The 53678-nt window shown below is 67.3% G+C and carries 60 protein-coding genes (1 of these 60 running past the window's edge); 24 read left to right on the forward strand and 36 right to left on the reverse strand.

What is annotated here, in order from left to right:
- The 5 genes from QFZ57_RS09200 to QFZ57_RS09220 all read right to left on the reverse strand — a co-directional run.
- Positions 1 to 720, reverse strand: partial view of a VIT1/CCC1 transporter family protein gene (locus tag QFZ57_RS09200; RefSeq protein ID WP_306899676.1) — the 5' portion only. 3 nt of this gene lie to the left of the window's left edge; only the first 720 of its 723 coding nucleotides appear in the window; its start codon is at positions 718 to 720; its stop codon lies off the left edge, out of view.
- A 100-nt stretch (positions 721 to 820) separates the two neighbouring features.
- The gene (locus QFZ57_RS09205; RefSeq protein WP_306630128.1) at positions 821 to 1096 is read right to left on the reverse strand and encodes a hypothetical protein; all 276 of its coding nucleotides are present in this window, start codon (positions 1094 to 1096) and stop codon (positions 821 to 823) included.
- A 9-nt stretch (positions 1097 to 1105) separates the two neighbouring features.
- Positions 1106 to 1822, reverse strand: coding sequence for a GAF and ANTAR domain-containing protein (locus QFZ57_RS09210; RefSeq protein ID WP_306630129.1), 717 nt, complete (start codon positions 1820 to 1822; stop codon positions 1106 to 1108).
- Positions 1819 to 2040, reverse strand: coding sequence for a hypothetical protein (locus tag QFZ57_RS09215; protein ID WP_306630130.1), 222 nt, complete (start codon positions 2038 to 2040; stop codon positions 1819 to 1821). Before QFZ57_RS09215 ends, QFZ57_RS09210 begins: the two co-directional genes overlap by 4 nt.
- Positions 2037 to 2294, reverse strand: a complete 258-nt coding sequence (locus tag QFZ57_RS09220) for a hypothetical protein (RefSeq protein ID WP_306630131.1) — start codon at positions 2292 to 2294, stop codon at positions 2037 to 2039. The genes QFZ57_RS09215 and QFZ57_RS09220 overlap by 4 nt, the downstream gene beginning before the upstream one ends.
- 311 nt (positions 2295 to 2605) lie before the next feature.
- Between QFZ57_RS09220 and QFZ57_RS09225 the strand changes: the two genes are divergently transcribed.
- The 3 genes from QFZ57_RS09225 to QFZ57_RS09235 are packed head-to-tail and all read left to right on the forward strand — an operon-like array spanning position 2606 to position 5594.
- Entirely contained in the window at positions 2606 to 2971 is a 366-nt protein-coding gene (locus QFZ57_RS09225; protein ID WP_306630132.1) for a hypothetical protein, read from the forward strand.
- Between the two features lie 18 nt (positions 2972 to 2989).
- A complete protein-coding gene (locus QFZ57_RS09230; RefSeq protein WP_306899681.1) occupies positions 2990 to 4468 on the forward strand; it encodes a M20/M25/M40 family metallo-hydrolase in 1479 nt (492 codons plus the stop codon).
- Positions 4449 to 5594, forward strand: a complete 1146-nt coding sequence (locus QFZ57_RS09235) for a carboxylate-amine ligase (protein WP_306899683.1) — start codon at positions 4449 to 4451, stop codon at positions 5592 to 5594. Before QFZ57_RS09230 ends, QFZ57_RS09235 begins: the two co-directional genes overlap by 20 nt.
- A gap of 14 nt (positions 5595 to 5608) precedes the next feature.
- Here the strand turns inward: QFZ57_RS09235 and QFZ57_RS09240 are convergent, their stop codons facing one another.
- The gene (locus QFZ57_RS09240) at positions 5609 to 7243 is read right to left on the reverse strand and encodes an alkaline phosphatase family protein (RefSeq protein WP_306899686.1); all 1635 of its coding nucleotides are present in this window, start codon (positions 7241 to 7243) and stop codon (positions 5609 to 5611) included.
- 1 nt (position 7244) lies between these two features.
- On the reverse strand, positions 7245 to 8438 hold the full coding sequence (locus QFZ57_RS09245; RefSeq protein WP_306899688.1) for an alkaline phosphatase family protein: 1194 nt from the start codon (positions 8436 to 8438) through the stop codon (positions 7245 to 7247).
- Positions 8439 to 8691: 253 nt separating this feature from the next.
- Between QFZ57_RS09245 and QFZ57_RS09250 the strand changes: the two genes are divergently transcribed.
- The 7 genes from QFZ57_RS09250 to QFZ57_RS09280 all read left to right on the forward strand — a co-directional run bounded on the left by QFZ57_RS09250 (position 8692) and on the right by QFZ57_RS09280 (position 16152).
- Positions 8692 to 9048 (forward strand): SPW repeat domain-containing protein, encoded by a 357-nt coding sequence (locus tag QFZ57_RS09250; RefSeq protein WP_306630138.1) that lies wholly within the window; start codon positions 8692 to 8694, stop codon positions 9046 to 9048.
- Positions 9049 to 9136: 88 nt separating this feature from the next.
- The gene (locus tag QFZ57_RS09255; protein ID WP_306899690.1) at positions 9137 to 10477 is read left to right on the forward strand and encodes a phosphoribosyltransferase; all 1341 of its coding nucleotides are present in this window, start codon (positions 9137 to 9139) and stop codon (positions 10475 to 10477) included.
- 100 nt (positions 10478 to 10577) lie between these two features.
- Positions 10578 to 12419 carry an acetate--CoA ligase gene (acsA, locus tag QFZ57_RS09260; RefSeq protein WP_306899692.1) on the forward strand — a complete coding sequence of 614 codons (1842 nt, stop codon included), beginning with the start codon at positions 10578 to 10580 and terminating at the stop codon, positions 12417 to 12419.
- Complete coding sequence (gene pdhA / locus QFZ57_RS09265; RefSeq protein WP_306899694.1) at positions 12416 to 13480, forward strand: pyruvate dehydrogenase (acetyl-transferring) E1 component subunit alpha; 1065 nt, start codon at positions 12416 to 12418, stop codon at positions 13478 to 13480. The genes acsA and pdhA overlap by 4 nt, the downstream gene beginning before the upstream one ends.
- Positions 13477 to 14481, forward strand: coding sequence for an alpha-ketoacid dehydrogenase subunit beta (locus tag QFZ57_RS09270; protein ID WP_306630142.1), 1005 nt, complete (start codon positions 13477 to 13479; stop codon positions 14479 to 14481). The genes pdhA and QFZ57_RS09270 overlap by 4 nt, the downstream gene beginning before the upstream one ends.
- On the forward strand, positions 14474 to 15913 hold the full coding sequence (locus QFZ57_RS09275) for a 2-oxo acid dehydrogenase subunit E2 (RefSeq protein WP_306899696.1): 1440 nt from the start codon (positions 14474 to 14476) through the stop codon (positions 15911 to 15913). Before QFZ57_RS09270 ends, QFZ57_RS09275 begins: the two co-directional genes overlap by 8 nt.
- Complete coding sequence (locus QFZ57_RS09280; protein ID WP_306899698.1) at positions 15910 to 16152, forward strand: acyl carrier protein; 243 nt, start codon at positions 15910 to 15912, stop codon at positions 16150 to 16152. The genes QFZ57_RS09275 and QFZ57_RS09280 overlap by 4 nt, the downstream gene beginning before the upstream one ends.
- A 24-nt stretch (positions 16153 to 16176) precedes the next feature.
- On the opposite strand, the gene QFZ57_RS09285 is transcribed toward QFZ57_RS09280, so the two are convergent.
- From QFZ57_RS09285 to QFZ57_RS09350, 14 genes are all read right to left on the reverse strand, one after another.
- Positions 16177 to 17466, reverse strand: a complete 1290-nt coding sequence (locus QFZ57_RS09285; RefSeq protein WP_306899702.1) for an ArsB/NhaD family transporter — start codon at positions 17464 to 17466, stop codon at positions 16177 to 16179.
- Entirely contained in the window at positions 17463 to 17951 is a 489-nt protein-coding gene (locus QFZ57_RS09290) for a hypothetical protein (RefSeq protein WP_306630148.1), read from the reverse strand. Before QFZ57_RS09290 ends, QFZ57_RS09285 begins: the two co-directional genes overlap by 4 nt.
- A gap of 276 nt (positions 17952 to 18227) precedes the next feature.
- Entirely contained in the window at positions 18228 to 19646 is a 1419-nt protein-coding gene (locus QFZ57_RS09295) for an amino acid permease (protein ID WP_306899704.1), read from the reverse strand.
- The gene (locus tag QFZ57_RS09300) at positions 19639 to 20835 is read right to left on the reverse strand and encodes a cation:proton antiporter domain-containing protein (RefSeq protein WP_306899708.1); all 1197 of its coding nucleotides are present in this window, start codon (positions 20833 to 20835) and stop codon (positions 19639 to 19641) included. Before QFZ57_RS09300 ends, QFZ57_RS09295 begins: the two co-directional genes overlap by 8 nt.
- Positions 20836 to 20844: 9 nt before the next feature.
- Positions 20845 to 21957 carry an FAD-dependent monooxygenase gene (locus QFZ57_RS09305; RefSeq protein WP_306899710.1) on the reverse strand — a complete coding sequence of 371 codons (1113 nt, stop codon included), beginning with the start codon at positions 21955 to 21957 and terminating at the stop codon, positions 20845 to 20847.
- 29 nt (positions 21958 to 21986) lie between these two features.
- Positions 21987 to 22679 (reverse strand): potassium channel family protein, encoded by a 693-nt coding sequence (locus tag QFZ57_RS09310; RefSeq protein WP_306630153.1) that lies wholly within the window; start codon positions 22677 to 22679, stop codon positions 21987 to 21989.
- Positions 22672 to 24018, reverse strand: a complete 1347-nt coding sequence (locus QFZ57_RS09315; RefSeq protein WP_306632472.1) for a TrkH family potassium uptake protein — start codon at positions 24016 to 24018, stop codon at positions 22672 to 22674. Before QFZ57_RS09315 ends, QFZ57_RS09310 begins: the two co-directional genes overlap by 8 nt.
- A gap of 215 nt (positions 24019 to 24233) precedes the next feature.
- Positions 24234 to 25634 (reverse strand): MBL fold metallo-hydrolase, encoded by a 1401-nt coding sequence (locus QFZ57_RS09320; protein WP_306899715.1) that lies wholly within the window; start codon positions 25632 to 25634, stop codon positions 24234 to 24236.
- Positions 25635 to 25744: 110 nt separating this feature from the next.
- Positions 25745 to 26107 carry a thioredoxin gene (gene trxA, locus QFZ57_RS09325; protein WP_306899717.1) on the reverse strand — a complete coding sequence of 121 codons (363 nt, stop codon included), beginning with the start codon at positions 26105 to 26107 and terminating at the stop codon, positions 25745 to 25747.
- Between the two features lie 65 nt (positions 26108 to 26172).
- Positions 26173 to 26469 carry a rhodanese-like domain-containing protein gene (locus QFZ57_RS09330; protein ID WP_306899720.1) on the reverse strand — a complete coding sequence of 99 codons (297 nt, stop codon included), beginning with the start codon at positions 26467 to 26469 and terminating at the stop codon, positions 26173 to 26175.
- A 50-nt stretch (positions 26470 to 26519) separates the two neighbouring features.
- A complete protein-coding gene (locus tag QFZ57_RS09335; RefSeq protein WP_306899722.1) occupies positions 26520 to 26861 on the reverse strand; it encodes a rhodanese-like domain-containing protein in 342 nt (113 codons plus the stop codon).
- A 29-nt stretch (positions 26862 to 26890) separates the two neighbouring features.
- Positions 26891 to 27313, reverse strand: a complete 423-nt coding sequence (locus tag QFZ57_RS09340; RefSeq protein WP_306899724.1) for a sulfite exporter TauE/SafE family protein — start codon at positions 27311 to 27313, stop codon at positions 26891 to 26893.
- Positions 27294 to 27650: a sulfite exporter TauE/SafE family protein gene (locus tag QFZ57_RS09345; RefSeq protein ID WP_306899726.1), complete on the reverse strand. Its 357-nt coding sequence runs from the start codon at positions 27648 to 27650 to the stop codon at positions 27294 to 27296. The genes QFZ57_RS09340 and QFZ57_RS09345 overlap by 20 nt, the downstream gene beginning before the upstream one ends.
- On the reverse strand, positions 27647 to 28267 hold the full coding sequence (locus QFZ57_RS09350) for a rhodanese-like domain-containing protein (protein ID WP_306899728.1): 621 nt from the start codon (positions 28265 to 28267) through the stop codon (positions 27647 to 27649). The genes QFZ57_RS09345 and QFZ57_RS09350 overlap by 4 nt, the downstream gene beginning before the upstream one ends.
- Before the next feature lie 122 nt (positions 28268 to 28389).
- Here QFZ57_RS09350 and QFZ57_RS09355 point away from each other — a divergent pair, with 122 nt between their 5' ends.
- Both QFZ57_RS09355 and QFZ57_RS09360 read left to right on the forward strand, forming a co-directional pair.
- Positions 28390 to 28647 (forward strand): metal-sensitive transcriptional regulator, encoded by a 258-nt coding sequence (locus QFZ57_RS09355; protein WP_306630159.1) that lies wholly within the window; start codon positions 28390 to 28392, stop codon positions 28645 to 28647.
- 45 nt (positions 28648 to 28692) lie between these two features.
- Entirely contained in the window at positions 28693 to 29109 is a 417-nt protein-coding gene (locus QFZ57_RS09360; RefSeq protein WP_306899731.1) for a DUF302 domain-containing protein, read from the forward strand.
- Between the two features lie 159 nt (positions 29110 to 29268).
- Here QFZ57_RS09360 and QFZ57_RS09365 read toward each other — a convergent pair whose 3' ends face one another.
- Together QFZ57_RS09365 and QFZ57_RS09370 are read right to left on the reverse strand one after the other, a co-directional pair.
- Positions 29269 to 30018 carry a CDP-alcohol phosphatidyltransferase family protein gene (locus tag QFZ57_RS09365; RefSeq protein ID WP_306899733.1) on the reverse strand — a complete coding sequence of 250 codons (750 nt, stop codon included), beginning with the start codon at positions 30016 to 30018 and terminating at the stop codon, positions 29269 to 29271.
- A 42-nt stretch (positions 30019 to 30060) separates the two neighbouring features.
- A complete protein-coding gene (locus QFZ57_RS09370; RefSeq protein ID WP_306899735.1) occupies positions 30061 to 30489 on the reverse strand; it encodes a hypothetical protein in 429 nt (142 codons plus the stop codon).
- A 145-nt stretch (positions 30490 to 30634) separates the two neighbouring features.
- On the opposite strand from QFZ57_RS09370, the gene QFZ57_RS09375 reads away from it, so the two are divergent.
- The gene (locus QFZ57_RS09375; RefSeq protein WP_306899737.1) at positions 30635 to 31180 is read left to right on the forward strand and encodes a YceI family protein; all 546 of its coding nucleotides are present in this window, start codon (positions 30635 to 30637) and stop codon (positions 31178 to 31180) included.
- 31 nt (positions 31181 to 31211) lie between these two features.
- Positions 31212 to 32573 carry a phenylacetate--CoA ligase family protein gene (locus tag QFZ57_RS09380; RefSeq protein WP_306899739.1) on the forward strand — a complete coding sequence of 454 codons (1362 nt, stop codon included), beginning with the start codon at positions 31212 to 31214 and terminating at the stop codon, positions 32571 to 32573.
- A gap of 69 nt (positions 32574 to 32642) precedes the next feature.
- Here QFZ57_RS09380 and QFZ57_RS09385 read toward each other — a convergent pair whose 3' ends face one another.
- The 4 genes from QFZ57_RS09385 to QFZ57_RS09400 all read right to left on the reverse strand — a co-directional run bounded on the left by QFZ57_RS09385 (position 32643) and on the right by QFZ57_RS09400 (position 36384).
- Complete coding sequence (locus tag QFZ57_RS09385; protein WP_306899741.1) at positions 32643 to 33875, reverse strand: sensor histidine kinase; 1233 nt, start codon at positions 33873 to 33875, stop codon at positions 32643 to 32645.
- A 105-nt stretch (positions 33876 to 33980) separates the two neighbouring features.
- On the reverse strand, positions 33981 to 35276 hold the full coding sequence (locus QFZ57_RS09390) for an alpha/beta hydrolase (protein WP_306899744.1): 1296 nt from the start codon (positions 35274 to 35276) through the stop codon (positions 33981 to 33983).
- A gap of 116 nt (positions 35277 to 35392) precedes the next feature.
- Positions 35393 to 36139 (reverse strand): ABC transporter permease, encoded by a 747-nt coding sequence (locus QFZ57_RS09395; protein ID WP_306899746.1) that lies wholly within the window; start codon positions 36137 to 36139, stop codon positions 35393 to 35395.
- A gap of 44 nt (positions 36140 to 36183) precedes the next feature.
- Positions 36184 to 36384, reverse strand: a complete 201-nt coding sequence (locus QFZ57_RS09400) for a DUF2795 domain-containing protein (RefSeq protein WP_306630170.1) — start codon at positions 36382 to 36384, stop codon at positions 36184 to 36186.
- Between the two features lie 159 nt (positions 36385 to 36543).
- Here QFZ57_RS09400 and QFZ57_RS09405 point away from each other — a divergent pair, with 159 nt between their 5' ends.
- From QFZ57_RS09405 to QFZ57_RS09415, 3 genes are all read left to right on the forward strand, one after another.
- A complete protein-coding gene (locus QFZ57_RS09405) occupies positions 36544 to 39117 on the forward strand; it encodes a DUF4118 domain-containing protein (RefSeq protein ID WP_306899748.1) in 2574 nt (857 codons plus the stop codon).
- Positions 39114 to 39797, forward strand: coding sequence for a response regulator (locus QFZ57_RS09410; protein ID WP_306630172.1), 684 nt, complete (start codon positions 39114 to 39116; stop codon positions 39795 to 39797). Before QFZ57_RS09405 ends, QFZ57_RS09410 begins: the two co-directional genes overlap by 4 nt.
- A 142-nt stretch (positions 39798 to 39939) precedes the next feature.
- Complete coding sequence (locus QFZ57_RS09415; protein ID WP_306899751.1) at positions 39940 to 41916, forward strand: amino acid transporter; 1977 nt, start codon at positions 39940 to 39942, stop codon at positions 41914 to 41916.
- On the opposite strand, the gene QFZ57_RS09420 is transcribed toward QFZ57_RS09415, so the two are convergent.
- Positions 41885 to 42325, reverse strand: a complete 441-nt coding sequence (locus QFZ57_RS09420; RefSeq protein WP_306899752.1) for a hypothetical protein — start codon at positions 42323 to 42325, stop codon at positions 41885 to 41887. The genes QFZ57_RS09415 and QFZ57_RS09420 overlap by 32 nt on opposite strands.
- A 152-nt stretch (positions 42326 to 42477) precedes the next feature.
- On the opposite strand from QFZ57_RS09420, the gene QFZ57_RS09425 reads away from it, so the two are divergent.
- Complete coding sequence (locus QFZ57_RS09425) at positions 42478 to 42996, forward strand: GNAT family N-acetyltransferase (protein ID WP_306899754.1); 519 nt, start codon at positions 42478 to 42480, stop codon at positions 42994 to 42996.
- Positions 42997 to 42999: 3 nt separating this feature from the next.
- Here the strand turns inward: QFZ57_RS09425 and map are convergent, their stop codons facing one another.
- Entirely contained in the window at positions 43000 to 43773 is a 774-nt protein-coding gene (gene map, locus QFZ57_RS09430) for a type I methionyl aminopeptidase (RefSeq protein WP_306899756.1), read from the reverse strand.
- A 148-nt stretch (positions 43774 to 43921) separates the two neighbouring features.
- On the opposite strand from map, the gene QFZ57_RS09435 reads away from it, so the two are divergent.
- The 5 genes from QFZ57_RS09435 to QFZ57_RS09455 are packed head-to-tail and all read left to right on the forward strand — an operon-like array spanning position 43922 to position 47332.
- Positions 43922 to 44272, forward strand: a complete 351-nt coding sequence (locus tag QFZ57_RS09435; RefSeq protein ID WP_306632474.1) for an ArsR/SmtB family transcription factor — start codon at positions 43922 to 43924, stop codon at positions 44270 to 44272.
- Between the two features lie 53 nt (positions 44273 to 44325).
- Positions 44326 to 44970: an aquaporin gene (locus QFZ57_RS09440; protein WP_373461302.1), complete on the forward strand. Its 645-nt coding sequence runs from the start codon at positions 44326 to 44328 to the stop codon at positions 44968 to 44970.
- Positions 44967 to 45377 carry an arsenate reductase ArsC gene (locus QFZ57_RS09445; protein WP_306630177.1) on the forward strand — a complete coding sequence of 137 codons (411 nt, stop codon included), beginning with the start codon at positions 44967 to 44969 and terminating at the stop codon, positions 45375 to 45377. Before QFZ57_RS09440 ends, QFZ57_RS09445 begins: the two co-directional genes overlap by 4 nt.
- 12 nt (positions 45378 to 45389) lie before the next feature.
- Positions 45390 to 46757 (forward strand): NAD(P)-binding domain-containing protein, encoded by a 1368-nt coding sequence (locus QFZ57_RS09450; protein WP_306899761.1) that lies wholly within the window; start codon positions 45390 to 45392, stop codon positions 46755 to 46757.
- A 38-nt stretch (positions 46758 to 46795) separates the two neighbouring features.
- Positions 46796 to 47332, forward strand: a complete 537-nt coding sequence (locus QFZ57_RS09455) for a DinB family protein (protein WP_306899763.1) — start codon at positions 46796 to 46798, stop codon at positions 47330 to 47332.
- Between the two features lie 10 nt (positions 47333 to 47342).
- On the opposite strand, the gene QFZ57_RS09460 is transcribed toward QFZ57_RS09455, so the two are convergent.
- The 5 genes from QFZ57_RS09460 to QFZ57_RS09480 all read right to left on the reverse strand — a co-directional run bounded on the left by QFZ57_RS09460 (position 47343) and on the right by QFZ57_RS09480 (position 50958).
- Positions 47343 to 47777: a hypothetical protein gene (locus tag QFZ57_RS09460; protein WP_306899765.1), complete on the reverse strand. Its 435-nt coding sequence runs from the start codon at positions 47775 to 47777 to the stop codon at positions 47343 to 47345.
- A 173-nt stretch (positions 47778 to 47950) separates the two neighbouring features.
- Positions 47951 to 48103 (reverse strand): multicopper oxidase domain-containing protein, encoded by a 153-nt coding sequence (locus QFZ57_RS09465; protein WP_373461227.1) that lies wholly within the window; start codon positions 48101 to 48103, stop codon positions 47951 to 47953.
- A gap of 40 nt (positions 48104 to 48143) precedes the next feature.
- Entirely contained in the window at positions 48144 to 48974 is an 831-nt protein-coding gene (locus QFZ57_RS09470; RefSeq protein WP_306899768.1) for an oxidoreductase, read from the reverse strand.
- Positions 48975 to 49018: 44 nt separating this feature from the next.
- On the reverse strand, positions 49019 to 50047 hold the full coding sequence (locus tag QFZ57_RS09475) for an aldo/keto reductase (RefSeq protein ID WP_306899770.1): 1029 nt from the start codon (positions 50045 to 50047) through the stop codon (positions 49019 to 49021).
- 29 nt (positions 50048 to 50076) lie between these two features.
- Positions 50077 to 50958, reverse strand: coding sequence for an aldo/keto reductase (locus QFZ57_RS09480; protein ID WP_306899772.1), 882 nt, complete (start codon positions 50956 to 50958; stop codon positions 50077 to 50079).
- 93 nt (positions 50959 to 51051) lie between these two features.
- Here QFZ57_RS09480 and QFZ57_RS09485 point away from each other — a divergent pair, with 93 nt between their 5' ends.
- Entirely contained in the window at positions 51052 to 51933 is an 882-nt protein-coding gene (locus tag QFZ57_RS09485; protein ID WP_306899774.1) for a helix-turn-helix transcriptional regulator, read from the forward strand.
- A 104-nt stretch (positions 51934 to 52037) separates the two neighbouring features.
- On the opposite strand, the gene QFZ57_RS09490 is transcribed toward QFZ57_RS09485, so the two are convergent.
- The gene (locus QFZ57_RS09490; protein ID WP_306899776.1) at positions 52038 to 52481 is read right to left on the reverse strand and encodes a hypothetical protein; all 444 of its coding nucleotides are present in this window, start codon (positions 52479 to 52481) and stop codon (positions 52038 to 52040) included.
- A gap of 366 nt (positions 52482 to 52847) precedes the next feature.
- The gene (locus QFZ57_RS09495; RefSeq protein WP_306630187.1) at positions 52848 to 53429 is read right to left on the reverse strand and encodes a hypothetical protein; all 582 of its coding nucleotides are present in this window, start codon (positions 53427 to 53429) and stop codon (positions 52848 to 52850) included.
- Positions 53430 to 53678 lie beyond the last annotated feature (249 nt).

The raw sequence follows: 53678 nt of genomic DNA on the forward strand, positions 1-53678 counted from the left end.
GGCGATGCCGGTGGTGCCCAGCAGGCTTCCCACCGCAAACGTGAACGCCATGGCCAGCGCTCCGCCCACCACCAGCCGGAGGGTCGCCCTGCGCTTGGAGCTTCCGCCGATTTTGGCGCTGACTGTCCCGGTCAGGGCGAGCGCCAGGATCACGGCAACGAATGTGACCGGAATACGCGCTTCTTCAGGCGGGAAAATGATGGCCAGCATGGGAAGTACGGCGCCGACCGTGAATGCGATGGCGGAGGCGAAGGCTGCGTGCCAGGGGCTCACCACCTCCTCTTCGTCGATGTTCAGTTCGGCGGACAGGTGCGCCTTGAGTGCGTCCTTGGCCGTCAATTCTTCGGCAACTGTGCGTGCGGTGGCTTCGCTGAGCCCCTTGGCCTGGTAGATGTGGGCAAGTTCCGCCAGCTCGCCGTCGGGATCGTCCCTGAGCTCCTGGCGTTCCTTTTCAATCAGTGCCCGCTGGCTGTCACTCTGGCTGCTCACGGAAACATATTCGCCCAGTGCCATGGACACGGCTCCGCCCACTACCGCTGCAGTGCCGGCCACCAGGATCGGCGCCAGGTCGTTGGTCACGCCTGCCACGCCCACCACGGTTGCCGCCACGGAAACGATGCCGTCGTTCGCACCGAGCACACCGGCCCGCAGCCAGTTAAGGCGGCTTGCCACGCTGCTGTCATGCGGTTCGTCGTGGCTCAGCTTCAGGGTTTCAGACATGCTGGCAGTAAAGCACTGCACGGGCCCCCGCGCCACGAAGGTTTGCATCCCCTAACAGGGGCAGTAAGGGGAACGACCCCAAGGAACTGTCCGTGGAAGACTAACCGCTGGTGCGTGGGCCGTTCATCTGGTCCGCATAGGGTGCGTGCAGCGGCGGCTTCTCCGCGATAATTTCGTTGCAGGCCAGGGCCAGCAGGTCGCGCTGGATGACGGGCAGCGAGATGAGGCCCTGCACATATGCCTGCACCTCGTACTCGCCGGCGGAACCGGTCATGCTGAAGTACCGCAGCCACAGTTCTCCCACGGTGATGTCAGCCGCGGCCAAGGCATCCTTAAGCTGGCCCCGCTGCTCCGGTTCATGCGGATCAAAACCCAACGCTGCCCCCTACGATCCCGCAGGCGGCACCCTGGTGGCCACTTGCTCGCTGGCCTCAACCAGGGTGACACCTGACACCCGCGCGTTTTGAATCAATTGCTGCAGAGCCCTGTCCTGGCCGATGCCCTGCCGCTCCATCAGCATCCCGCAGGCACGGCTGATGGTGTCCCGGCTGGCCAGGCTGACCCTGAGGCTTTCGGACATACGGAGCGGGGTTTCGGTACTTTGGATGTGGGCGAGCAGGGTGGCTGCCGTTTCAGCAAACAGCGACAGGGCCTTCCCCGTTGACTCGTCGTACTGCCCGGGCAGCGCCGAATAGATCTTGAAGGCACCCAGCGTTTCCTTCCCCGCAATCAGCGGAGCGCTCACCACTGACCGGACCGGGAGTGACGCCACGGCGGACTGCCAGCGCGGCCAGCGGGTGTCGGTCAGGAGGTCGTCGATGATGACCACTTTTCCAGCCGCCCAGGCAGTAATGCAGGGGCCTTCGCCGAGCTCGTACTGGCCGGCATCGAGCTGCTCCACCAGGGCATCAGTGGCAGCGTTGCTTGTGCGCTTGCCTTCGGCGTCCATTAAGGACACCCCGGCTCCGGGCGTGCCCGGAAGCGACTCCTTGATGGCCTGGGCCAGGAGTGAGACCGCGCGGTCCACCTTTTCCTCAGTCAGCAGGAGCCCGCGGATGCGGGCCACGGCCGCGGTCAGATCGTCCAGTGGCAGCTGATTCATTCCGTCACCAAATCATCCTGGTCCGGGACCTCCATCTGGAACCCGCAGGCGCAGCGCAGCACGCTGGTTGCCAGGTACACGGTCAAGGCCTCCGGCAGCCGGTTGGTGAGGCAACTGCCATGGAAGCTGCGCATGTCGGCGCCCGCAACGCCCATCGGTTGGCCGCAGTGCATATAGTGCCCGTTGACGTACAGGACGTCGAACCGCGTGGACATCATGCCACTGCCGGGTAGCTGCAGAGGATGTAGTCCGTGGCGGCAGGCCCGGTCATCCGCAAGTGGCTGTTCCGGATGTCCACGCCGCAACGCAGCATGCCGGCCCGGAAGGCCTGGTCCGATTTGGGGGTCAAGCCATGCAGGGCCGACCAGCTCACGTACAGGCCGTACAGGCAGTCGGGACGCAAGGGAAATTCGCCGAAGGGATCGGGGGTGGTGGCTTCGTTGAGGAACTGTTGGAACTGCGATAACGCCATGTCAAGGCTCTTTCGCTGCTGCGTCCTGCGCTGCCGTTGCACTACAGCAGCTACTCCTGACGGGCCGGTGCAGGGGGTCCGAGGAGGACGGGAGCGTGGTTCCCGTCACAAGTTCGAATTTACCCGACCTGTCGGGGGATGTACAGCCGGATGTACAGCCGGGCGCTGGGCAGCATGGCCCGGCATGGAATGGGCGTTTTAGGCCCTGTACCAACGCCAATCCTCCGGGTACGGTAAAACAAGTAAGCGTACTTACTAACTAGGTAGCGGGAATGACCGAGGAACAAGGAATCACCCAAGGAGGCAGAACCATGAATGACGCACCCCAGCATGAAGTTCCCCAGCAGGATGTCCCCAAGCACAGCGACCTGCCCCTGCCGGATTACGACCATCTGCCGGCTGGAACGCTGCCGACGCGGATCACCGGCCTGACTGAAGCGGATGTATCGCAACTGGTTGCGTACGAGAAGGCGCACGGCAACCGGCTGCCCATCCTCCAGATCCTGGAGCAACGGCTGCAGGCCCTGCAGAACGGCGCCGAGCCCAGCGGCACGCGCACCCCGCCCACGCCGGAGGTTCCCGCCAGCCCTGCCACGCCGCAGCCGTCCCGGGTCCCGGGGCCGCCGGTCAACCCGCCATCGCAGGGCGATCCCACCAACCCGGCACAGCCGCGCTGACGGACCGAGGGGACGGAGATGGACGTGCAGGACCACCAGCGTGCCGGCAGCCCACAGGAGCACGACGGCGCCCGGCACCTGCGCGCCCTTGTCCGCTCACGGGAAGCGGAGCTGCAGCGGCGGCTGGCCGAGTGGGTCCGTATCCCCGGCATCCTGGGCACTCCGGAACATGCCCAGGACCTGCTCCGCTCGGCCAACTGGCTTGCCGCCGAGTTCCGTGAAGCGGGCTTCCCTGTGGTGGAGGTACTGCCCACAGGGGAGTCCCACACTGTATACGCAGAGTGGTGCGGAGCCCCGGGGGCGCCCACCGTCCTGGTGTACAGCCACCACGATGTCCGTGCTGCCAAACCGGAGAACTGGGCACTGACGGCACCATTCGAACCGGTGCTCCGCGAAGGCCGGCTGTACGGCAGGGGTAGCTCGGACGCCAAGGGCCAGGTCCTGGCGCACCTTGAAGCTGTCCGCGCCCACCTGGGGGTTTCGCCGGACCCAACCACCGGTAGCGCCCCCAGGATCAACCTGAAGTTCCTCATCGAAGGGGAGGAGGAAGGCGGCTCCCCGCACCTGGCCAAGCTGTTGGAAGGCAACCGGGAACGGTTCGCCGCAGACCTGGTCCTCTTCTCCGACACCCTCCTCTGGCACGCCGAACACCCGGCCGTTTGCGTGAGCCTGCGCGGCATGCTGAGTGCGCACCTGGAGGTGTACGGGCCCGGGCGGGACGTGCACAGCGGCGCGGTGTCGGGGAACGCACCCAACCCCGCCTTCGAGCTGGGCCGGCTGCTGGGGATCATGCATGACCAGGACGGCCGCGTGGCCATTCCCGGGTTTTACGACGACGTCGAGCCCCTCCCGGCCGACCTCCGGAACGCCCTGGCGGACCTGCCCTTCAGTGAGGAGGACTGGCTGGCCCGCTCCGAAACCGGAGCCATCACCGGGGAGAAGGGATATACGGTGCTGGAGCGGCTGTGGCTGCGCCCCGCCGTCGAGGTCACATCCATCATTGCCGGCGACCCGCTGGGCGTGTCCCGTGCCGCCGTACCCGCGGTTGCCTCCGCGGACCTCAGCTTCCGCACCGTTCCCGGCCAGCGGCTGGAGAAGATTGCCACCCAGCTGCAGGAGTGGGTGGCCGCCACCATCGGTAATGCCTTCGGCCACAGCCTGGTCCCTGACCTGGAAACGGCCCAGGAGCCGTACCGCACGCCGGACCACCCCGCCGTCGCCGCTTTGGAAAAGGCCATGGCGCTGGGTTTCAACGCGGACCGGACCGGGCGGATGGGCAACGCGGGCGGTGGCCCTGCCGAACTGCTCAGCCGCACCCTCGCTGCACCCGTGCTGTTCTTCGGCACCGGACTGGTGGAAGACCACTGGCATGACAGCGACGAGAGCGCCAGCCTTGATGTCCTGGTGAACGGGGCGGTTACGCTGGCCTGCTTCTGGGAGGAACTTGCAGCGAAGCAGGGGAGAGGGGACGACGACGATGGACACCTACGGCAATGACGGCACCGGCGGGGCCGGTGCGGGGAAGCGGACGTTCGGCATCGAGGAGGAACTGCTCCTGGTGGACACCTCCAAGGGGGAGGCAGTGCCCATGGCCGGGGAACTTCTGAACCTGTACGTCCGCCCGCTGAAGGCGGGGGCCGGGCCCGTCCTCACGGCTGAGTTCCAGCAGGAAATGATCGAGGTGGTCACACCGCCGCACGCCACGCTGGACGCCCTTCAACAGGACATCGTCGCCGGGCGGGCCATAGCCCACCAGGCTGCGGAGGACGTGGGGGTCAGGGTGGCCGCGCTGGGCACCTCGCCGCTGCCCGCTGATCCCCACCCCGTGCAGCTGCGCAGGTTCAAGGCGATGACGGAGGAATACGGCCTGACCGCCAGGGAACAGCTCACCTGCGGCTGCCACATCCACGTCTCGGTGGAGTCGCCGGAGGAAGCCGTGGCCGTGCTGGACCGCATCCGTATCTGGCTGCCGGTACTCATCGCGCTCAGCGCCAACTCCCCGTTCTGGCACGGAAAGGACAGCGGCTACGCCAGCTACCGCTCCCAGGTGTGGAACCGCTGGCCCTCCGCCGGGCCGCTGGAGATCCTGGGCACCCCGGACTCCTACCACCAGCTGGTCCACGACATGGTGAGCACCGGCGTCGCCATGGATGAAGGCATGATCTACTTCGACGCCCGCCTCTCGCGGCACTATCCCACCGTGGAGATCCGGGTGGCCGACGTGTGCCTGCGGCCGGAGAACACCGTCCTCCTGGCGGGGATCGCCAGGGGCCTGGTGGAAACCGCCGCCCGCGAATGGCGGGAGGGCACCGAACCCGTGGCCGTGCCATCGGCACTGCTCCGGCTGGCCGGGTGGAAAGCCAGCCGTTGGGGTCTCCGGGGTGAGCTGCTGGATCCGCAAACGCACCGCCCGGCGCCCGCGCTCGCCGTCGTAAATTCACTGCTGAACCACATCCGCGGCGCGCTGGAGGACATGGGGGACCTGCACCGGGTGGAGGAACTGGTGGACAGCGTGCTCGCCGACGGCCCGGGCGCGGTCCGCCAAATGGAGGTGCTGCACCGCACCGGGGACCTGGAGCGGGTGGTGGAGGACGCGGCGAACTGCACGCTGGAGGCGTCCTAAACCCCAAGCAGGCGTCAGTAGGTGGTGGCGTTGGGAAGGATGAACGGTGGCCTTGGCGCCTGGGTGAAGTCGAAGGCGGCGGCCAGGTCTCCCAGCTGCGGGTTGTTCTCGCGGACCCCGGGGCGGTTGTCCGGCCGGCCGTCGGTGGCGGGGTCGATGCGCTCGCCGCCCAGGAAGTCATCCTCGATGAACTTGAAATAGGCATCGTGGCTGAGGACCTGGTGGTCGATGTACCCCTTCTTCGCGTAGGGGCTGATCACCAGGGCGGGGACGCGCAGCCCGTAGCCGTTGCCGTCGGCCACGGGCGGGACAACGTGGTCGTAAAACCCGCCCCAGTCATCCCACGTGAGGAAGATGGCCGTGCTTTCCCAGTCCGGACCGCTCATGATGGCGTTGACCAGCCCGGCCACATATTGCTGCCCTGTGTTGATCTTGGCCGGCGGATGTTCGCTGACCAAGTCGGTGGGCGCCACCCAGGTGACGGCGGGAAGCCTGCCGTTCCGGGCGTCGTCGTAGAAGCCGTCCAGCGGCTTGATGTTGCCCAGTTCGCCGTTCTCCTTCACGGTGTCGAAGTACGGAAGCGGGTTCCACCGCCCCGGTGTTTCGGCGTCCTGCTCCACAGGGGTGCAGGTGGCGGCATCGTTGCGGCAGTCAGGTTCGGTGCCCTCGAACACGTAGTAGGCCCAGCTCACCGAGTGTTTGTGCAGCAGGTAGGTCAGGTCGGTCCAGGCGTAGTTCGGCAGCTTGAGGTTCCTGGCCGCCTCTGTCAGCTTCTCTTTCAGGGCCGCGGGGACGTCCGCCGAGTCGACGGCGGCGCGGCAGGCAGGGTATGAATCGGTGGGCTTGCAGTTGGTACTGACAAGCTGGCCGATCTGGGCGGCAAGGTCGGGGCTGATGCCCACCGCCTGCAGGGCATCCCGGCAGGGCGCCAGGTCAGCCCCGGCCCGGCACCTGCCGATCAGGCTTTCCTCAAGTTCCTGCTTTTCCGGCTCCGGGTCCAGGCTCAGCAGCGCATCAGTGCACGACGACGGGTCCCCGGCCCTGGTGCACTTGGCGGCCCATTCGGACACCAGGTAGAGGTGGGCTGCAAGGCTCCCGGCGGCCGCGGACGTGAACATGCGGTCCTGCAGCACGAAGTTGTCGGCGTAGGCCCAGTAGGCGGGCAGCTCATTGCGGTCGTGGTAACCCAGCACGTCCGTGGCCTTCGGGCCGTACCGGCAGTCAGTGGCAGTGGGCGCACAGTGGGCGATGTCCTTTTCGGCCTGGGCCACGAACCCGTCCATGGCGCCGTTGTTGATGTCGGCCGCTGCGTCAGCCGGGCTGTGGGGGCCGCCCGCGTTGATGTTGGTGCGGTCGTGGAAGGGCCGTGAACAGCCGCCGTGGGCCGGGTCCGGGAGGCACACCGCGGGCTGGCCGTCCTTCATGGGGATGCCGTCGGCGCCGGGGTAGGTGCCGAAGTAGCTGTCGAAGGACCTGTTTTCCTGGGTAATGATCACCACGTGCTTGATTTTGGAGATCCCCGGATCAGGCGCGGAGGATGTCCAGGCGCGCAGTGCGGCGGGAACTACGACGGCGAGAATCACCAAAACCGCCACTGTCACGGCAGCGGCCAGGACAGTCCGCCGTCGGCCCTTCCCTGGCGGCCGCACCTCAGGACCCTGGCCGGAAGACGTCGCTGCCGAAGGTCTTCATGCCGGGGTCGCCGGCCAGCCCGAGCCGCGGGAGGTGGAAGAAATCCTCGATGGTGGCCAGCAGGCTGTAGTGGTTGTAGGCCTGGTCTGACGAGGTGCCCGGGGCGCTGAACGGGGAGAGGACCAGCGTGCCCACCCTGCCCCCGGCAGCACCGCCGGCGGGACTTCCCGCGTCTCCCGCAGAGGGGCCCGCGGCGCCGCCCTCGGCCTCGTCGAAGGTGATGACCAGCATGCCATCCTGCTTGTACGCCGGGGAGGACAGGATGGCCGGCACCTGGTGCTTGAGCCACCCGTCCACCGCCCCCAGGCCCCCATTGGTGCCGTCAGCGCAGGTGCTGTCGTGCCCGTCGTGGCAGAGGTTGGGGGTGATGTAGGCAAGGTTCGGTGTGGTGTCCGCGGACTTCAAATCGCCCGCAAGCTCCGAAAAGTTGACCACGTTCCTGGCGCACTCCGGCGACGACGTGATGGAACGGAAGTAGACGAAGGGATTGTGGTGCGTGGAGTACCCACCGTCCGCGTTGGCCTTGGAGTGGTTGTCGGATTCTCCCAGGACCGGGTGCTCACAGGGCTGCTCCATGTCCTCCATGTAGCCCTTCCAGGTCTTGCCCTGGGCGCTCAGCTGCCCGGCCAGGGTCTGGGTCTGCTCCGGGTAGACGCAGCCCTGGCCCTGCAGCGTGCCCGCCCCGTCGGTACCCGTGGAGCTGAACTCGGTATAGGTCCCGCAGTCCTCCTCGGTATCGCCGTTGGGCCGCTGCCCGGAAATCTGGGCCAGATAGTTGGGCAGGGAGTGGTGGGCTATGCCGTAGTAGTTCCTGAGCAGCACGCCCTTCTTCCGGAGCGTTCCGGACAGGTACGGGGCGGGGGAGTTGCCACCCCATACCTCGTCGTAGCCCTTGTTTTCGAGGTTGATCACGAACACATGCTGGGGCGTGCCTGCCTTCCGGGAACCTGCCTGCTGCGGCGGGGCGTCTTGGGAGGGCGGGGCGCCTTCGGAGGGTGTGGCATCTTGGGAGGGCGTGGCGTCTTGGGGCGCCGGAGACGGCGCGGGAGCCTGGCAGGCCACGAGGGCGGACAGGAACAGTGCCAGCACCGGCAACAACGCCGGGGAGTGCCGCCGCAGGGCAGCGGAGGAACGCACTGATCTTCGGTTCACGGGCGGCCTCCGCGGTCTTGTTTCCACCTACGCCCCAGCGCTGGGCTCACTCTTGCACACCGATGCCGCGTTTTGCAGGGGCAAAGGCTGTGAATTGGCCGTTAAACCGGCCGCACGGCCCCGCCCTTCAGCCGTAGGTCTTTCTGCCCTAGAAGGTGGTGACCTGCAGGCGTTGACTTGCAGCATGGGCGGTTTACGCCCTCCCGGGACGGAAACGCGCAAGGCTACCTGCCCGGATCTGAAAGGAATTACAGTGAAAAAGTGGTATCGGTGGCAGGACTACGTAACGGTCGCCGCCGGTCTCTTCACCGCCATCGCGGTCCTGTGGACACGGCAGCAGAACATGTCCACCACCTTCATGCTCCTCTTCGGCGGACTCCTGATCATCAGCGGCATCATTAACCTGGCCATGCCCGGAACACCGGTCATGGAATACGCCCAGGCTGTCCTTGCCGCCCTCTTGATCCTCTCGCCGTGGCTGGGGTCCTACACGGGCGCGACCGGCGCTGCGTGGACATCGTGGATTGCAGGGGCAGTGGCGCTGGTGGTAACAGCGGCCGCCATCAAGCCAAGCACCGACGTCCGCCACACCTACCGCGTCTCGCATTAACCGGTAAGTCCCGCCATGTGTCCCTTGGCCTGCGTCCGCAGGCCAAGGGCCATGGCGGCGTTATTAGGACGGGCTTTGGGTGACAGGGATGGTTGCCTTTCACAACAGGTCCGACGCCGGGCGGCGGCTGGGAAAGCGGCTCGCCGGCCTGCGCGGACGGAACGTGGTGGTGCTGGGCCTGCCCCGCGGCGGCGTCCCCGTGGCATTCGAGGTGGCCAAGGCACTCGAAGCGCCGCTGGACGTGATCGTGGTGCGGAAACTGGGCGTTCCCTTCCAGCCCGAGGTGGCCATGGGAGCCATCGGGGAGGGAAACATCCGGGTCCTGGATCCACGGACCATCTCCGTTGCGCGGGTTTCCCAGGAGGACCTGCAGCAGGTTGAACGGCAGGAGCGCGCCCTGCTGGAAAGCAGGGTGGCGCGGTTCCGCCAGGGGCGCCGGCCTATCGACATCAGCGGACGGACGGTTGTCATTGTGGACGACGGCATCGCCACCGGCTCCACCGCCAGGGTTGCCTGCCAGGTGGCCCGGCAACTCGGCGCGGCGAAAGTGATCCTTGCGGTTCCTGTTGCCCCTGCCCGCGCCATCGTGGAGCTCAAGGAACCGGACGACGTTGTCTGCCTGCTCGCGCCCCAGGACTTCCAGGCCGTGGGCTACTACTACCACGACTTCTCGCCCACCGAGGACAGCGAGGTGGTGCAGCTGTTGGACGCCGCCGCGAGCCCACTGCACCAAGGTGGCGACGGAGGAGAAAACGGCAGCCTAGAAGAGGACGTCGATATCCCGGCTGGAGGGGTGCAGCTGCGCGGAAGCCTCTACCTGCCGGCCAGGTGCGACGGGACGGTCCTTTTCGCCCACGGCAGCGGCAGCAGCCGGCACAGCACCCGCAACCGTTTTGTGGCCTCGGTCCTGCACGGGGCGGGCCTGGGGACCATGCTCCTGGACCTGCTCACGCCGGAGGAGGAAGTCAACCGTGCCAACGTGTTCGATATAGGCCTGCTGGCCCAGCGGCTTTCCTACGCAACCCATTGGCTGGAAGCGCGGCATGACGGTTCCATGGGCAGGGTGGGCTACTTCGGGGCGAGCACCGGAGCGGGCGCGGCGCTGTGGGCCGCGGCCGAGCCCGGCGCGCAGGTTGCCGCCGTCGTATCCCGGGGCGGCCGGCCGGACCTGGCCGGCCCGCGGCTGGCCGCCGTGAAGGCACCCACCCTCCTGATCGTGGGCGGCGCCGATACCCAGGTGCTGGCCCTCAACCGCCAGGCCATGGCACGGATGCAGGCCCCCACCCGGCTGGAGATCGTTCCGAGGGCCACCCACCTCTTTGAGGAACCCGGAACCCTGGCCATGGCCGCCACCCTGGCCGCCGACTGGTTCCGGCACTACCTCCTGCCGTCACCGGTGGGGCGGTCCTTGCCGGAGGCCAGGGAATGAACCGGGGAAACACCGGCGGGTCCCCAGACCCGCGACACCCGCACCGCCAGAGGACATTCCAGCCCACTACCAAAGGACCATGATGGACCAGAGGAGCACCATGACCACCGGAGTTGCGGGCTCCACGCGCTGGCATGCCATCACCAAGGACGTGGCCGCCTTCCCGGTGCAGCCCAACCTGCTGGATTATGACGCCACCCGGCGGGACTTCAGCTGGGACCAGGCGCGGCAGGCGCTGGCCGGACTGCCCGGCGGGCGGGGGCTGAACATCGCCTACGAGGCCGTGGACCGCCATGTGGCGGAAGGCCGCGGCGGCAAGGAAGCCCTGCGCTTTGTCCGGGCCGACGGCGGCACCCGGTCCCTGAGCTACGCGGACCTTGCCAGCCAGAGCAGCAGGTTCGCCGCCATGCTCAAGAGCCTCGGAGTGGGGCGCGGCGAGCGGGTCTTCTCACTCCTGGGCCGCAGGCCCGAGCTGTACGTCGCCGTGCTGGGCACCTTCAAGAACGGCAGCGTCTTCTGCCCGCTCTTCTCCGCCTTCGGCCCCGAACCGGTCCGGCAGCGGCTGCACCTCGGAACCGGCCGGGTGCTGGTGACCACCAGGGCGCTGTACCGCAAAAAGGTGGCTCCTGTGCGGGACTCCCTTCCCGAACTCCGCCACGTACTGCTGGTGGACGCGGACGGCAATCCCGAACCGGGCACCCTGGATTTGGCCGGACTCCTGTCGCAGGCCCCGCAGCCGGGCCACGACATCGCGGACACCCAGCCCGAGGATATGGCCCTGCTGCACTTCACCAGCGGAACCACCGGCACACCGAAGGGCGCCATCCACGTCCACGACGCCGTCGCCGCCCACTACGCCACCGGCCGCTTCGCGCTGGACCTGCACCCTGAAGACATCTACTGGTGCACCGCGGACCCAGGCTGGGTGACCGGCACGTCCTACGGCATCATCGCGCCGCTGGTGCACGGGGTCACCGCCATCGTGGACGAGGAGGAGCTGGACGCGGACCGCTGGTACCGGATCCTTGCCGGCCAGCGGGTCACGGTCTGGTACACCGCCCCCACGGCACTGCGGATGCTCATGAAAGCCGGCGCAGAACGTGCCGCCGGCCACGACCTCTCCGCGCTGCGCTTCATCGCCAGCGTGGGGGAGCCGCTGAACCCGGAGGCCGTGGTGTGGGGCCAGGACGTCCTGGGACTGCCGGTGCACGACAACTGGTGGCAGACCGAGACCGGCGGGATCATGATTGCCAACTACCCCGCCATGGATATCCGTCCCGGCTCCATGGGCCGGCCGCTCCCCGGGATCGAGGCGGCCCTGGTGGCACGGGATGCCGACGGCAATCCCGTCCTCAAGGACGGCCAGGCGGTCCTGGTCACCGAGCCGGACGCCATGGGAGAGCTGGCGCTGCGCCCCGGCTGGCCGTCCATGTTCCGCGGGTACCTCCACGAGGACGAGCGTTACCGGCGCTGCTTCGCGGGCGGCTGGTACCTCACCGGTGACCTGGCAAAGCGCGACGGCGACGGCTACTTCTGGTTCGTTGGCCGCGGCGACGACGTGATCAAGTCCTCCGGCCACCTGATCGGTCCCTTCGAAGTGGAGAGCTGCCTGATGGAGCATCCGGCAGTGGCCGAAGCCGGCGTGATCGGGGTGCCCGACCCCGTGGCCGGGGAAGTGGTCAAGGCGTTCGTGGAACTCAAGCCGGGCAACGAACCGAGCGAGGCCCTGCAGCTGGAGATCATCGGCTTCGCCCGGAAACGGCTCGGCGCAGCGGTGGCACCCCGGCTGCTGGACTTCACTACCAGCCTGCCCAAGACGCGCAGCGGCAAGATCCTCCGCCGGCTCCTCAAGTCCCGTGAACTCGGACTGCCGGAAGGCGATACGTCAACGCTTGAATCCCCGGCAGGGCCTGCACTTGGCAGCCACAAGGACCGGCCATGAGCAGCCTCCGGAACCAGGGCATACCCGACGCGGAGCACGCACTGCACCTCCTGCGGCAGATGCTGCGGGTCCGCCGGCTCGAGGAAAAGTGCATCGAGCTCTACAGCGCCGCCAAGATCCGTGGATTCCTGCACGTCTACATCGGCGAGGAGGCCGTGGCCGCCGGGGTGATGGAAACCCTGGCGCCGGATGACGCGGTGGTGGCCACCTACCGGGAACACGGCCATGCCCTCCTGCGCGGCGTCTCCGCAGGGGCCATCCTGGCCGAGATGTACGGCCACGCCGAGGGCTGTTGCCGGGGCCGCGGCGGTTCCATGCATCTCTTCGACGCGGCCACCCGCTTCTACGGCGGAAACGCGATCGTGGCAGGCGGGCTGCCGCTCGCCGTCGGCCTGGCGCTCGCGGACCGGATGGCAGGGCGCCAGCGGGTGACCGTCTGCTTCTTCGGCGAAGGCGCGGTGGCCGAAGGCGAGTTCCACGAAAGCATGAACCTGGCCGCGCTGTGGCAGCTGCCCGTGCTCTTCTGCTGCGAAAACAACCTCTACGCCATGGGAACCGCGCTGGGCCGCTCCGAATCGCAGCCGGACATTGCCCTCAAGGCCGCCGGCTACGAGATCTCCGCGTGGGCCGTGGACGGCATGGACGTGCTCGCCGTGGAGGAGGCAGCCCGGCGCGCCGTGGACGCCGTGCGGTCCGGCGGCGGACCGCACTTCCTGGAGCTGCGCACCTACCGGTTCCGTGCCCACTCCATGTTCGATCCCGAACTGTACCGGGAGAAATCCGAGGTGGTCCGGTGGATGGAGCGGGACCCCATCAGCCTGCTGCAGGGCGTCATGCAGGCGGCGGGCGAGCTGCCGGCGGAGGAGTGGGACAGGCTCAAGGCGGACGTGGACTCGGAAATCAGCACCGCCGTCGGATTCGCCGAGAACGGCACGCCGGAACCGGTGTCCGAACTGACCCGCTTCGTCTACAGCGACCGGCCAGATGACGGTGGCTACACGGGCGCTGGCGGCACGCCGGAGCCGGATACGACAGCAGGGAAAGGCGGGGCCGCAGGATGAAAACCACCTACCGGGAAGCCATGCGTGCGGGCCTCCGCGATGCAATGCAGCGCGACGAACGGGTGTTCCTCATGGGCGAGGACGTGGGTCGGTACGGCGGCAGCTTCGCCGTCAGCCTGGGCCTGCTGGAGGAATTCGGGCCGGAGCGGATCCGCGATACGCCGCTGTCCGAATCCGGGTTCGTTGGCGCGGGGATCGGGGCGGCGCTGGGCGGGATGCGGCCCGTCGTGGAGATCATGACCGTCAACTTCAGCTTGCTGGCGCTGGACCAGATCATCAACAACGCCGCCACCCTCCTGCACATGTCGGGCGGCCAGTTCAACGTGCCCATCGTCATCCGGATGACCACCGGTGCGGGCAGGCAGCTTGGCGCGCAGCATTCGCACAGCCTGGAGGGCTGGTACGCCCACATCCCCGGCCTGCGCATCCTTGCCCCCGCCACCCTGGCCGATGCCCGCGGCATGCTCTGGACGGCGCTCCAGGACCCGGACCCGGTGCTGATTTTCGAGCACGGCTCCCTGTACAACATGGCCGGGGAGCTCGACGACGACGCCGGCGCCGTGGACATCGACAAGGCAGCGGTCCGGCGGCAGGCGGACGGCCAGGGGCACCGAAACGGGGACACCCTGACCCTCATCACGTACGGCGGCACCCTGCCCATGGTGCTGGACGCCGCGGACCAGCTGGCCGGGGAGGGCATCGACACGGACGTGATCGACCTTCGCACCCTCCGCCCGCTGGACGCACACACGGTCCTGGACAGCGTGGCCAGGACGCACCGGGCGGTGGTGGTGGACGAGGGCTGGCGCAGCGGCAGCATCTCCGCCGAGATCTCGGCCAGAATCTGTGAGCAGGCCTTCTTCGATCTCGACGCCCCCGTGGAACGGGTGTGCAGCCTGGAGGTCCCCATCCCGTACGCCAAGCACCTGGAGGAGGCCGCGCTGCCGTCGGTGGAGCGGGTCATGGCCGCCGCGCGAAGGGCTGTGGGGGCCGATGGCTGAGTTCCGGATGCCGTCCCTGGGCGCGGACATGGAGCACGGCAAGGTGGTGGAGTGGCTGGTCAAGCCGGGGGACTACGTCCACAAGGGCGACCTGGTGGCGGCCGTGGACACGGACAAGACCGTCATGGACATCGAGTCGTTCCAGGAAGGCGTGGTGGCCGAGTTCCTGGTTGACATCGGCGACACCGTGCAGGTGGGCACGCCCATCGCCCGGATCACTGCCACGCCCGCAGAGCTCCCGCCCTCCCCACCCCCGCCCACTTCCGGCGCGGCTTCCACCCACGCGCGGTCACCTGTGACGCCCCCTGAGCCAACGCCCGCCCACCCCGTCCCGCCGCCCGTCCGCCACCTGGCGCACACACTGGGGGTCGACGTCGGACGCATCAGTGGCAGCGGCACGAACGGCGAGGTGACCAGGGACGACGTCGAACGCGCCGCAGCAGCGTCCGCCGCCGACGCCGGGCCCGCCCGGGCAGCGGCAACGGAAGTCCCGCCGGAACCCGCGGAGGGCGCGGGCCGCCGGGTGCGGTCGTCACCGCTGGCCCGGCGGCTCGCTGCAGAGCTTGGCGTCGACCTGCCCGGCATTGCGGGGACGGGCCCTGGCGGCGCCGTGACGGAGGAGGACGTCCTGGCCGCTGTCCCGCCCCGGGGACCCCGGGCGGAGACGACGGCGGAAGCACCGCCGTCGGCAGCCCAACCGCCGGAACCGCCGCACGAAGCCGTTGAGGAGGCACCTAGGCAGAAACGGCCGACGGCGGCCGGCACCAAGGCGGAAAGCCTGCGGCAGGCGGTTGGCGCGCTGATGTCCCGCTCCAAGAAGGAGATCCCGCACTATTACCTGTCCACCACCCTGGACCTGGCGGCGGCCATGGCGTGGATGCAGGCGGCGAACCAGCAGCGGCCGGTCTCGGCGCGGCTGGTGCCGTCCGCGCTGCTGCTGAAGGCGACCGCGCTCGCGGCGAAGGAGGTGCCGGACATGAACGGTTTCTTCACCAAAGGCGCGTTCCATCCCAGCAGTGAGGTGCACCTGGGTGTGGCGGTGGCCCTGCGGCACGGCGGGCTGGTGGCACCCGCCCTGCACGACGCCGACACACTCAGCCTGGATGACCTCATGGTCCAGCTGCGCGACCTGGTCAGCCGCGCCCGCGCCGGCCGGCTGCAGCGCGCCGAGATGGCCGATCCCACCATCACCGTCACCAACCTGGGCGATCTCGGCGTCGAAAGCGTGTACGGGGTGATTTACCCGCCGCAGGTGGCCATGGTGGGGTTCGGCAAGGTCCTGGAGCAGCCGTGGGCACACAACGGGATGCTGGGAATCCGGCACGCCGCCACCGCCACGTTGTCCGCGGACCACCGGGTGAGTGACGGGCTGCGCGGCGGGCGTTTCCTGGCGCGCATTGACGAACTGCTGCAGAAACCGGAGGAGCTGTGAACCAACAGGACGCGCGACAGGCAGTGGAGACGGCGATCGGGAAGGTGGCGCCCGACGTCGAACCTGGAGACCTGGAAGGCGGCGCGAGGCTGCGCCAGGACCTGGAGCTGGACTCGCTGGATTTCCTTCACGTGGTGGAGGTCATTGCAGAGTCCACGGGCGTGGATATCCCGGAGGCCGACTACCCGGCGGTGGCAACCGTGGACGGGCTGGTCAACTACCTTGCCGCGCGTGGCTGAAGCGGCTGCATGCACGGCCTGGAATCAGAACATGTAGTAGCGGAAATACAGGTAGGGCATGCAGATCCCAATGGTGACCGCGGTGACAACCAACCCGTACTTGGTGAACGTCCAGAAGGAAATCGGGTGGTCGTACCGTTTCGCTATGCCAATGACCACCACGTTGGCGCTGGCGCCTACAGCGGTGGCGTTGCCGCCCAGGTCCGCGCCCAGTGCCAGGGCCCACCAAAGGGGCCTGGCCGGATCGCCACCTGCCTCCACCAGGCTTTGTGTGATGGGGGCCAGCGTGGCCACATAGGGAATGTTGTCAATGATGCCCGACACCACCGCTGAACCTCCCAGCAACGCCAGGGCGGCCACATCGTACTGCTCCCCGATCAGGCCTGCCATGGACTCACCCACAGCCTCGACCACCCCCAGGTTGACCAGCGAACCCACCATGATGAACAGGCCGGCGAAGAACAACAGCGTTTCCCATTCGACGTCGGCGAACACCTTTCGCGGCTCAAGGCGGGCCAGCAGGACCAACAAACCCGCTCCCAGCATCGCCACCACGGATGGTGCCAGGCCCAGCAGCGGGCGGGCAACAAAGCCGGCAAGCACCAGTCCCACCACCAGCAGCGACTTGATCAGCAACGGCTTTTCGCCCAGGGCCTCCTTTTCATTCAGCGCCATGACGCGTGCGGCCCGGTCCGGGTGGAAACGGAACGCCGAGCGGAACATGACCCGGCACAGCCCGATGAAAACCACCAGGAGGACCGCGACTATCGGCGCGAGGTTGATGATGAAATCGTTGAAGGTCAGGGCGCCGCGGCTGGCGATGATGATGTTTGGCGGGTCGCCGATGAGGGTGGATGTGCCGCCAATGTTGCTTGCCATCACTTCCGCGATCAGGAAGGGGACCGGCGGCGCCGCGAGCCGCTCGCAGACCAGGAGCGTGACCGGGGCGGTTAATAGGACGGTGGTTACGTTGTCCAGGAACGCCGAGAGCACGGCGGTGATCACTACCAGGATCACCATGATCCGGAACGGATAGCCCCGGGCCTTTTTCGCTGCCCAGATGGCGAGGAACTCGAAGAGGCCGGTCTGCCGGATGATGCCCACGATCATCATCATGGCCAGCAGAAGGAAGATGACATTCCAGTCGATCCCGCTCTCGGGGGAAAAGAACATCCCAGCGTCGTTCGTGGCGCCGATCAGGACCATCGCGGCGGCTCCGCCCAGGGCCGTGGTCAGCCGCGGAATCTTTTCAGTGGCGATGAGTACGTAGGCTGCCACGAAGATGGCGAGCGCAAGGACCACCTGGACGGTCACTGCCCTGCAACTCCGGACCCGGCACCGCCGGCAGTGGCCAGGACGGCGTTGATGACGGCGGGAAGCGTGATGAACATCGGCGCGTCCGGGGGCGAATCACGGATGAGCGCAATCTGGGTCCTGGCGTCCACCATGCGTGCCGCGATCTCCACCAGGGTGGCGTCGGACTCGACGGAAAGGATCTTGTGGATGGCCACCCCCTCATCGTCAAGCATTTCGCCAACGCTCCGGTCCGAAATGTGCTCCCACACCTCACCGGCCGCGTCCTCGTCGAAGACGGCTGCCAGCGAGACGTCATCGAGAAGGTATCCCGGGATCATGAGCCGCAGCACATCCACCGCGGAAACGATCGCCGTGGGTATGCCGCGCCTGTTCGCTATGACAAGCCCCACCAGTCCGCTGTCCGCAATCAAACGGCCGGCCTCCACCGCTGTGGTTTCGCGGCGGACCACTGGCAGGGAAACTTGCAGGTCCACGGCACGCACGGCAACTCCTTGGAACTCGCGAGGGACAAACGAAAGTAAACCCGGGACCCCATCCAACCACTACTTGGCGATGCTGCGAAGGATCTGGCGGGCCACCTGCGAATGGATGCCCGTCTGCGCCGTGAGGAGGTCTGCGGCGAGCACTTTTCCGGGGGAACCGGCGACGGCGGCGCGGGCACCGCCGTCGCCGTCGCCGTCATGCGGGAGACCCGGGTGCCAGACGGCACACGCACGCGGCCCGCCGGGACGTCATCAAGGGCTGCCAGGGCCACCCGCTCAGCCCCGCCCTGTGGGCCTGGCTGCATGAAGCCCTTGCGGCTTCCCGGCCCGGACCCACATCCAGTAGAAGATCCCCGCCACCACCAAAGAGGCTGCGACGCTGAACAATGGAAGTCCGCGCAGGAGATTCACGACGAGCGTGAACGCGACGATCAGGACACCGGCACAGTTCATGAGCAGATACCCGCGGCGGCCCTCACGTTTCGAAAAGACCGCCATCGATGCGAGGCCCGCGAGGAAGCTCAGGAAGACCGCAACCGCGTAAAACAACACCAGCGTCTGCTCGTTTCCGCCCGCGGCTGCGGCCAGGACCACCGCGAGGACCGCGAACAGCAGTGTGCCCCAATAAGGGGAGTGGCGTGAATTCGTCAGCCCGAGCACTGCGGGAAGAGCACCGACGTCATCCTCCGTCCCGTCCCCTTTCCGGGCCAGGGCTTTCAAGAGCCCCGGGCCGGCCTGGAACGAGGAGGACGCGGCGGAGAGCAACAGCAGTCCAGTCACCAGCTGGAAGACGGCGAACATCGCGGGCGGGGAGGAGCGCCGGGCCAGCTCCGCGATCATTGTGGTCTCGCCCTCCGGAAGCCCTATTCGCAGGTTTGCCACCTCGGCCGCCAGACCCATCGTCAGGACCCCCACAATGCCAAGCATCATCCACAGGGTCAGCTTGCCGAAGCGGCGCCGCCCGTCGTCGTCCAGCTCGTCGAGCTCCGCGATCGCCGTGGACGGCGCCTCCACACCGGTGGCGAGGGCCATCGCCACCGGGAAGGCAAGCACTACCGGCACGATGCCCGCCGGCCCGCCGCCGGCTGCCCCGCCACCGGCCCCCGCAGCCGGTCCCGGGCCGTCAGGAGCTGCAAAAAGACCAAACGTCAGGACCATGATGGCGGACGCAACGAACGCCAGGGTCAGACCAGCGAAAACCAGCCGGCCCAGGTGCCCGAGCAAGGTCACGCAGGCCACCAGGCAGACGAGTCCGACGGCGATCAGGGTGCGCCACGGTGCCAGGAAAGGGAAGAGCGCGATCGCAGCAGAGGCCGAGGCGGCGACGCTGATGGCGATGGTGAGGGTGAAGTCCACCACCAGTGCCCCCACCGGCAGGAACGCCCACCCCTCTCCGAAGGCTTCGGCGGTGGCCGCAGGCGCGCCGCCGCCCCTGGGATACCGCGCGACGATTTGCCGGTAATTCAGGACAACCAGGGCGATGATCCCCACCACCAGGCCCATGGTGGCGAGCAGCAAACCCAAGTCGTTGTTCAGGGCCCGCGCCGCTGCCTCCACTGCGTAGGCAACCGAGGACACCGGATCCGCCATCACCGCGAAGGCGAACCCCACCAGAAGAACAGCCCGCGACCGCACCGCCCGCGGGCTTCCGTTCCTGCCCCCGGCCACGGGCGGGCGCCCCACCCTTTCATGCATGTTTCGCCCGTTGTGCCGTATCCGGCGGCCGTGCAGCGAACTGGCGGGCTATGAGAACGTCGGTGGAAGAGTGCGACAGGATGGAGAGCACGATCACCAGGGCTACCAGGTGGTAGATCTCATCCGCGCGGGCGATTCCGGATTCCAGGATGATCAAGCCGTACACCACTGAGGCGAACCCTTTAGGCCCGAACCACATGGCGGCCGCCTGCTCGCGGATACTCAACTTGGCCCCGAGGAAGGACACCAGGAGGGCCAGCGGCCTGGCAATGAGCAGCGCCAGGAGGGCGAAGATCCAACCGGCCAAGGGGATCTCCCGGAAGAGGAAGGCCGGGGTGATCAAGGCACCGAAGACCATGATGGCTGCCAGTTTGAGCAGTTCGGTGACCAGTTCACCGAACTGCTCAAACTCGTGCCGGAGTCCCCGGCCAAGGGTAGCCACCGTTATGCCGGCAGCGAATGCCCCCAGGAAGAGGTTGGCGTGGCCCGCCTGGCAAATGGCAAACACCAGGATTCCGATGGATACCGCCAGGAGCGGCTGCAACGACGTTGTGGCCTGCAGCCAGGAAAGCCGTTCGAGTGCAAGGACGACCGCCGGCACCACTACGCCGACCACGATGCCCAGGACAATTTCGAACAGCAGCTGCTCACCGTGGGCTTCGCTGCCGCCGGCGGCGGCCAGCAGGATGAGAACGATGGGCAGGGCCAGGCCGTCATTGACGCCGGATTCAACGTTGAGGAGGTGCCTGAGCCTGCCCGGCACCTCTTCCCGGCCCACAATCGCGGCCGCAAACACCGGGTCAGTAGGGGCCAGGATGGCCCCCAGGAGGAAGGATTCCAGCCAGGGCAGCCCGGCCACGGCGTGGGCAAACACTGCGGTCAGGGCGAGGGTTAGCGGCAGTCCCAGCAGCAGGGCCCGGCCGGGCAGGCGCCAGGCGGAGCGCAGGTCACCGAAACCAACGCGCATCCCATCCGTGAAGAGGACCGAAAACAGTGCCAGCTGGGCCAGGCCTCCGACAATCGGGTCGTCCGCGGAGACCGCGATGAAGCCCAGGGCGCCGGGTCCCAGCAGGAACCCGCCCACCAGGAAGAGCACGGCCGTGGACAGCACCGTCCGGTGGGCGCGCTCGGAAATGAGCACCCCAATCAGCAGCAGGGCGGCGAAGGACAGAAGCAGCGCGGTTTCCATGAATCATCATCAGCCTGGGAGCAGCCGGGCGGTGAGGTTGCGGGCGGTGAGACCGGCTCGGGTGGCAGGGACGAGTATGGCGGCTCCGAGGCGGTAGCCACGCTGCCGGGCATTGACGGCCCTGCGGTGGCGGGATTCGTAACGCCGCAGCGCCAGCGCCGGGTCGCCGGGAGCGGCTGACAACTCCTCCGCCAGCGTGGCTGCGCCAACCATGGCCAGGCTGGATCCGTCCCCGAACAAGGACACGCACGAGGCGGCATCAGCCAGCAGGGCCACACGCCCGCGCGACCAGCCCGGCAGCCGCACCCGGCTGACGGCGTCGAAATAAAGGTCTTGGGCGCCGCGCACCTGGTCGGGCAGGTCAGGTAACTCCGGCACAGGCCAAACGTATCGGGTGTATGCACCTGCGACTATCCGCCGTTGGGCCTCGGGATCGCGGTACTCGGCGCCGGGATGCTTCGGTCCCCGAAAAATGAATCCCGCACCGGCAGTTCCGCGGACGGGATGAATGGTCAGGGACAAGCCGGGCTGGTTGTACATGAGGACCGTAGTGGGGTCGGCGGCCGGCTGCCCGAGGGAGAGCGTGGCAATGTACAGGCCAAGCGGGCGGACATAGTCTGCCTCCGGGCCGAAGGCCAGGCCGCGGACGGTCGAGTGCAGTCCGTCGGCGCCCACCACCAGGTGGAACCGTCGCGGCGCTGAGTGTTCGAACGTAACGTCCACGCCCCCGTCATCCTGGTGCAGCGCGGTGATTGAATCGCCAAACAGGAACTCGGTGCCGTCCGCGGCTGCTTCGCAGAGGATCGCGGCGAGATCAGCCCGCGGCACCTCAACGTCGTCGCCGCGGGGGCGGCCCAGCCGCAATGGGCCGATCCTGTGCCCGGACTGGGTCACGAACGTAAGCCCCGGCGCCTGGGTGGCGGCTGCTTGCAGGCGGGGCAGGATGCCCATGCGCCGGGCGATCCCCGTGGCGTCGCCATGAACGTCCACCGGGTTGCCACTTGTACGCAAACCAACGGACCGTTCCACCACGGTCGGCGCGAACCCATTCCTCGCCAGCCAAAACGCCAGGGTGGGCCCGGCAATACCTGCCCCGCAGATCAGTACCGTCGGCTGTGCCACTCCTTCAGGGTAGTCCTCTGGTCGGCACGCTACACCAGGGTGCTAAAGCGCTCGGCCAGGTTCTTGGTGCCCTGCACAATGATCTGGTCGTCGTCGTACAGGACCGTCTGGGCCGTGGTGTGCTGCCAGGTTCCGCCGGGTCTCTTGACGGCCACGATGGTGATTCCGTACTGGTCCCGCAGCCCCAGTACGCCGAGGGGCCGGTTCCTGGCGTCCAGCGGCGGTTGGGTGCGGATCATGACGAAGTCGTCTTCAAATTCCACGTAGTCCAGGATGGAGCCCCGGACCAGGTGCGCAACCCTCCTGCCCATGTCATGCTCAGGCCGGATGACGTTTTCGACGCCGAGCTGCGCCAGGATTTCGGCGTGCGGTTCGCTGATGGCCTTGGCCCAGATCTGCGGGTGCTTGAACGTGAGCAGCCGGGATGTGGTGAGGATGCTGGCTTCCAGGTCGGTTCCGATGCCTACGACGGCGCGGTCGAATTCGTGCACGGAGAGTTGGCGCAGCACTTCCTCTTTGGTGGAGTCGGCCCGGACCACATGCGTCAGCCGGCCGTTGTAGGACTGGACGATTTCCTCATCACTGTCGATGCCCAGCACCTCCGTGCCCTGGGCTTCCAGCTCCAGCGCCAGGGCGCCCCCGAAGCGCCCCAGGCCAATGACGACGACGGAGTCCGCCTGTGCCACACGCCCGGCTTTCCGGATGAACATGTCCTTAGCCAATGAGGGGCCTTTCCTTGGGGTATTCGTACATTATGGGTTTGCTGCGTACAGCCAAGGCGGTGCCCAGCGTGACGGGGCCAAGCCGGCCGATGAACATCAGCAGGATCAGCACCACCTGGCCGGCAGGGGGCATGCCCGCGGTTATGCCCGTGGACATGCCCACCGTGGCGAACGCCGAGACTACCTCGAAGAGGATCCGTTCCTGGCCGAAATCGGTGATCAGCATCAGGAACATTGTGGCGGCGGTGACGACGGCGATGGCGAGAAGCACCACGGTGATGGCCTGCCGGTGCACGGCGCGGGAGAGCCGCTTGCCGAAGATGTTCACGGCGGTACCACCCTGCAGTTCGGTTGACAGGATAAAGAACAGGACGGCGAACGTGGTGATCTTCAGGCCGCCGGCGGTGCCGGCCGGCCCGGCGCCAATGAACATCAGGATGTCCATGCCCATCCAGGAGACCGGATGCATCTGGCCAACGTCGATGCTGTTGAAGCCCGCGGTGCGGGTGATGACGGACTGGAAGAACCCGCCCATGAGCCGCTCACCGGGGGTAAGCCCGCCAAGGGTGGCGGAATTGTTCCATTCCACCGCGGTGATGAATGCCGTGCCGAGGGCCAGGAGCAGCGCCGTGCCCACCAGTACAAGTTTGGTGTTCATGCTCCAGAAAACGGGCCGGCGGTACTGCCGCCGCAGCTCAAACAGGACCGGAAAGCCCAGGCCGCCAATGATCACGCCGGCAGCGATCGGCAGGCAGACCCACGGGTCACCGACAAAGCCCATCAGGTTGTCCGAGTAAAGCGCAAAGCCGGCGTTGTTGAACGCGGACACCGAGTGGAACACGCCGTGCCATACGGCCTCGCCGGGCGGATAGCCGTAGCCCACCAGGAAACGCAGTGTGAGGACCACCGTAAGCGTCCCCTCAACGGTAAGGGTGATCAGGAAGACGCCCAGCAGGACCCGGCGGACGTCGCCGAAACCGACGCTTTTGGTCTCGGCCGCGGCCAGCATCCGTGAGCGCAGACCCAGCCTGCGGGCGGCGAACACGCCCAGGAGCGTGCCGAATGACATGACGCCGAAGCCGCCGATCTGGATCAGTGCCAGAATCACCACCTGCCCAAAACCGGTCCAGAACACGGGCGTGTCCACCGTAATGAGTCCGGTGACGCAAACTGCGGAGGTGGCCGTGAACAGGGCCTCGAGCAGGGACGCGGCTCCCGGACCGGCCTTGGCCGCCGGCAGCATCAGGAGCCCTGTGCCGGCGGCGATGGCCAGTGCGAAGCCCAGGACAATCAGCTGCGCCGGGTGGCGGGGTGCCAAGCGGCGGACCAGTTTCGGCATCGAGCGCAGCCCTGCGCTGAAGTCCGCCAGGCGGTGGCTGGCTGGGGTGGGCCGTGACTTGCTTTTTCGGCGCCGCGTTGGGGTGCCACGCTGGTACGCCTTCAGATGCATAGCGGTCACCGTACCACCGCACCGCATTCGGTGCGTCTTTCGGTGGACGTACGGAAGCCCGGGCACGACGGGGGTCCTGCCCGGGCGGTCTTGGGGTGGGTTGTTTAGACGGCGGGGACGCTGTTCTGCCAGGCGGTCCAGGCGGCGTAGCTGCCGTCGAGTTCGACGACGTCGTACCCGGCACGGCGCAGGGCGCTGGCGGCTACGGAGTTCCGCACGCCTGACTGGCAGTAGGTCACGATGGTCCCTTCGGCGGGCAGCTCGTCGAGGTGCCACATGACGCGGCCGCCGCTGAGCTGGTACGAGCCCGGGATGTGCCCGGCGGTGTGCTCGGTCTTGTTGCGGACGTCCAGGACCATGGCGGCGTCGAACTTCTCAAGTTCCCCGGGCTGGATGAGCTTGGGGGTGAAGGTGGGCAGCCCCTCGATGCCCGTGACGTAACCGGCCACGTTGTCGATGCCTACGCGGACCAGGTGGTCCCACATGTCCTGGGCCTGTTCCTGGTCCTTGGCCAGGAGCACCAGCGGGTTCTTGTCCGTCTCCGGGTTGACCACCCAGGCGCCGTAGCTGGCCACGGACTTGCCGCCCGGGACGTTCAGGGACCGGGCCACGGTGCCTTGGTGGACTTCGGTGTTGGAGCGGGTATCGATGAAGGTCAGGGTGTCCTCCGCCAGGCCCCGGGCCACGACGGCGGCGTCCAGTTCCTGCAGCGGGTTGCGTTCGCCCATGACGGGCGGGCCTACCCGGTTTTCACGCTTCATTCGGCCGAAGTAAGCGTGCGCGTCGGGCTGGCCTTCCAGGAGTTCGTCGATGAAACCCTGCTCGTCATTTGCGGCAAGGTAGGGGCCCCACCAGGCGTAAAGGCGTTCGTAGCCCACCGTGGAGGACGGGATGGCACCGAGGGCCTTGCCGCAGGCGCTGCCGGCGCCGTGGGCGGGGTGGACCTGGACGTAGTCCGGGAGGGTGAGGAACTTGTCGTGCAGGCTGGCGAAGAGCTGCTTGGCGCCCTCGAAGCGGGTGTCGATGCCGCCGGCTGCCTCGTCCAGCAGGTCAGGCCGGCCCAGGTCGCCGGAGAAGACGAAATCCCCGGAGAGCAGGTAGCCGGGCTGGTCGCTAAAGGCGCCGTCGGTGACCAGGAAGGACAGGTGCTCCGGGGTGTGTCCGGGGGTGTGGACGGCCTTGATGCTGATGTTGCCGATGGTGATGGTGTCGCCGTCGTACAGCCGCTCGCCCTCGAATTCGTACTGCCAGTCCGGTCCGCCCTCGCCGGAGACGTAGACCTTGGCGCCGGTCGCTGCGGCGAGTTCGCGGGTGCCGGAGAGGTAGTCGGCGTGGATGTGGGTCTCGGTGACGGCAACGATCTTCATGCCGTTCTTTTCGGCCAGGTCCTGGTAGACCGCGATGTCCCGGCGGCCGTCGACAACAACGGCGGTGCCGTTGGCTTGGCAGCCGATCAGGTAGCTGGCCTGGGCCAGGTCTTCGTCGTAAATGCGCTCGATAAGCATGTGGGCTCTCCTTCAGAAAGGGGGTCTCTGATAACAAGTTTAGATACCCCTAGGGGTATAACGCAAGGGGACTGCCGCCAAGGTCATTTGGGTGCGGCGGCCCGGGCCGGTCAGGCGTGCTGGCGGCCGGCTTCGGCGCGCAGCTTGTCCATGTCCAGGCTTTTCACGGCCTGGATGACTTCCTCCAGGCCGGTGGCGTTGAGTGCCCCGGGCTGGGAGAAGACGAGGGTCTTGTCCTTGAAGGCCATCAGCGTGGGGATGGAGGTGATGTTCGCTGCGGCGGCGAGGGCCTGTTCGGCTTCGGTGTCCACCTTGGCGAAGGTGATGTCCGGGTGGTGTTCCGCGGCGGCGCCGTAGGTGGGGGCGAACATGCGGCAGGGGCCGCACCAGGCTGCCCAGAAATCGACGAAGACGATGTCGTTGTCCTCCAGGGTCTGGGCAAAGGATTGGTCGGTGATGTCGATGGTTGCCATGGTCTTTCGTGTCCTTTCGGGCCGGTGGTGATGGTTGCCCTGTGTCGTAAGGGCAGGGCGGGGGGCTAGGTGGTGGGGAGTCCGGCGCGGGTCCAGGCGGTCATGCCGCCGGCCATGGTGTCCGCTTTGTAGCCGGCGCCGTTGAGGGCATCGGCGACGGCGGCGCTGCGGTTGCCGCTGCGGCATACGGCGATCACGGGGACGGCCGGGTCCAGCTCGCCCAGGCGTGCCTGCAGTTGGCCCATGGGGATATGCAGGGCGCCGGGGATCATGCCGTCGGCGACTTCGAAGTCCTCGCGGACGTCGAGGATCCGGGCGGTGGAGCGGCGCTGGTCGGCTTCGATGATGGTGATTTCAGCCATGGTGGTTCTCCCTCGAAGTGGTTTTGGCTGGGTGTGGGCGTGTTGCTTGTCTAGCGGACGGGTTCGCCGGCCTGGCGCCAGGCGGTCATGCCGCCGCGCAGTGAGTAGGCGTCGTATCCCTTGGCGGCCAGGAGCCTGGCTGCTGACGCGGACCGCACCCCGGAAGCGCACACTGCGATCACAGGGCGGGTCTTCGGGATTGCCGCGGTACTGCCCTGGAGCCTGTCCAGGGGGACGTGCCTGGCCTGCGGCGCGCGGCCGGTCCGCCATTCATGGGCTGACCTGACGTCGATGAGCGTGGCCCCGGAACCCAGGAGTTCCTTGGCCTGCGTTACGGAGATTGTCTTGTAGGGCTTGCTGAAGGCCTTCTTGAGGGAGTCGATCAGTCCCATGGTGTTCTCCTTCGGTAACGGGGGCGGGGTCAGGCGGTGACCGTGCCGGCGGTGACCCATGCCGCGACGGCGAAGATGAGTACCGCGAATGAAATACGGATGTGTTTGTCCTGCAGGTGGCGGGCGAACCTTGCGGCGACCACCGATCCCACGATGGCCGGGATGGCGAACGCCAGGGTGGTGGCCCAGTCGATGGTGTAGCCGGCGGCGTGGGCGCTGAACCCGGCGGCGGAGTTGACCACGATGATGGCCAGGGATGTACCGACCGCCTGCTTCATGCGCAGGCCCAGGAAGATGGTCAGCGCTGGGGTGATGAGGAAGCCGCCGCCCACTCCAAGCAGCCCGGTGAGGAATCCGACGAGCAGGCCCACCGCCACGGCCTTGGGGGCGCAGGACCGGAAAGCCCGGTGCGGGCCCGTGCTGCAGGACCCCTCAGTTTCGCGGGTCTTCATGAGCATCCTGATACCTGCTGCCACCATGAGCACGGCCGAATGCCAGCATCAGGATGTTCGGGTCCAGCAGCTTGCCCACGGCAGCACCGGCCCAGGCCGCCGGGATTCCGGCGCCCCCCACCAGTGCGATCACGGGCCAGTTCAGGCCCTCGCGGATGCGGGGAAGCAAGGCCGCCAGCGAGGAAATGCCCACCACCAGCAGCGACGTGGGAATTGCCTGGGCCGGGCTCATGCCCACGCCGTACACCAGGGCCGGAACGGCGATGATGGACCCGCCGCCGCCGACTACGCCCAGTACGACGCCGACGACGAGCCCCAGTCCCAGGGCCGGGATCATGCCGCGGCGTCCTCGTCAGCCTGCTGCAGGGGGAGCTGCAGGATGGCACTTTCGCGGGTGGGCTCTTTGGCGGCCTTGTTCCACGGCATGGCCGAGAGTGCCTTGCCCATGGCGCAGGTGTTGGTTGCGGCGGAGAACGTCAGGCCGGTGCCAATGGCGCCGGCGAGCATGCGGACTTTGGGGGAGATGAACTTGCCCCCCATCAGGCCCAGCATGACCAGTGAGCCGGCGGCCAGGCGGACCTGGCGCTCCAGGTCCCAGCGGTCCTTGCCCTTGACCACGTCGCCGCCGGCAGCGGCGAAGCCGGGAACGCCGCCGGTCAGCACGTACGCAGTGTCAAGGCCGACGGTGGCCATGCGCTGGCGGGCCTGCTCGGCGCGCACGCCGGACTGGCAGACCAGGACCACGCGGGAGCCCAGCCGGGCGGCGAGCTCGTCTGTGTGCTCGGACAGCAGCGGCAGCGGCACGTTGTAGGAGCCGCGGATGTGCATGGATTCGAATTCGGCAGCGGAACGCACGTCGATGACCACGAGGTCCTGGTGTTCAGTGATCCAGGACTGGAGGGTTTCGGGGGCGAGTGCCGTAACGGCGACGCGGGCTTTGGAGGGGGAAGTCATAAGTGGCCTCTCGAAGGGGTCGGGTGGATACCCCACCGAGTATTGCAGATACCCCCGGGGGTAGTCAAAACACCCCGAGGGGTATACAGTTGAGGGAAGCACCCCACCGATGGAGACCCCTTATGGAACTGAACCCAACCGAACTCACGCCCGTGATCAACCGCCTCAAGCGCGCCCAGGGCCAGCTCGCTGCCGTCACCCGCATGCTCGAGGAAGGCCGGGACTGCAAGGACGTCGTCACCCAGCTGGCGGCCGTATCCAAGGCCCTTGACCGTGCCGGCTTCGCCATCATTGCCACCGGACTGGAGCAGTGCATCACGCAGAAGGACCAAAGCATGGACCGGAAAGACCTGGAAAAGCTCTTCCTCTCCCTCGCCTAACCAGCCCGCCGAAACACCGGACCGCCTGCAAGTTTGAGGAGCACCATGACGTACACCCTGGCCATCACCGTCTCCCTTCCCTGGGCCGAAGCGCTGGAGCGCACGCGCGAGGCCCTTGCCGCGCAGGGGTTCGGGATCCTGACGGAAATCAACGTCCGGTCCACCTTCGAAGCCAAGCTCGGCACCGAAGCCGCGGACGCCTTCGGGGATTACGTCATCCTTGGCGCCTGCAACCCGGCCCTTGCCAGCCGGGCCCTCGCCGCTGAACCGGAAATGGGGGCACTCCTGCCCTGCAATGTGGTGGTGCGCCGGAAGGCCGATGCCGACGAGACCACGGTTGAGGCCATCGACCCGCAGACCATGGTCCAGCTCAGCGAGGCGCCTGCCGTCAAAGAGGTGGCGGACGACGCCGGCACCCGGCTTCGCAAGGCACTCGCCAGCCTGACTGAAGCGGGAGCATAAAGCAGGGGCTGCCCGCGGCCGGACCGCACGGGTGCCGTAGCGACGCGCACACGCGTCAGCGACGCGCATGTCCCCACGCGCACGGACTATTCAGGTAGCGCCTGGGGATATGGGTGTCGATAATTCGTATGGGCAGCGGGAAACTTTCGGGTACACGGATCAGCGGGCGCTGGGTTCGGTTCCCACCCGGGCTGTGCCAGCCTCCAGCAGCCCGAAACGGTGGCGCGTCTCCAGCTGGACCAGATCGCGCGTGAAGGAAAACGCAAGCAGCGCCAGCGCCACGGCCGGGAATGCAGCCGCGGCGGGCATCCCCGGGAGCAGTGGGACCAGCAGCGCGAACGGCTGGAACGCCCCGATCGCCTTGCGGGATGCGCTCGGCGGCAGCGGCTCACGGAGGTGCGGCCGGAAGAGCCCCGCGGCCACGAACACGTAGTACATGGCCCCGGTGCCAAGGGTCCACCAGCCCGCCACGGGAGCGGCCGCGACGGACAGGACCAGCACCAGCGCCGCGTCGGTGGCGGCGTCAAACCGTGCGCCGGCCGCGGAGGCGGTCCCCGTACGGCGAGCCACCACGCCGTCCAGCCCGTCCAGGAGGAACGCGACGCCGCCCAGGACCGGCAGGAGAAGGTCCGCGGGGCGGCCTGCGAACAGTTGCGGAACCGCCACCACCGCGCAGAGCGCCACCAGGACGGCTCGCAGCAGGGTGACGCGGTCGGCCGGTGTTGAGAAGCGCGGAATACGCCGCAGGACGGAGGCGACGGCGGCCCCGGTCACCAGGGCACCTGCGCCGAGGCCGGCCAGTTGGAGGACCAGCCCGGACGCGGACAGGGACGACAGCCAAAGCGCCGCCAGTACGTACGCGGCAAGGGTGCCCACCGCGTCCGGCATTGCGCGCTCAGCTCCGCTCATGCGCCACTTCCACCCGCACGCTGGCAACGGCTGCGGTGCCCGTCACCGGCGGCGACGTCGGGCCGGAAGCCTGGTGCCGGCGTCGGACCTTCCCTTGCGGCCGGCGCGGACCAGGCCTGCCAGCGCCAGCAGGCTCCCTACTCCCTCGGCAACAGCGCTGAGGGTTTTGGAGAAGAACCAGACGGGGTCGTACATCGCCGGGATCGGGCCGATCGCCGGGATGTCCACATACCGGTAGAGCACGACGGCGGCGAACGCGCTCAGTGCCACCGCCAAGGCGAGTGCGTAGGCGGCGCGGCTGCCGCGCACCAGGACATAGATCCCGGCAACCACGGCGGCGGCCGCTTCGAGCAGGAACAGCGTGCCCTGGCTGACCATGCCCGGCTGCGCGTCCTGGTAGCCAGGCGCCAGGAAGAGGTGTACGCCCGCATCGATGAACAGGGCGAGGGCCGTCAGTAGTCGTAGTGCCACGCTTATGTATACGCCGGAAGTTGCCTCCCGGTTCACCCTTGCCCCTTATATATGTGGGTTTTATGGGGAATATTTAGGGGCATCCGTAAGCTTGCGCCGGTAGCGGGCAGCGAAGCCCGCGGCCCTAAGAGTAAGGAGAACGACCATGACCCTCCCCAAGGAACTCACGCCGGGAACATGGACCCTGGACATGGCACACAGTGAGATCGGCTTCAGCGTCCGCCATGCCGGGATCAGCAAGGTCCGCGGCCGCTTCACCGAAGCCCAGGCCGAGGCACGGGTGGGGCGGTCCCTGACGGACTCCTCGGTGCACGCCACGGTGTCCACCGCCAGTTTCAACTCGGGGGACGCCAACCGCGACGGGCACGTGAAGGGCCCTGATTTCTTCGACGTCGAAAAGTATCCGGAGATGACGTTCCGCGGCACCCACATCGAAGGGGACGGGGAGGAATACACCCTGACCGGGGACCTGACCATCAAAGGCGTGACCCGGCCCATCGAGCTTGAGGTTGAGTTCACGGGCGTCGCCGTGGACCCCTTTGGCGCCACGCGTGCCGGATTCTCCGCCGAAGCCGAAATCAGCCGCAAGGAATTCGGGCTGACCTGGAATGCGGCTCTGGAAGCCGGCGGCGTGCTGGTCAGCGACAAGGTGAAGATCACCCTCGAAGCGGCGCTGGTGAAGCAGGGCTAGCGCCAGGGCTGGACCCGTCAGGCAACGGACCGTGGACCTCCGCCTCATCTCCCACGTGCTGTTCCTGCGGACTGCGTTGCGGAAGCGGGACCGCTGGGATGCTGCCCGGATCGCCGGTCATCAGGACCATGCCTTGAAGGAACTGCGCCGGGCCGCCTACGCCGGCTCAGAGTTCTACCGCCGGCACCATGCGGGCCTGCACGACGCTCCGCTGGACCAGCTGCCGCCTGTGACCAAGGCAGACCTGATGGAGCATTTCGACGAGGCGATCACCACCCCGGACCTGACACTGGCGGAACTGGAGAACCATCTGCGGTCCCTGGCCGGGAGCGGTGGAGACCCCGGGCTGCCGTGGAAGGGGCGGTGGTGGGCGGCGGCGACGGCGGGGACCACCGGCCGGCGCGGAACTTTCGTCTGGAACCGCGCCGAATGGGCGGCAATCCTGGCCTCCTACGCCCGCGCGAACGACTGGGCCGGGATCTCGCCCCGGCTGACCCGGCCTCTGAAGGTGGCCCTGGTCAGCTCGCGCGTCCCCACCCACCAGTCAGCCGTCGTCGGCGCGTCCCTGCGCTCCAGGATGATCCCCACCCTCCGGCTGGACGTCACCGCACCGATGGATGGGAACGTTGCCGCGCTGAACCGGTTCCAACCCGGAATCCTCGTCGGTTACGCCTCAGCGCTCAAACCCCTCGCGGCCGAGCAGCAGGCCGGACGGCTGCACATCGCGCCGCAAGGGGTGATGTCAGCCTCCGAGGTGCTCAGCCCCCACACGGCGTCGGAACTCGAAGCAGCGTGGGGGAGTGCCCCTTTCGACGTCTATGCCGCCACCGAAACGGCCGGGATCGCGTCCCCCTGCACCTACCGGAACCGCCACGTTTACGAGGACCTCGTATTCATCGAACCCGTGGACCAGGCATATAACCCTGTCCCGGCGGGGACAACCGGGGCCAGGCTCCTGGTCACCGTCCTCTTCTCGCGCACCCTGCCGTTGATCAGGTACGAGATGTCGGACACCGTAAGACTGGGCGGCCGAGGCTGCCCCTGCGGACGAAGCTTCACCGTCATGGAGGATATCGAAGGGCGCATTGAGGACGTCCTGCAGCTGCCCGGCAGGACAGGCACCGTCAGCGTGCACCCCAACGTTTTCCACCACGTCCTGGACCAGGCTGCCATCGCAGGGTGGCAGGTCATCCAGGAACCCTCCGGGCTGCGGGTACTCCTGGCCGGTCTCACACCCGGGCACTCCGTGGATGGAGTCCGGGCGGCAGTAGCCGACGCCCTCCTCGCAGCCGGCGCGGCGCACACCCACGTGGACGTGAAGGTTGTGGAACGGCTTGACCGGACAGCCCTCGGAAAAGCACCGTTCGTTCGCGCCTTGAAAGGCAGGCCTTAAGGTGCACCGTAGCCAGGGGAAGATAAATTTCGGCGAACTGAAGGTTCTTTCCCGGGCCCGGGCCCCTCGTCAGCTGTTGCCGCCCAGGTGGATGGTGACCATGGTGCCCGCCCCGGGGACTGGTCCGATCTCAAGCCGTCCTCCGCTTGCGGAGGCGATCCGGGCAGCTGTGGCCAGGCCCAGCCCTGTCCCTGGCGGGTCGTCCTCCCGGTGCAGGCGGACCAGGGGATCCAGGACCCGTTTCCGGTCGGCTTCGCTGATGCCTTTGCCGTTATCGATGACGCGCAGGGTTGTTCCGTCCTCGGCCCGGTGGCCGGTGATGTGTATGACGGGAGGGATGCCCGGCCGGCTGTAGGTGATGGAGTTGTGCACCAGGTTCTGCAGCAGCACGCGCATCTGGACGGCATCGGCCGTAAAGGCCAGGTCACCGCATTCAATCGAGGCGCCGTACTCTTCGATGCTGGCCGCCAGGTCCTGCTCAACGTCCCGGACCAGGTCCGGCAGGGAAACCCGGGTTGGCCGGACGTCCCCGCCGATGGTGGCGTACGACAGGACATCGGTCACCATGGACAGCATCCGCTGTCCGGAATTGGCCACTACATCGAGGTATTCCGCGATCTGCCGCTCCTCCAGTGCTTCGGCTTCGTCCCGGGCCAGTTCAACGTAGCCGAGGACGGAGGTGAGCGGGTTGCGGAGGTCATGGCTGATCCGGCCGGCGAACTCTGCCAGGAGCGTGTTGCTGCGTTGGGCCTCGGCAAGCGCGTCGGCAAGCTGGCGGGCACGGTGCTGAAGCTGCAGGGCTTCGACGACTTCGGCAGCGAGGATTTCCAGGCCCTTGAGCTGCCGGTCGCTCAGCCGCCCGGTTTCCCTTGCCCCTGCGCAGAGCGTGCCCAGGACAAAGCCGTCCTCAGCCACTAAGGGGATGGACGCGTAAAACCTGACCTCGCCCCGGCGGCCGTCCACATAGGGGTTGTTGCTGTAGCGGGGATCAAGCGAGGCATCCTCAAGGACGGTGGGGGTTCCGCTCAGGAAACCGACAGCGCACATCGAATCTTCCAGGGAGCACAGATATGGTTCCATGCCGGCCGTTGCCACCTGATACTGCAGGTCCTCAGTGATGATGTTGATCGCTGTCACGGGTTGCCCGCACAGCGTCCTGGCCAGTTCCACCAGGTTCTGCAGGCGCTGGGAGGGAATCGGGACGGCGATTTCCAGGCCCGGCCCGGGTGTGGGGAGTCCGGTCCTCGCGAGGACAGCATCCCTGGCCAGCTCTTTCACCGTCACCGCGGGAAACTCGAACATGCCGGGACGGTGATTCCAGCGGGGTTGATTTCCCGGCTCCGAAAGGGGTGCTCACACATCGAACCATCATGACAGATCTGGGCGTCCGGTCCGTTGATGCGGGGCTCAGGGCACCGCGGCCCGCACCTGGTTCCGCATCACATCGAAAAAGACGTCCTGGTTCTCGGCGCTGCCCAACCCGTGCCCGCCCTCCAGCCAGATCAGTTTCTTGTCCGGCGCCGACAGCGCGTTGCAGTAGTCCTCAACCAGCGAGGCTATGGCATTAATATCGTGCCGGCCCACAAAAAAGTAGACAGGAACGTCCAGCTTTAGGGCCTGCTGACGGAAGTCCAGGTCCTCGAGCTGCGGATAGACGGCATTGAACGACTCGATCACCCCGCGGGTGTGGTTGACCTTGTCGAGGTAGCCGTACTCGGGGACGAAGAACGGGATGAGGGGCACAGCCACCGAGAAGCGCATGCTTCCCATCATCTCGTTCAGCACGTCCAGGAAGGCGACGTAGGGGGAGGCCACGTCGGCGCCGTGGTAGGGCGGCGGACCGTTGCGCCGGAGTTCGTCGGCACGCCCCCTGTCGCCCTGTTCCTCAAGGTGCTGAAGCGCCAGCTCGTAGCCCATACGGTCGTTTTCGGTGGTGTTCACCATCTGGCCGCTGCTGACGAAGGCGTGATACAGCTCCGGGTGTTCCTGGACCAGCCAGATCCCCAGGATGCTGGACCATGACACGCCATAAATGAAAATCTTCTCCTGCTTGAAGCGCTCCCGCAGCAGGTTGGTGAGGGCAACGGCGTCATTCACGTACCGTTCCTTGTGGAGGTCTTTGACCGGCACCGAACCGTAGGATTTTCCGGTTCCGGGCTCGTCCCAGCTGACCACGGTGAACGTGTCCTCCAGTGCGCGGAACTCCTGGGCATTGAAGAAACCGCCGCCGCCCGGGCCGCCCATTCCCAAGTTCAGCAGCACCGGGTTGGATGGATCGTGGCCCCGGACCAGAATCCACTGCTCGCTGCCGTTCAGCTCCACTTTCTCGACGCCCGCGAGGCTGCCCGGCACCGGCTGGCCGTCGGGACCGGTGACCGGCGGGGTGCCGGACAGGACCTGGGACGCAAGCACAGCGCCGCCGGCGATGAGCACCAGGACACCCACGCCGGCCAGCTGGGCGTGTTGTTTCCGGCGCCGGACCACCAGCCACACCACGGCTGCCAGCCCCACGAGGAGCAAAGGCAACCACGCGAAGACCGGCACCCCGGTGGTAAGCGGCAGCAGCACCACGGGCAGGAGAAGCACGACGGCGGCCACCAGCGCCAGGGCCGTCTTCCAGAAAATACCGCGACGGCGCGGCGCGGGTTCCTGCCGCTGAGTGGCGGCAGGATCTTCTGCTGGGGATATCCGGCGGGAGTTCATGGCATGAGGGTGTGGCATAAGGAGGGGCCCAAGTCAGGACCCGGGGTGCCAATTCGACCTTCCCCCGGCACTCCCGCTGGAGCTAGGGCTGAAGGTCCCGCGGTTGGGACGCCGCCCTACAGCGGCTGGGGCCGCACTTTTACGTTGCGCAGCGAGCGGATCAGCGCGACGGCGGTGACGGATCCGGCCGCCATGATCGAGGCCAGCACCACCACCTGGAACCGGCCGGCCTCCAGGGGCGAGGCGCCGCCGAAGATCGCGCCCACGAACGCGCCGGGCAGGGTGACCAGGCCGGTGGTCTTGGTTTGGTCCGTGGAGGGAATCAACGCCGAATGCACGGCCTGCCGGGCCTGGATCAGGGTGGCCTGCCGCGGTGTTGCGCCCAGCGCCAACCAGCCCTCCACCTGGTCCCACTGCTCCGCAACAGCCTCGAAGAAGCGGCGGCCGGCCAGGGTGGCGATGGTCATGGAGTTGCCGATCACGATCCCGCCCACCGCAAGGACATAACGCGGGGCGAACTCGATGGCGCCCGTTCCGAACACAACCGCGAGTGTCACCAGGATCCCGGCAGCCATGGTCACGGCCACCAGGGCAAAGCGGCGCAGGGACCAGGTGAGCCGCCGGGTGGCCGTCACGGACGCCACGCTGAACATGACCAGCAGGGCCGCCCCCACCCACAACGGATTGGTGATGATCCCGCCCAGCACCAGGCTGATGGCCGCCAGCTGGGCTGCCCCGCGGAGGATGGCCAGGGCAGGGGAGAGGTACGACGGCGTCCGCGCGCCCCAGAGGACGCCCACCGTGAGTGCCGCCAGGATGGCAACGGCCACGAGGGTGGGCAGAAGGGCGGCGAGGGCGGGCATGCCGCCAGCTTAGCTGCGAGGGGGAGCCGGCCCCTGGTATGCGCCTAGGAGTTGCTGTCCGAAATTGCCGAGCTCACTGCGGTGGGGCTGTCGTATTCCCGGTCCGGAAGTGCTTCCAGGGCCTCGATGACGTTGCTGTCGGCGCCCGAGTCCTTTGCCCGGGACAGCAGGTCTTCGCGCTTTGCGGGATAGTCGATGCCGCCCAGGAATTTCTGGACCTGGATGGGGTTGGGAGTGTCTGCCATGGTGCCGGTTTCCCTTCGGTGCGGGTTGTGTTCCCCGTGGTCCACCACGTTCGGGCCGCGGTGGATTTCATCGTAGCCCTGCCCCCTGACAAGAGGAATGCCTGCTCGGCCGGACGCGGTGGGTTGGTCAGGGTGGCCGAAGGGGATAAGACTGTGGGTATGGCACGGGGAACGCTTCGGATCTTCCTGGGCGCGGCAGCAGGGGCCGGCACCACGTACTCCATGCTGCGGGAAGCACACAGCCTCCTGGCTGCCGGCAGGGACGTCGCCGTCGGCATCGCCGAGGACCACGGCCGGCAGGAAACCATGACATGCCTCGGCGGGCTCGACGTCGTCGGACCGCGGCTCTTCGAGGACGCTCACGGGGCGCAGGTGCCCGAGCTTGACGTGGAGGCGGTGCTGGCGCGGCAGCCGGACGTTGCCGTCGTCGATGAATATGCGCACGTTAATGCCCCGGGCAGCAGGAATGAACACCGTTGGCAGGACATCGAGGAACTTCTGGCGGCGGGGACGGACGTGCTGACAACCCTCACCGTCCAGCACATAGCCTCACTGAAAGACGTTGTTGCAGCAGTAACCGGCGAACCGGGCGATGAAACGGTCGCGGACGCCGTGGTGCGGCGCGCCGACCACATCGAGCTGGTGGATATAGCACCGGAACTCCTGCGCCAGAGGGTGGCCGACGGGAAGGTCTACCCGAAGGACAGGATCGAGGCTGCCCTGGCCAACGGGTTCCGCCTGGGCAACCTCATCGCCCTCCGTGAAATCGCCTTGATCTGGCTGGCGGACCGGGTGGATGAAGGCCTGGCGAGCTACCGGGAGAGCCAGGGAATCACTGCCACCTGGCCCGCGCGGGATCGGGTCGTGGTAGGGCTCAGTGGTGGCCCCGAAGGGGAAATGCTCATCAGGAGGGCATCCCGGATCCTGTCCAGGGTCAACGGGGGCGACCTGCTGGCCGTGCATGTGCGGCGGGCGGAGGAACGCGCCGCCACGTCAGGCCAGTTACTGGACGCGCAGCGGCACCTGGCCACCGACCTCGGCGGCACCTGCCACACGGTGTCCGGGGAGGACACGGCGGAGTCGCTCCTGCAATATGCCCGCAGCGTCAACGCCACGCAAATCGTCATCGGGGCCTCGCCCGGACGTCTGTGGGAACGGGTCCTTGGCATCGGAGTGGGTTCCAAGGTGGTCCGGGGTTCCGGGGACATCGACGTGCACATCGTGTCCCATCCCCAGGGCGGCGGTGGCCTGCCCAAGCCGGCACCCGGCGGGCTGGGCCGTGCGCGCACCATCATCGGCTTCGTCCTGGCCGTACTCCTGCCGGTCCTGCTGACGGCAGCCCTTGCCGTCAGCCCGGACCTGAACCTCGCCACCCATGCACTCGTGCACCTGACCGGGGTGATGGCGGTGGCCTTCATCGGGGGCCTGTGGCCGGCAGTGCTCGCAGCCGTCCTGGGTTCGCTGCTGCTCAACTACTTCCAGACGGACCCGGTGGGAACCCTCAACATCAGTGATCCGCAAAACGTCTTCGCACTGCTGGTCTTCCTGGGCGCGGCGGTGGCCGTCTCCCTGGTGGTGGGCCTGTCCGCGAGGCGGGCACGGGAGGCCCTGCGTGCACGCGCGGAAGCCACCACCCTGGCGGACCTCGCCCACGACGCGCTCCTCGCCGACGACACCGTCGCGGCGTTCATGGACAAGCTCCGGGAGACCTTCCAGGTCCGGTCCGCCGGGTTGTTCACGGTCTCGGAACGCGCCGGATCGGCGTGGGAACTTCAGGCCTGTGCGGGCGACGCGCCACCACCCTCCCCGGACGCCGTGTCGTTGACGGACAGCGTGGAGCTTGCCGATGCCCGGACGGCCCTGGTCCTCTCCGGGCGGGCCCTGACAGCCGGTGACCGGCTCCTCCTGGCCGCCCACGGGGCCCACCTCCTGCTGCTGCGCCAACGCCATGCCCTTCAGCGCACGCTGCAAAGCACCACTAAAATGGCCGAGGGCAACAACGTCCGCACAGCCATCCTTGGGGCCGTTGGCCACGACCTGCGCACCCCGCTGGCCGGGATAAAGCTGGCCGTCACGGCCCTGCGGCGCCAAGGCCGCAGGCTGCCGGAGGAGGTGCAGGCCGAGATGCTCGGGACGATCGAGTCCTACACTGAACGCCTGGATGCCCTGATCTCCAACCTCCTGGACATGTCCCGGATATCCAGCGGTTCGGCTGCGCCACTGACGGCCCCGGTCACATGGCGCGATGCGATCGAGGACGCGTTGCGCGGACTCCCGGCGGACCGCATCCGGATTGACCTCGCCCCCGGCATGCCCGCCGTGGACGCCGATCAGGGGATGCTGGAGCGGGTCATCGCCAACATCGTGGAGAACGCGCTCAAGTATGCGCCGGATTCGGACGTCATCATCGTTGGTGTCTCGGCGGGGACCAGGGGAGCGGACGACGGCGGCACACGGTTCGGCGAGTTGCACATCGTCGATCACGGGCAGGGTGTGCCCGCTGCCGCCGTCGACGGCATGTTCCAGCCCTTCCAGCGCCTTGACGATGCTCCCGTTGGCCTCGGCATGGGGCTTGGCCTCGCCGTCGCGAAAGGCTTCACCGAGGCCATGGGCGGCCAGTTGCTGGCCGAGCCGACCCCCGGCGGAGGACTGACAATGATTATCCGCCTGCCGCTCCCGTCTGGACCGGCGGTTTCCGCCCTTCGCCCGACAGCAGGCACCAGCACCTCATGAGGACCGTACTGGTAGTCGACGACGAGCCGCAGCTCCTGCGCGCCCTCCAGGTCAATTTGGAAGCGGAGGGGTACCGGGTGCTTACCGCGCTGGACGGGCTGGCCGCCCTGAAGCATGCGGAGGGCGGCCATCCGGATGTCATGGTGCTGGACCTTGGCCTGCCGGACATCAACGGTGTGGACGTGATCACCAGGATCCGCCGCACCAGCAGTATGCCCATCATCGTGCTGTCCGCCCGGCACGGGTCCGTGGACAAGGTTCGGGCCCTCGATGCCGGCGCGGATGACTATGTGACCAAGCCGTTCGGCCTGGATGAACTCCTGGCCCGGCTGCGGGTTGCCGGCCGCCGGAAGGGCGGGCCGGAGGCGGCGGACACCGGGCCCGCCATCGACGTGGGGGATTTCGAGGTGGACCTGGCAAACCGGAAGGTGACGCGTGCGGGGCAAGCGGTCCGGCTCACCCCGCGTGAGTGGGCCATCCTGGAACTGCTGGTGCGCAACCCCGGTCGTCTCATCACGCAGCAGCAGATGCTCGGGAAGGTCTGGGGCCCCGGCTACGACAACGAGACCCATTACCTCCGTGTCTACATGGGCCAGTTGCGCCGCAAGCTGGAGACGGACCCGGCCCGTCCCCGGCACCTGCTCACGGAAGCGGGAATGGGGTACCGCTTCGAGCCGTGACGTGCCGCCGCAGGTGCCCGCCCGCCGTCGTACGTCACGCGTAAAGGAATCATCAAGAAACCGCTGTTTCCCGCTTCAGCCTTTTTCGCCGGTGCTAGCTTCGCAGTGGTCGCGGTGCAAAGGGCAGCGCGGAAAGGCAGACATGACCACGTTGAGCAGGCCTCCGGCGGATCCCTCCGCGCCCCACCCGCACGGCAGGAAGGCTCTCGAGGACTGGCTGTTGTTTGGGCTGCAGGACAGCAAGGGTGCCCACCCGGGCCCGGGCGGCGTGCCGACGCAGCACGAAAAGAAGCATTCGTGGTGGCAGGTCATGTGTCTTACGGGCGTGGACTACTTTTCCACGCTGGGCTACCAGCCGGCCATCGCGGCGCTGGCGGCCGGGGTCATCTCCCCGCTGGCCACCCTCGTGCTGGTGGCGGTGACCCTGTTGGGCGCCTTGCCGGTGTACCGCAGGGTTGCCGGTGAAAGCCCGCGCGGTGAAGGTTCCATTGCCATGCTTGAGCGGCTGCTGCCACGGTGGGGAGGCAAGCTCCTGGTGCTGGTTCTCCTCGGGTTCGCCGCCACTGACTTCATGATCACCATGACCCTCTCGGCAGCCGACGCCACCGCGCACCTGATCCACAATCCCGTTGCCCCCGGCTGGCTGCAGGACCAGAACGTCCCCGTCACGCTCGTTCTGCTTGCCCTGCTGGCGGCGGTGTTCCTGCGTGGATTCAAGGAAGCGATCGGCGTCGCCGTGGTCCTGGTGGTCCTTTACCTGGGCCTGAACGCGGTGGTGGTGGTTGCCACCCTGATGCAGGTCGTCACCCACCCCGCGGCCATGGGCAACTGGTGGACCAATATGTGGGTATCCCACGGCAACCCCCTGATGGCCGTGGCCATCGCGCTGCTGGTGTTCCCCAAGCTGGCCCTGGGCCTGTCCGGCTTCGAAACCGGCGTTGCGGTGATGCCGCAGGTCCGGGGAGCTGCTGACAACACGGAGGAAAACCCGGCGGGCCGCATCCGCGGGGCCCGGCGCATGCTGACCACCGCCGCGGCGATCATGAGCGTCTTCCTGCTGACCACCAGCTTCATTACGGTTGTCTTGATTCCGGAACAGGAATTCCAGCCCGGCGGCCAGGCAAACGGCCGTGCCCTGGCCTTCCTGGCGCATGAATACCTCGGCGTCGGGTTCGGCAGTGTCTATGACATCAGCACCATCGCCATCCTCTGGTTCGCGGGCGCCTCAGCTATGGCCGGCCTGCTGAACCTGGTACCGCGGTACTTGCCCCGCTACGGCATGGCTCCTGCCTGGGCCAAGGCTGTACGGCCCCTGGTGCTCGTCTTCACCCTGATCGGTTTCCTGATTACGTTTATTTTCAACGCCGACGTCGACGCCCAGGGCGGCGCGTATGCCACCGGCGTCCTGGTGCTGATGACCTCCGCGGCCGTGGCCGTAACGTTGTCGGTGCGCCGGCGCGGGCAGCGGAAGCTCACCTTCGGCTTCGGCGCCATCTCCGTGGTGTTCGCGTACACCACGGTGGCCAACATCTTCGAACGGCCTGAAGGCATCCGGATCGCGGCGATCTTCATCCTCGGCATCATCGTCATCTCACTGCTGTCACGGGTCCGGCGTTCCTTTGAGCTGCACGCCACCCGGGTGCATTTGGACCAGCAGGCCCTGGAGTTCATGTCCAGCACCCTGGACGGGCCAATTGCGATCATTGCTCATGAGCCGCTGCGGATGTCCGCCGAGGCATACCGCGACAAACTCGAGTCGGCCATCGAGGTCAGCCACCTCCCGCTGGCGGGCGACGCCCTGTTCCTCGAGGTCATTGTGGACGATTCCTCGGACTTCGAAACGGAACTGTACGTCCGCGGAGTGAAGCGCCACGGATACCACATCCTGGAAGTCCACGGGCCCGTGGTTCCCAACACCATCGCCTCCGTACTGCTGCACATCAGGGACGTCACCGGGCTCATGCCGCACATTTACTTCCGCTGGACGGAGGGCAATCCCATCACCAACCTGGTGCGCTTCCTGTTCCTGGGCGAGGGCGAAATTGCGCCGGTGACCAGGGAGGTGCTGCGCGAGGCCGTCCCGGACGTCACCCAGCGCCCATGGGTCCACGTCGGCTGAGCGGAGGTTCCGCCGTCGTCCCGTCCTTGTGTTCCGGTCCTGCCACGTGCGCAATGGCGGCCGCAACCCGGGCGGCATCCGCCAGGCTCATGGGGACATTCGCGCGGAACGCGGCCTCGGCGTCGTCCTCCAATACGCCTGCGGCCAGTACCACTACATGCACCATGTCGCCGTAGGAATCATTGCAGGCGAGGATGTCGCCCAGGACTTTGTGCCCGTGGTCGCCCGATGACGGCCAGGGTTGGAAGATGACCCACCAGGGGTCTCCGGCCGGGTCCGGGAAGGTGTAGCCCCCGGCGGGATGAAGGGCGCGGCCGTTCACGCCGCGGCCGCCGTAGCCCTCCACGGACCCGGCCGCCGCCGCAAACCTGACCCTGCCGCGGTCTTCAGGCGCCTCATCCCAACGCATCTGCGCTCCCTGCCTCCACATACTGCCTATGTCTCCATCAAAAGGCCCTAGCTGCGAACCGGGGGCTTCCGGGGTGTTTTTTGACGGACTTTTTACACCCCCTCCGGCCTCGGCTGGGCCTGGCGGCCGGCCGCCGCACAATAATGGGACCCATGGACAGCCCCGTAACCATCCGCCCCATGTGTCCCGACGACTGGGACGCCGTCCACGCGATTTATGCCGCCGGCATCGCCACGGGCGAGGCGACCTTCGAGAGCGAGCCGCCCACCTGGGAAGTGTTCGACGGCGGCCGCTTGCCTGAGCACCGCCTCATCGCCGAAGATGCGGGCCGGGTTTTGGGCTGGGCGGCCGTGACGCGTGTTTCCTCCCGGGAGGTATACCGGGGCGTCGTCGAGCACTCCATCTATGTTGCGCCGGAAACCCACGGCCGGGGCGTGGGCCGGCTCCTCCTGAACGCCCTGATCGACTCCACGGAGGCAGCAGGGATCTGGACCATCCAGTCCAGCATTTTCCCGGAAAACACGGCCAGCCTCGTCCTGCACCAGCGCCTCGGCTTCCGGGTGGTGGGAACCAGGGAACGGATTGCCCGGATGAGCCACGGACCCAAGGCCGGGCACTGGCAGGACACGCTGCTGCTGGAACGCCGCAGCCAAGTGGCCGGGACGGAATAACGCTTACCGCGAGGGCAGGGTCAGGATTTCGGCGCCGTCCTCGGTGATGGCGATGGTGTGCTCCGTGTGGGCCGTCCGGCAGCCGGTGGCGCTCCGAAGCGTCCACCCGTCGTCGTCCGTCACCAGCTCCGCCGTGTCCGCCATAACCCACGGCTCCAGCGCCAGCAGCAGGCCGGGCCGCAGCTTGAAGCCGCGGCCGGGCCGGCCGGTGTTGGGCACGTGCGGGTCCTGGTGCATGGTGGAGCCGATGCCGTGGCCGCCGAACTGTGTGTTGACGGGGTACCCCGCGTCAATGAGGACCCGGCCGATGGCATACGAGATGTCACCGATCTTGGCCGAAGGCCCCGCCGCGGCTATTCCTGCAGCAAGCGCCCGCTCGGTGGTCTCGATCATCGCCACGCTCTCCGCCGGCCGGGATTCCCCAACAATGAAGCTGATGGCGGCATCCGCGGCAATCCCGTTCTTGACGACGGCGAGGTCCAGGGTAAGCAGGTCGCCGTCGGCCAGCGCGTAGTCATGGGGCAGTCCGTGCAGCACGGCATCGTTGACGCCCGTGCAGATGTAGTGGCCAAACGGGCCCCGGCCGAACGACGGCGCGTAGTCCACGTAGCAGGACTCGGCCCCGGCCCCGGTGATCATCTCCTTGGTCCACTGGTCGATGTCCAGCAGGTTGGTACCCACGGCGGCGCGGCTCTTCATCGACTGCAGGATGTCGGCCACCAGGGCACCCGTTTCGCGGGCGCGCTCCACCTCAGCGGGATTAAGGATCTCGATCATGGGGCGCCCTTCATCTGTGGCAGACAACTACAGGGGCCATCATATTGGCCGCGCACCATGGGGCAGCAAGGGGCGGACTGCGCCAGCTGGATTCCGGGCTGTTGCCAAGGACATAGATGAGTGTAAATATTTATGTGTGTCTATGTCTATGTCTTTGGAGTTGACCCCCGTCCAGGCGGCGGCGTGCTGCGCGCCGTTGGCCCGGGAGCCTTTGTCGGAGCCGGAAGCGGAAGGGATTGCCCCGCTGCTGAAGGCGCTGGCCGATCCGGTCCGGCTGCGGCTGATGTCCATGGTCGCCTCGCATGAAGGCGGCGAAGCCTGCGTCTGCGACCTGAACGACGCCTTCGAGTTGTCCCAGCCCACCATCAGCCACCACCTGAAGATCCTGCATGAGGTGGGATTGCTGGACCGGGAGAAGCGCGGCGTCTGGGTCTACTACCGTGCCCGCACCGAAGCCCTGCAGAACCTGGCCGCCCTGATCGGCGGGCAGGCCAAGTGAACGTGCTGTCCCGGCAGGTGGCAGCTGAGTTTGTTGGCACCGCGTTCCTGGTGATGGCGGTGGTCGGCTCGGGCGTGATGGCGTCGCGGCTTTCCCCGGACGACGCCGGGCTGCAGCTTTTGCAGAACAGCCTCGCCACGGGTGCCGCGCTGGTGGTGTTGATTCTCGCGCTGCAGCCGGTGTCGGCGTCGTTCAATCCAGTGGTGACCCTGGTGGAACGGGCGATGGGCATCATCGATACCCGGACAGCCGCCGGACTGATTGTCGGGCAGGTCCTGGGCGGCCTGGCCGGGACTGTGGCGGCAAACCTGATGTTTGGACTGGATGCGGTGGCGTTTTCGACGCACCAGCGCACCGGGCCCGCGCTCTGGCTGGGCGAGGTTATCGCCACGGCAGGGCTGCTGCTGGTCATCTTCGGCACCATCCGTTCGGGCCGTGCTGACCGGGTGGCGTTCGCCGTCGGCGGGTACATCACCGCCGCCTACTGGTTCACCAGCTCCACCAGCTTCGCCAACCCGGCGGTGACCATCGCCCGTACCCTCACGGACACCTTTGCCGGCATCGCACCGCCGTCGGCCCCGGCCTTTATCCTCGCGCAGCTGCTGGGCGGTGCCGCCGCGTACGTCCTGGTCCGCTTCCTCTACCCCTCCCTCGCCGCTGTTTCCGCTCCGGCGGCTGACCGAAAGGTGCTCTCATGAGCCACAAGCCCTCCGTCCTGTTCGTCTGCGTCCACAACGCCGGCCGCTCCCAGATGGCGGCCGCCTTCCTGACTACCCTCTCCCGGGGTGCCATCGAGGTCCGCTCCGCCGGATCCCAGCCCGCTGAGAAGGTCAACCCCGCCGCCGTCGAGGCCATGGCCGAGGTGGGCATCGACATGTCCGCGGAGATCCCCAAGATCCTGACCACCGAGGCCGTGCAGGACTCGGACGTGGTGATCACCATGGGCTGCGGCGACGAATGCCCCTACTTCCCGGGCAAACGCTATGAAGACTGGGTCCTGGAGGATCCCGCCGGCAAGGGCGTGGACTCGGTCCGGCCCATTCGCGACGAGATCAAGACCCGCGTCGAAGCCCTGATCGCCTCACTTATTCCGGCGCAGATCTGAAACGAGGACAACATGGCAGCACCCGAATCCCTCCCCGTGGCCGTCATTGGTGCCGGGCCCGTCGGCCTGGCCGCGGCCGCGCACCTGCTCGAACGCGGCCTGGAGCCCCTTGTCCTGGAAGCCGGGACCACGGTGGGCTCCGCCATCCGCGAGTGGGGGCACGTCCGCGTGTTTTCCACCTGGAAGTACAACCTTGACGCCGCTTCCGTACGGCTGCTGGAACGGACCGGCTGGGAGGCGCCCCGGCCCACCGCACTGCCCTTCGGCGCCCAGATCGTGTCCGACTATCTGGAGCCGCTGGCCGCAACACCGGAACTCAAGGACCGGATCAGGACGGGGGCCCGGGTTGTCGCAGTTACCCGGCAGGGCATGGACAAGGGCAGCAGCCAGGGCCGGGACAGTGCCCCGTTCCTCCTGCGCATAGAGCACGACGGCGGCAAGGTCACCGAGCTGCTTGCCCGCGCCGTGATCGATACCTCCGGAACCTGGACCACGCCGTCGCCGCTGGGAGCCTCCGGGCTGCCTGTCCCGGGTGAGGCCGAGGCCCGTGCCGCGGGACTGGTCACCGGACCGCTGCCGGACGTGTCCGCCGGCGGCTTCGCGGGCCGCCGGACCCTGGTCATTGGTTCGGGCCACTCCGCCGCCAATATGGTCCTGGACCTGGCCCGCCTGGCCCGCGCCAACCCGGGAACCGAAGTCCTTTGGGCCATCCGCGCCGCCACCCCGGCCCGCGCCTACGGTGGCGGGGATGCGGACCAGCTGCCCGCGCGCGGCCAGCTCGGTGCCAGGCTCCGCACCGCCGTCGACACCGGGGCTGTCCAGCTCCTTACGAACTTCCACACCAGCAGCATCGACGTGCAGGGCGACGCCGTCACCGTGCACACGGCGGACGGCCGCAGCGTGACCGTGGAGAGGATCATCCCGGCCACCGGGTTCCGCCCGGACCTGGCCATGCTCTCGGAGCTGCGGCTGGACCTTGATCCGGCCGTCGACGCCCCCAAGGCCTTGGGCCCGCTGATCGACCCCGACTTCCACAGCTGCGGCACCGTCCCGGCGCACGGTGCCAGGATCCTGGCCCAGCCGGAGAAGGACTTCTATCTTGCCGGTATGAAATCCTACGGCCGGGCGCCCACCTTCCTCATGGCCACCGGCTACGAACAGGTCCGCTCCATCGCCGCAGCCCTCGCCGGAGACACCGCAGCCGCGGACGCCGTCGAACTTGAACTTCCGGAAACCGGCGTCTGCTCCACCAGCATCCCGGACGACGCTGAGGGCGCGGCTGAAGAAGCCTGCTGTGGAACGCCCGCACCGGTACCGGTGACCATCGGGTTCGCCACCGGACTGCAGCACGGCCGCGCCGACGAAACGGCCAACCTATGATGTGAACACCTGGTGATGCCCATGGACGGGAGGCTCCAATGACGGTACTGGACAGTGATCCCGTGAAGGTGGACCTGCTGTGGATCGCGGCCGACTTCCGGGACATCGTGGTGGGCGCCTGCGGCGACGAGCTGGACCTGCCGTCGATCGGAACGCGGTGGACAAACCGGCAGCTGCTCTTCCACATGGTCCTGGGTCAGAACATCACACTCTCGGGCATACCCCTGATGGGGCTGTTCTCGCACCTTCCGCCGTCGGCATCCCGGCACTGGAGCCGCCTCCTGGACTCCGGGGCACGTCCCTACAACTGGGTGAACTGGGCCGGGAGCGCCGCCGGCGGACAGGTCTTGAAGCCGGCCGGCACGCTGCGGATGATGGACCGGACCACACGGCTCATCGTCAACTGGTATAGCCACGCGGACAGCAGGGCACTCAGCCGTGGCATGACGATGCCCACGCGCTGGGACCCGTACTTCCTGCCGTGGATGAGCCGCCGGGACATCCTGGAGTGGGCGCCCAAACACTACCGGCACCATCGGGCACAGCTCAGCCTGACCACGCTGCCGTCCCCTTAGTTGGCCTGGTTCACGGGGCGGACGGGTCCCCCCAGTTGATACCGATGGAACGCCCCCGGGCGAAATGGGCGTTCGCGATGTCATTCACTTCCCGGAGGCTCTTCCCCGGGTAGGCCAGCCGGATCCACTCGTAGTCCCACTCCTGCATGTCCCGTACACGGCCGGCCTGCTTATGGGCGCGCATCTGGGCTGCGAGATCGTCGGCGCTGGCGACCGGGCGGCGCGGGGGCATGACGGGTTGCGGCTTGGGCGGGGGCACCCTGGCCGGACGTGCCGGGGCATTCGCGGAGCGGACGAGTCCCACAGTAATTGCAACCACGCCTAGGGCAATAAGCAGGACCCACCAGTATTGAACGATGAGGGCAATGACGATGAGGGCCAGGAAGGGGGCACATCCGATAGTGCCGCCACCTTTGCTACGTGAGCGACGTCGTTTTGCGGCCATGTTGAGGTATCCAACTCTGCTGGATGGAGTTTGTCGTCACCGGTGGTTCCTCTTGCGAAGTGATGGAACGTTAGGAATTCACTCTCGCACCGGGACTGCGTCATGTCATGAGTATTTACTACTCGATTTTGGGGCTGAGCCGTCCCCTGGCTCAGTGCCGCACGGCGCCGCGCTCAGCGCACTTCGATGACGCCCATCATGCCGAGGTCCTCGTGGTCCAGGATGTGGCAGTGGTATGCGGAGCGCCCGCGACGCGCATGCTCATTTGTGACGCGCACCTTCCCCGGCGCTACGCGGATATGAGTAGCGAGGTGGAATTTCGGCATCGAAAATGAACGTGCGCGTCGCGGCGGCCCAAGCCAAGTGTCAGTCAGTGATGTCGGTGCTGGTGCTCAGCTCCTGCCACTGGTCCAGCTCGGCCCGCTGCGCCTCGGCCACCTTGCCGAAGGCACCGAAGGCGTCCGAGCCCAGGAGCAGGAGGGCCGGCGGGTTGGGGGATTCGACGACGGCGATGATCGCCCGGGCGGCCTTGTCCGGGTCGCCGGGCTGGTTGCCGTGCGCGGTGTCGTGTTCCTTGCGGCGCTTGCCGGCCGTGTCCGCGTAGTCTCCGATCGGCGTCGCGGACTGCGTGAGCGAGCGGCCCGCAAAGTCCGTCCGGAAGCCGCCGGGTTCGATGGCGGTGACGTTGATTCCCAGCGGCTCGAGCTCGTTGCGGAGTGACCCGGACATGCCTTCCAGCGCCGCCTTGGTGGCCGCGTAGTAGCCCGAGCCGGCCGGGGTGATCCGCGCGCCGATGGAGGAGATGTTCAGGATGGACCCCGCCTTGTTGGCCCGCATGCCCGGCAGCACTGCCTTGATCATGTCCACCGCGCCGAAAAAGTTCGTGTCGAACAACCGCCGGATGTCGCCGTCGTCCGCTTCCTCCACGGCGGCGCGGTACCCGTAGCCGGCGTTGTTCACCAGCACGTCGATGTTGCCGAACTTGTCCTCCGCCGCCTTGACCGCCGCGCTGATCTGCGCCTTGTCGGTCACGTCCAGGGGAAGGGCCAGTGCGGTGTCCGGGAAGCCGACCGTGATGTCCTGGAGCGTTTCCACGTTCCGGGCGGTAACGACGGCGTTGTGCCCGGATGCGAGCACGGCCTCCGCGAGTGCCCGGCCAAGTCCGGTGGAGCAGCCTGTGATGAGCCACGTTGCCATGGGTTTTCCTTTCATAGGGGTTGAATATCAGATGCGGCCGGCACCTAAGCTGCGTGCCGCCGTCGTGCTTGTGCGGTCAGTTCGTGGGCGCCGTAGCTGTTGTCGTCCGGGTTGACGGTGACGCCGGGGGCCACGAGCTGGTCGATGCGGTCCAGTACCTCGGGTGCCAGCTTGGTGGATGCGGCCGGGAGGTAGGACTCGAGCTGCTCCATGGTGCGCGGGCCCACGATGGCCGAGGTGACGCCGGGATGGTTGATCACGAACGCGATGGCCAGTTCGATGAGGGTGACGGCGGACCATTCGGCCACCTGGGCGAGCTCCTCCACGATGTCCAGCTTGCGCTGGTTGGCGGGTTTGCTCATGTCGAACCGGGCACCGGGCCGGGCACTCGAGGTGGGCCTGGACGCCGAGTCCTTCCGCCACCGGCCGGAGAGCCAGCCACCGGCGAGGGGACTGTAGGTGAGGGTGCCCATCCCGTGCCGCTGCACCGTGGGAAGGACGTCCTCTTCGATGCCGCGGGTCAGGATCGAGTAGGGCGGCTGCTCGGTGAGGAACCGCTCCAGGTTCCGCTCCCGGGACGCCCACTGTGCTTCGACGATCTGCGATCCGGAATAGGACGAGGAGCCGATGTAGCGCACCTTGCCCTGGCGGACCAGGTCGGTGAGGGCGCCCAGGGTCTCCTCCACATCGGTGTCGGGGCTGGGCCGGTGGACCTGGTAGAGGTCGATGTGGTCGGTTTTCAGGCGGCGGAGCGAGTCCTCCACCGCGCGCAAGATCCAGCGCCGGGAGCCGCCGCGCTGGTTGGGGTCGTCCTCGTTCATGGGCATGAAGAACTTGGTGGCCAGGAAGACGTCGTCGCGCCGTCCTGCAAGTGCCTCACCCACGATCTCCTCCGAGGCCCCGCCGGAGTAGACGTCCGCGGTGTCGATGAAGTTGATGCCGGCGTCCAGGGCGCGGTGGATGATGCGGGTGGCGTCGGGGCGGTCATCGTTGCCCCACGGGCCGAACATCATCGCGCCAAGGCAGAGGGGGCTGACCTGCACCCCGGTGCGGCCAAGCGGGCGGTATTCCATGCTGGTTCCTTCTCTTTCGGAGGCGGTTTCTAGGCTTCGGGGATGACCATGGCAAACCGCTCGGGGCGGGCAACATCCGGGTCCGGGCCGCTGCGGACGCCGGTATCCAGGGCGTCGATGGATGCGAGCTCGGCGTCGGACAGCTCGAAACCAAAGACGTCGAAGTTCTCCGCGATCCGTGCCGGGTTGGTTGACTTGGGGATGGCGGAGCGGCCCTGCTGCAGGTGCCAGCGCAGCATCACCTGCGCGGGGGTCTTGGCATGGGCCTGCGCGACGGCGGCAATCGCCGGGTCGCGCATGACGTTCTTCCGGTTCTCGCCCCAGCCCGGGTAGAACGTGATGCCGCCGATCGGCGACCACGCCTGGGTGAGGATGCCGTGCTTGGCGTCCACGGCCTGGACGTCCCGCTGGGCGAAGTAGGGATGCAGTTCGATCTGGTTGACGGCGGGGACAACGTCCGTTTCCTCGAGTAGTTGCGTCAGGTGGTGCGGCAGAAAGTTGCTGACGCCGATGGCCCGCACCCGTCCGTCAGCCAGCAGGGTTTCCAGGGCCTTGTATGCGGCGATGGTCTTTTCGGACCGGTCCGGGGCGGGCTGGTGCAGGATGAGCAGGTCCAGCTGCTCCACGCCCAGCTTGCTTACTGCCTTGTCCCACGCGTGCAGCGCCTCGTCGTAGCCGTAGTCGCTGACCCAGACCTTGGTCTCGATGAACACGTCGGAACGGTCCAGCCCGGAACGCCGGATGCCTTCGCCCACCTCCCGCTCATTGCCGTAGGCGGCGGCGGTGTCGATGTGCCGGTAGCCCACTTCGAGCGCTGTCTGGACGGCCGCCGTCGTCTCTTCCGGGGGACTTTGGAAGACGCCCAGGCCGAGTGCGGGCATTGCGACGCCGTTGTTGAGTTTGAGTTCCATAACCATGCCTTTCACGGTATTGGGATGCGGAGGTTTGTGGGAGGGCTTGCCAGTCCCTCCTTCGCTGGGTGCGGCGCCGGTAGCGTGGGTGCCATGACCAACAGCGACGACGTGCGGAAGTTCCTGACCTCCCGCCGGGCCAGGCTTACGCCCGAGGACGCCGGGCTGCCCGCGTACGGCGGCAACCGGCGCGTCACCGGCCTGCGCCGGGAGGAGGTGGCCATGCTGGCCGGGATGAGCATCGATTACTACATCCGGCTGGAGCGGGGGAACCTGTCCGGGGCGTCGGACAGCGTCCTGGAGGCGCTCGCCCGCGCTTTGCAGTTGGACGACGCCGAGACAGCCCACCTTTTCGACCTGGCCCGCGCGTCCACGGCTGCTCCGCGGGTCCGGCGGAAGCGGAGCCCGCAGACGGTCCGGCCCAGCGTGCAGCGCGTCATCGATGCGATCACCGCGGCGCCGGCCTGGGTCCGCAACGACCGCGGCGATGTCCTGGCCGCCAATGAGCTGGGCCGGGCCCTGTACCTGGAGATGATGGCGGAAGGCGGCGCCCCTCCCAACAGCGCACGGTTCACGTTCCTGAGCCCGAAGGCGCGGGAGTTCTTCGCCGACTGGGAGCGGGCGGCGGACGATATCGTCGCCGTGCTTCGCTCCACTGCAGGGAAGAACCCGTGTGACAAGGACCTGTCGGACCTCATCGGGGAGCTATCGACGCGCAGCGAGGAGTTCCGCATCCGCTGGGCCCGGCACGACGTGAAGTACCACCGCGCCGGCCGCAAACGGCTCCACCACTCGATCGTGGGGGACCTGGACCTGACCTACGAGGCGCTGGAGCTCCCCGCGGATCCCGGGCTGCGGATCAACATTTACACGGCCGAGCCGGGCACGCCGTCAGAGGACGCGCTGAAGGTCCTGGCCAGCTGGGCGGCCACGCAGCGCAGCGTGACCCAGGCCGCCCCTCAGGAGACCGGCTGAGCCGACCGGATCCCGGCCGCTAACGGCGGGCCCGGTGGCGGCTACCGGCCGGCGCGGCCTGTTGGCGCGCCCAGGCGGGTTTGCCCAGGCGGGCGCGCTCGCTTCTACATCCGGCCGGAGGCCAGGTCTGGATCGGTATCAATACCTGTGCGGCCGCTTTCCCGGGAGTCTGGCGCTAGCTCTTCTTTGGACGCCTGCATGGAGCGCCATACCGCAGCCCCTGCTGCCAGCGCCACAACCGCACCGATCCACCACAACATCCTGGACGCCGCCCGCGGAGCCGGAACAGGTGCCACGGGCTGGCCGGAGGCACGCCTCAACCGTTCCTGCACCCGGGGAGTATAGGTCTCCACACCCCCGGCAAGTTCATCCGCCAAGCGGCGCAGGAGCGTCTGGAGGCGAGGGGAGGCGGTCTCAATGCCGGTATCCAGTCCAGCCACCGCTTTCTGGAGCGCAGCCTGTACCCCAGGGGTGGCCCATTCCTTTCCCTTGGCCAACTGATTCAGCAGGTTTTCGGAAAGACGGTGGACGTGTTCGGTCTCAGTCATTGGTTCTGCTGTACGCATGGATGTCTCCTCTGTACGGATGGGTGACCACAGCGTACGGCCTGCAGAAACGCGAAGACAGGGTCTTTGGGACTACGTAGGCTGTACCGATGCCGTCACAGGACGCACTGAAGGTCCTGGCCAGCCGGACGGCCACGCAGCGGACTGCCTCCGGGGCGCCTGCCCGGGAGGCTACCCGAGCCACGGCCCGCGCTGCGCAGATTTGTTTTCGAGGCGCAGATTCCCTGGCGCTACGTACATATGGGCGCGTAAGGGAATGTGCGCGTCACAGGCGCTTTCGCGCGTCGCTCACTGCAGATGCGCGTACGACGACGGCCCCCAGGAATGGGTGGTTTAGATGCCTTTGCCTCACGACTGCGCGTTTATGAAGCCAATGATGATCGCAGTCCACCAACACAGCTGTGAGACCACCAGGCAGGACACCAAATGCACGCGCTGGCCAGAGGTCAGGTCCCTGAACGAGGCCTTGGCAGGCAGCCGCGCGAGCCGCCGCATGAGGGGGATCAGCATGATTCCGTTCAGGCTGAGCACAAGGACCGCCGCGAGCTTCACCTCGGTCATGGGGTTGTCCAGGTGCGGGCTCAGGAACACGCCGGTGGCCAGCATGCCGAAGAGGCCGCCCCAGATCAGGGGTGTTGCTGCACCGTCGAGTCGAATGATCTCACGGAGGGTGCGCCGTCCGATCAGCCACAGGAAGCCGTGCCAGTCGACCAGAATGATCGCGCCGAAAGCCACAACCAGGAATAGGTCATGCACGACGAGATCGATGTCGTGGACATAGCCGTCAACGAACACCGCGGCGGATAGCAGCACAGACAACAGCCATGCCACGACGGCTCCGGCGGAAAGGGCAGCAACCAGGCGCCGGGTGGACCGCTCTGATTCACGGTGCAGCCGGATGGTGCGCCTGCTGACAGGGACGTAGCTCATGACATGCCTCTGCGAGACCTGTAACCGATGGCCGTCCCAGCCAGGCCCGGGTAGCTCCAACATAGCGCCGCCGGTGGCCGTCAACAAGGAAAAATTGAGCCGCTGATGCCCTAAGAGCTTGGTACTACCCCGGCGTTGCCGTCCTTGTGATGGCGCCCTCGATTCACCGCCTGCTGACGGGCGGGGCAGTGGTACGACACCATCTTCGTCATCGTCGGCACAGTGTTGATCACCTTCAACGCAGCACGG

The sequence above is a fragment of the Arthrobacter sp. B1I2 genome (assembly GCF_030816485.1).
In the GTDB taxonomy this organism is placed as follows: Bacteria; Actinomycetota; Actinomycetes; order Actinomycetales; family Micrococcaceae; genus Arthrobacter.

Bases quoted from the DNA above. Each gene is read 5' to 3' on its own strand.
- QFZ57_RS09275 (WP_306899696.1), top strand. From the start codon at position 14,474: ATGGCTGAGTTCCGGATGCCGTCCCTGGGCGCGGACATGGAGCACGGC.
- QFZ57_RS09405 (WP_306899748.1), top strand. From the start codon at position 36,544: ATGGCACGGGGAACGCTTCGGATCTTCCTGGGCGCGGCAGCAGGGGCC.
- QFZ57_RS09365 (WP_306899733.1), bottom strand. From the start codon at position 30,018: ATGAGCGGAGCTGAGCGCGCAATGCCGGACGCGGTGGGCACCCTTGCC.
- QFZ57_RS09375 (WP_306899737.1), top strand. From the start codon at position 30,635: ATGACCCTCCCCAAGGAACTCACGCCGGGAACATGGACCCTGGACATG.
- QFZ57_RS09465 (WP_373461227.1), bottom strand. From the start codon at position 48,103: ATGCCGAAATTCCACCTCGCTACTCATATCCGCGTAGCGCCGGGGAAG.
- QFZ57_RS09410 (WP_306630172.1), top strand. From the start codon at position 39,114: ATGAGGACCGTACTGGTAGTCGACGACGAGCCGCAGCTCCTGCGCGCC.
- QFZ57_RS09435 (WP_306632474.1), top strand. From the start codon at position 43,922: ATGTCTTTGGAGTTGACCCCCGTCCAGGCGGCGGCGTGCTGCGCGCCG.
- QFZ57_RS09270 (WP_306630142.1), top strand. From the start codon at position 13,477: ATGAAAACCACCTACCGGGAAGCCATGCGTGCGGGCCTCCGCGATGCA.
- QFZ57_RS09300 (WP_306899708.1), bottom strand. From the start codon at position 20,835: ATGGAAACCGCGCTGCTTCTGTCCTTCGCCGCCCTGCTGCTGATTGGG.
- QFZ57_RS09340 (WP_306899724.1), bottom strand. From the start codon at position 27,313: ATGAAGACCCGCGAAACTGAGGGGTCCTGCAGCACGGGCCCGCACCGG.
- acsA (WP_306899692.1), top strand. From the start codon at position 10,578: ATGACCACCGGAGTTGCGGGCTCCACGCGCTGGCATGCCATCACCAAG.
- QFZ57_RS09460 (WP_306899765.1), bottom strand. From the start codon at position 47,777: ATGGCCGCAAAACGACGTCGCTCACGTAGCAAAGGTGGCGGCACTATC.
- QFZ57_RS09470 (WP_306899768.1), bottom strand. From the start codon at position 48,974: ATGGCAACGTGGCTCATCACAGGCTGCTCCACCGGACTTGGCCGGGCA.
- QFZ57_RS09345 (WP_306899726.1), bottom strand. From the start codon at position 27,650: ATGATCCCGGCCCTGGGACTGGGGCTCGTCGTCGGCGTCGTACTGGGC.
- QFZ57_RS09225 (WP_306630132.1), top strand. From the start codon at position 2,606: ATGAATGACGCACCCCAGCATGAAGTTCCCCAGCAGGATGTCCCCAAG.
- QFZ57_RS09400 (WP_306630170.1), bottom strand. From the start codon at position 36,384: ATGGCAGACACTCCCAACCCCATCCAGGTCCAGAAATTCCTGGGCGGC.
- QFZ57_RS09215 (WP_306630130.1), bottom strand. From the start codon at position 2,040: ATGATGTCCACGCGGTTCGACGTCCTGTACGTCAACGGGCACTATATG.
- pdhA (WP_306899694.1), top strand. From the start codon at position 12,416: ATGAGCAGCCTCCGGAACCAGGGCATACCCGACGCGGAGCACGCACTG.
- QFZ57_RS09320 (WP_306899715.1), bottom strand. From the start codon at position 25,634: ATGCTTATCGAGCGCATTTACGACGAAGACCTGGCCCAGGCCAGCTAC.
- QFZ57_RS09255 (WP_306899690.1), top strand. From the start codon at position 9,137: ATGGTTGCCTTTCACAACAGGTCCGACGCCGGGCGGCGGCTGGGAAAG.
- QFZ57_RS09210 (WP_306630129.1), bottom strand. From the start codon at position 1,822: ATGAATCAGCTGCCACTGGACGATCTGACCGCGGCCGTGGCCCGCATC.
- QFZ57_RS09420 (WP_306899752.1), bottom strand. From the start codon at position 42,325: ATGCGTTGGGATGAGGCGCCTGAAGACCGCGGCAGGGTCAGGTTTGCG.
- QFZ57_RS09425 (WP_306899754.1), top strand. From the start codon at position 42,478: ATGGACAGCCCCGTAACCATCCGCCCCATGTGTCCCGACGACTGGGAC.
- QFZ57_RS09220 (WP_306630131.1), bottom strand. From the start codon at position 2,294: ATGGCGTTATCGCAGTTCCAACAGTTCCTCAACGAAGCCACCACCCCC.
- QFZ57_RS09455 (WP_306899763.1), top strand. From the start codon at position 46,796: ATGACGGTACTGGACAGTGATCCCGTGAAGGTGGACCTGCTGTGGATC.
- QFZ57_RS09440 (WP_373461302.1), top strand. From the start codon at position 44,326: ATGGCGGTGGTCGGCTCGGGCGTGATGGCGTCGCGGCTTTCCCCGGAC.
- QFZ57_RS09230 (WP_306899681.1), top strand. From the start codon at position 2,990: ATGGACGTGCAGGACCACCAGCGTGCCGGCAGCCCACAGGAGCACGAC.
- QFZ57_RS09490 (WP_306899776.1), bottom strand. From the start codon at position 52,481: ATGACTGAGACCGAACACGTCCACCGTCTTTCCGAAAACCTGCTGAAT.
- QFZ57_RS09235 (WP_306899683.1), top strand. From the start codon at position 4,449: ATGGACACCTACGGCAATGACGGCACCGGCGGGGCCGGTGCGGGGAAG.
- QFZ57_RS09450 (WP_306899761.1), top strand. From the start codon at position 45,390: ATGGCAGCACCCGAATCCCTCCCCGTGGCCGTCATTGGTGCCGGGCCC.
- QFZ57_RS09385 (WP_306899741.1), bottom strand. From the start codon at position 33,875: ATGTTCGAGTTTCCCGCGGTGACGGTGAAAGAGCTGGCCAGGGATGCT.
- QFZ57_RS09390 (WP_306899744.1), bottom strand. From the start codon at position 35,276: ATGAACTCCCGCCGGATATCCCCAGCAGAAGATCCTGCCGCCACTCAG.
- QFZ57_RS09335 (WP_306899722.1), bottom strand. From the start codon at position 26,861: ATGGGACTGATCGACTCCCTCAAGAAGGCCTTCAGCAAGCCCTACAAG.
- QFZ57_RS09360 (WP_306899731.1), top strand. From the start codon at position 28,693: ATGACGTACACCCTGGCCATCACCGTCTCCCTTCCCTGGGCCGAAGCG.
- QFZ57_RS09315 (WP_306632472.1), bottom strand. From the start codon at position 24,018: ATGCCGAAACTGGTCCGCCGCTTGGCACCCCGCCACCCGGCGCAGCTG.
- QFZ57_RS09395 (WP_306899746.1), bottom strand. From the start codon at position 36,139: ATGCCCGCCCTCGCCGCCCTTCTGCCCACCCTCGTGGCCGTTGCCATC.
- QFZ57_RS09415 (WP_306899751.1), top strand. From the start codon at position 39,940: ATGACCACGTTGAGCAGGCCTCCGGCGGATCCCTCCGCGCCCCACCCG.
- QFZ57_RS09475 (WP_306899770.1), bottom strand. From the start codon at position 50,047: ATGGAATACCGCCCGCTTGGCCGCACCGGGGTGCAGGTCAGCCCCCTC.
- QFZ57_RS09480 (WP_306899772.1), bottom strand. From the start codon at position 50,958: ATGGAACTCAAACTCAACAACGGCGTCGCAATGCCCGCACTCGGCCTG.
- QFZ57_RS09350 (WP_306899728.1), bottom strand. From the start codon at position 28,267: ATGACTTCCCCCTCCAAAGCCCGCGTCGCCGTTACGGCACTCGCCCCC.
- QFZ57_RS09495 (WP_306630187.1), bottom strand. From the start codon at position 53,429: ATGAGCTACGTCCCTGTCAGCAGGCGCACCATCCGGCTGCACCGTGAA.
- trxA (WP_306899717.1), bottom strand. From the start codon at position 26,107: ATGGCAACCATCGACATCACCGACCAATCCTTTGCCCAGACCCTGGAG.
- QFZ57_RS09355 (WP_306630159.1), top strand. From the start codon at position 28,390: ATGGAACTGAACCCAACCGAACTCACGCCCGTGATCAACCGCCTCAAG.
- map (WP_306899756.1), bottom strand. From the start codon at position 43,773: ATGATCGAGATCCTTAATCCCGCTGAGGTGGAGCGCGCCCGCGAAACG.
- QFZ57_RS09295 (WP_306899704.1), bottom strand. From the start codon at position 19,646: ATGCATGAAAGGGTGGGGCGCCCGCCCGTGGCCGGGGGCAGGAACGGA.
- QFZ57_RS09485 (WP_306899774.1), top strand. From the start codon at position 51,052: ATGACCAACAGCGACGACGTGCGGAAGTTCCTGACCTCCCGCCGGGCC.
- QFZ57_RS09330 (WP_306899720.1), bottom strand. From the start codon at position 26,469: ATGGCTGAAATCACCATCATCGAAGCCGACCAGCGCCGCTCCACCGCC.
- QFZ57_RS09445 (WP_306630177.1), top strand. From the start codon at position 44,967: ATGAGCCACAAGCCCTCCGTCCTGTTCGTCTGCGTCCACAACGCCGGC.